Source organism: Pseudomonas sp. SWRI50 (assembly GCF_014269095.1).
GTDB lineage: Bacteria > Pseudomonadota > Gammaproteobacteria > Pseudomonadales > Pseudomonadaceae > Aquipseudomonas > Aquipseudomonas kermanshahensis.
The window spans coordinates 340974-396786 of sequence record NZ_JABWRW010000001.1 but is presented as its reverse complement, the minus strand read 5'-3'; the positions used below and the strand labels follow the sequence as shown (position 1 = coordinate 396786).

Genomic DNA, 55813 nt, shown 5'->3' with positions numbered 1-55813 from the left:
ACCTGACGTCGCTGAGCCCCTCGTCGAACTGCAACCCACCTCCGGCGGCCTCTTGCTGCGGCTGATGGCGCCGCTCCAGAGCCACGCGCCGCAGGATCGCCTCGATGCGTACCTGCAACTCGGCCATGCTGAAGGGCTTGGGCAGGTAGTCGTCGGCGCCGCGCTGAAAACCACTGATACGGTCGGCTTCTGCGCCCAGCGCCGACATCAGGATCACCGGCGTGGTGCTGCGCGTGCGCAATTGGGCCAGTGCATCCAGGCCGTTGAGCCCTGGCAGCAGGATGTCCAACAACACCACGTCGAATGCCTGCCGGCCTGCGGTTTCAAGGCCTTCGAGCCCATTACGGCACCAGGTCACCTGGAAGCCGCCACGCTGCAGCTCCTCGTGCAGGTAGGCACCCAGCACCGGGTCGTCCTCGATGGCGAGGATAGTGGAGGTATGAATAGCTACGGGATTCATTGGCAACTGCCATGCATTCTCAATTGCGCGATTATTGAGCATCCGCTCTGCTCCAGGCAACCGCCCTGCGACCAATGCCTCGACATGGCCACGAAAAGACAGACAAATGGGTGCATTAGCCGAGCAGGCGGAGTAACTTCCCGGCTTGGTCCGTCACGCAGTTGACGGCGTCCAGGCACATGACAGGAGGCAAGTGTGCTCGATCGTTTGGGAATCAGAAGCCGGGTCCTGCTGTTGGCCCTGCTGCCTGCCGGCTTGATGGCGCTGGTATTGGGCAGTTATTTCACCTGGCTGCAGCAAAGCGATTTGCGCACCCAGCTGCTGCAACGCGGCAAGATGATCGCCGAGCAACTGGCGCCGCTGGCTGCACCTGCCATGGCCAAGCGGGCCCCCGGGCAGCTGGAACGGATTGCCGCGCAGACCCTGGAGCAAACCGACGTGCGCGCGGTCGCCTTTCTTGCCCCAGACCGCACGCGCCTGGCGCATGCAGGCCCGAGCATGCTCAACCAGCCGCCCACGGGCGGTACCGGCACGCAACTGTTGCAACGCACCGGCAATGACGCCACCCGCTACCTGATGCCTGTCTTCGGCCACCACCGCGACCTGGCCACCGATGCCGTGCCGGCCGAAGCCGAGCGCCTGCTGGGTTGGGTCGAAATCGAACTGTCGCACGACGGCACCTTGCTGCGTGGCTACCGCAACCTGTTCACCAGCCTGTTGCTGATCCTCGCCTGCCTGGCCCTCAGTGGCCTGCTGGCACTGCGCATGAGCCGCACCATCAACGACCCGATAAAACGCATCAAGCATGCGGTCAATCAGCTCAAGGACGGCCACCTGGACGAGCGCCTGCCGGCCATGGGCAGCCACGAGTTGGACGAGCTGGGCCGCGGCATCAACCGCATGGCCGAAACCCTGCACAGCGCTCACGAAGAGCTGCAGCACAGCATCGACCAGGCCACCGAAGACGTGCGCCAGAACCTGGAGACCATCGAGATCCAGAACATCGAGCTGGACATGGCCCGCAAGGAAGCCCTGGAGGCCAGCCGCATCAAGTCGGAGTTCCTGGCCAACATGAGCCACGAGATCCGCACCCCGCTCAACGGCATCCTCGGCTTCACCCATTTGCTGCAGAAAAGTGAGCTGACGCCGCGCCAGCTGGATTACCTGAGCACCATCGAGAAGTCCGCCGACAACCTGCTGGGGATCATCAACGAGATCCTCGACTTCTCCAAGATCGAGGCCGGCAAGCTGGTGCTCGACAGCATTCCGTTCAACCTGCGCGACCTGGTCCAGGACACCCTGACCATCCTCGCCCCGGCCGCGCATGCCAAGCAGCTCGAGCTGCTCAGCCTGATCTACCGCGATACCCCATCATCGCTGATCGGCGACCCGTTGCGGCTCAAGCAGATCCTCACCAACCTGGTGAGCAACGCGATCAAGTTCACCCGCGAAGGCACCATCGTCGTGCGCGCCATGCTTGAAGACGAACACGAAGACAGCGCGCAGCTTCGCATCAGCGTGCAAGACACCGGCATCGGCCTGTCGCCGCAGGATGTGCGCACGCTGTTCCAGGCCTTCAGCCAGGCCGATAACTCACTGGCGCGCCAGCCTGGGGGTACCGGCCTGGGCCTGGTGATTTCCAAGCGCCTGATCGAGCAGATGGGCGGCGAGATCGGCGTCGACAGCACGCCGGGCGAAGGCTCGCAGTTCTGGATCAGCCTCAACCTGCCCAAGGCTCACGACGATGCCGAAGAGCTGCCGCTGCAGCCCCTGCTGGGCCGCCGCGCCGCCATCGTCGACAGCCATGAGCTGGCGCGCCAGGCGCTGGAGCACCAGCTCGAAGACTGCGGCCTGAGCGTCAGCCTGTTTGCCTCGTACGACCAGCTTCTGCATGCGGTACAGGCCGCAAGCCAGGCGGGCCACCCGTTCGACTTCGCAGTGCTCGGCGCCAACCTGGGCAACCTGACGCCCGAGCAGCTCGGTGAGTACCACCTGCAACTGGACCGCTACCAGTGCCAGTGCGTGGTGCTGTGCCCGACCACCGAACAGGCGCTGTACCACCCCTACCTGCCCAATGGCCATGGCCAACTCCTGTCCAAGCCGACGTGCACGCGCAAGTTGCGTCGGCTGCTGCTGGAGCTGATCCAACCGCGTCGCCCGCTGGGCGAGCCGAACATCCTCAGCGGCCAGCGCCAGCCGAAGATTTTGTGCGTCGACGACAACCCGGCCAACCTGCTGCTGGTACAGACCCTGCTCGAAGACCTGGGTGCCCAGGTGCTGGCCGTCGACAACGGCTATGCGGCGGTGCAAGCGGTGCAGGATGAACCCTTCGACCTGGTGCTGATGGACGTGCAAATGCCCGGCATGGATGGCCGCGCCTGCACCGAGCAAATCCGCCTGTGGGAAAACGCCCAAAGCGGCAGCCCGCTGCCGATTGTCGCCCTCACCGCGCATGCCATGGCCAACGAGAAACGCGCGCTGCTGCATGCCGGCATGGACGACTACCTGACCAAACCGATCAGTGAGCGGCAGTTGGCCCAGGTGGTGATGAAGTGGACCGGCCTGAGCCTGGGCGTGCCGCAGCAAGAGCGCTTGGCCGAACAGCGGCTCAACAGCGACGAACTGAAGGTGCTCGACCCCGACGAAGGTTTGCGCCTGGCCGCCGGCAAATCCGACTTGGCGGCCGACATGCTGGCCATGCTGCTGGCGTCACTGGAGTCCGACCGCCAGGCGATACGCGCCGCCCGCGAAGCGCAGGATCACACCACCTTGATCGAGCAGGTGCACCGCCTCAACGGAGCCTCGCGTTATTGCGGTGTGCCGCAGCTGCGGGCGGCATGCCAGCGCAGCGAGACCTTGCTCAAACAAGAGCACCCCCACGCGCAGCAGGCACTGGATGAACTGGACAGCGCGATCAGCCGGCTGGCGGCACAGGCACACATCAATGCCTGACAGCGCTGCCTTGCCCCTACTGTTGGATTGGCCTTGTGCCGCTGTAGGAGCAGCCTTGTGCTGCGAAGAGGCCCGTGACAGCAGCGAAGATTTACTGTGCTGTCACCGGCCTCTTCGCAGCACAAGGCTGCTCCTACAACGGCCACACAGGACGGCCAGCTACAATCCCCAGACATTCGCAAAGGAAGCCCGACCATGCGCGCCCTGTTGTTCAGCAGCCAGCACTACGACCAGGAAAGCTTCACCCAGGCCGCTGCCGGCACTGCCCTGGAGTTGCACTTCCAGCCCGCCCGCCTGACCCTGGACACCGCGCCCCTCGCCAGCGGTTACGAGGTTGTCTGCGCCTTCATCAACGATGAGCTCGACGCCCAGGTAATGGCGCGCCTGGCCGCAGGCGGCACGCGCCTGATCGCCCTGCGTTCGGCGGGCTATAACCATGTCGACCTGGCGGCCGCCCAGCGCCTGGGCCTGGCCGTGGTGCGGGTGCCAGCCTACTCGCCACACGCGGTGGCCGAGCACGCCGTGGCGCTGATCCTCGCCCTCAACCGGCGCCTGCACCGGGCTTACAACCGCACCCGCGAAGGTGATTTCACCCTGCATGGCCTGACCGGCTTCGACCTGCACGGCAAAACCGTCGGGGTGGTCGGCACCGGCCAGATCGGCGCTGCGTTCGCCCGCATCATGGCCGGCTTCGGCTGCCAGTTGCTGGCCTACGACCCCTACCCCAACCCAGACCTGCTGGCCCTTGGCGCCCGCTACCTGCCCCTGCCCGAGTTGCTGCGCGAGGCGCGCATCATCAGCCTGCATTGCCCGCTGACCGAGCACACCCGGCACCTGATCAATGCGCAAAGCCTGGCTCAACTGCAACCTGGCGCCATGCTGATCAACACCGGCCGCGGCGCCCTGGTCGACACCCCGGCATTGATCGACGCACTCAAGTGCGGCCAGCTGGGCTACCTGGGCCTGGACGTCTACGAAGAAGAGGCCCAACTGTTTTTCGAGGACCGCTCCGACCAGCCTTTGCAAGACGATGTGCTGGCCCGGCTGCTGACCTTCCCTAACGTGATCATCACCGCCCACCAGGCCTTCCTCACCCGCGAGGCGCTGGACGCCATCGCCGCCACCACGCTGGACAACATCAACCGCTGGATGGCAGGCAAACCCCAGAATCTGGTATCGGGTTAATGCTAGGATACGCGGCATTTCTGGAGGACCCATGGTCGAGCACGATTTCCGCTACACCCTTTTCAACCCGCAACACACCCTGATCGAGTGCCGCGCCCTGGTACCCGGCCGCTATCAGGTGACCGGCAACGGCGGTTCGATGCACAAGGGCGACACGCTGTTGGTGACCCTCAAGGGCAGCAAGGACTTGTCCATGCGACTGACCGTGGAAAGCGTGCGTCACCTGATCAACCCGCGCGGCCAGTGGGTTGCCGTGGCCAGCGGCCCGGTGTTCAGCGAACTGGAAATCCTCACCTGGCAGGTCGAGTGCGACCAGTGCGACGCCGTGCTGGACTTCGAGTTCGCAGTCGATGCCAAGCTGGGCAAAAAAGCCCGCCAGCCGGCGGCCAGCGCCCGTATCGCGGAGCTGGGCTGGGCCAGCCGTGGCGAGAAGCACCTGTGCCCGCGTTGCCAGGAGAGCGCTGAGTGAAAAAGCTGCTGACCGGCGTGCTGATTGCCACCGGCCTGCTCGGCTGCGCCGCGCAACCGTCAAAGCTGCAGCAGGAGCGCAGCTATGTACTGGAGTGGATTGGCGAACGCCCGCTGATCGATTACAGCCACCTTACCCTGACCCTGGCCAGCGATGGCCGCGCTTATGGCAATGGCGGCTGCAACCATTGGTTTGCCCCGTATACGCTGGAAGGCAAGCACCTGAGCTTCGGCAAGGTCGGCAAGACCCGCAAGCTGTGCGCGCCGGCATTGATGGAACAGGAAAAACGCTTCCTGCAGGCGCTGGAGACGGTACAACGCTGGGATGTCTCGCCCGTGGAGCAGATACGCTTCTGGCCGGCCGAGGGCAAGCCGCTGCGGTTCTGGCCTGAAGAAGGTTGAGGACTGCCGGGGCCGCTCTGCGGCCCTTCGCGGCACAAGGCCGCTCCTACAGGTAACCGCGTACGCTGGGATGACGCGGTCACCTGTAGGAGCGGCCTTGTGCCGCGAAGGGCTGCAAAGCAGCCCCAACTGGCATCATGCGCCCTTCAGGGCCTTGATCTTGGCCTGCAGCCCTTCCAGGGTCTGCTCACCCATCAGTTGCTCACGCACCTTGCCCTTGTCATCGATGATGTAGGTCACCGGCAGCGCCTCGCTGCGGGGCAGCTCGTAACGCTCGGCCGGGTCCTGCGCCAGCACGGTAAAGCCGATGCCCAGGGTGTCCGCCGCCTGCTTAAGGTCCTGGCCCTGCAAGCCATCGAAGTTCACCCCGACCACCTTGATCCCCTCGGCCGCCCATTGCTTGGCCGCCGCATTCAACTCAGGGATTTCGGTACGGCACGGTCCGCACCATTCGGCCCAATAGTTGAGCACTACCCAGTGCCCCTCGATCTGCTCGGCCTTTACCGTATTGCCGTGTTGGTCCACGCCGTAGTCGGCACCGCAACCACCGAGCAACAGGCCCGCGGTGATGGCCAGTACTGCTGCCAAACGCCTTGCCATGGGTCAATCCTTCTCGAAGTTTCAAGCAAATGGTTCAGTCGCTGCGGTTAGAATAGCCGCCACACCCAGCTGGATGCGACCCGACATGACTGACCTGACGCTCTATCATAACCCGCGCTGCTCGAAATCCCGCGGCGCGCTGGAACTGCTCGAAGCACGCGGCCTGGCGCCGACCATCGTGCGCTACCTCGAAACCCCGCCAGACACCGCCACCCTGACGGCCCTGCTCGGCAAGCTGGGCATCGCCCCGCGCCAGCTGCTGCGCACCGGCGAAGACGAATACAAAGACCTGAACCTGGCCAACCCGGCCCTGACCGACGCGCAATTGATCGACGCCATGGCCCAACACCCCAAGCTGATCGAGCGGCCGATTCTGGTGGCCGGCGATAAAGCCGTGATTGGCCGCCCTCCCGAGAAGGTGCTGGAGATCCTGCCGTGAGCCAGCCCTTCATCCTGGTTTTGTATTACAGCCGCCATGGCGCCACCAGCGAAATGGCCCGGCACATTGCCCGCGGTGTCGAGATGGCCGGTATGGAGGCGCGCCTGCGCACCGTGCCGGCGATTTCCACTGAGTGCGAAGCTGTGGCCCCGGACATCCCGGCCAGTGGCGCGCTGTACGCCACCCTCGACGAGCTGCGCCATTGCGCCGGCCTGGTGCTGGGCAGCCCGACCCGCTTCGGCAACATGGCCGCGCCCCTCAAGTACTTCCTCGACGGCACCAGCAGCCTGTGGCTGGGTGGCGAACTGGTGGGCAAGCCCGCCGGAGTGTTCACCTCCACCGCCAGCCTGCATGGTGGCCAGGAAACCACCCTGCTGTCGATGATGCTGCCGCTGATGCACCACGGCATGCTGGTGATGGGCCTGCCCTACAGCGAATCGGCCTTGCTCGAAACCCGCGGCGGCGGCACACCGTATGGCGCCAGCCACCACGCCGGCGCCGATGGCAAGCGCGAGCTCGACCCCCACGAAATCACCCTGTGCCGTGCCCTCGGCCAACGCCTGGCGAGCACCGCCAAGGCCCTGGAGGCCGCGCGTGGCTAAAAAGCCCAAGGTGTTGCCGCCGCTGCAATGGCTGGCACCGCGCCTGCGCCTGACGCGGGCACTGAGCCTGGCGTTTTTCTTTGGCCTGATCGCGTTGCTGGTGGTGAACAACCTGTGGTTCGCCAACCTGCACGGGGCGCGCGTCGAAGTGATTCTGGCGATCGAACTGGTGCCGCTGCTGTTGCTGCTGCCGGGCATGCTGAAGGGCAGCGCCCGGGCGCATGCCTGGGCCTGCTTTGTGGTGAATATCTATTTCATCAAGGGCGTGCTGGCGGCGTTCGACCCGGCACGGGCGCTGTTTGGCTGGGTCGAGGTGGTGGTAAGCCTGGGGTTGTTCATCAGCGCGCTGCTGTTTGTGCGCTGGAAGTTCCAGCATGAGCGGCGCATGGCGGGCGAAGGGAGTTGATTCAGGGGGCTGCTTTGCAGCCCCTTCGCGGGACAAGCCCGCTCCCACAGAGACCGCGTCGCCCCGACAATCTCAGTGGTTGACGGTATGCGCCAGCATCACCGAAAGCTGGCACAGGGGTCGCCCACTCTCGGCATGCCACTGGTTGAACGCCTGCTGCACCAACGCCAGGTCACGCTGGCTGGTCGGCTGTTTGTCGATCACTTTTTGCGCAATCAACGCTGCCGCCATATCCTCGGTCGGGATAAACGTGTCCTTGCCGACCATGCGCAAGAACCGCGGCGCCGATAGGCCACCCAGCTGGTTGCCATGCTTGGCCAGGTACTTCCACAGGCCGACGATATCGGTCACCGGCCAATCGGCGATGAACGCACCGAAACTGCCCTTTTCCTTCGCCACATCCAGCACCATCTGCGCATTGCGCGGCACGCTCTTGAGCTTGCCCAAGTGGCGGATGATGCGCTCGTCCTGCATCAACCGCTCCAAGTGCTCGGCGCTCATCAGCACCACTTTCTCCGGGTCGAAACCGAAGAACACCTGCTCGAACGCCGGCCACTTGGCATCTACCAGGCTGTGCTTGAGCCCGGCGCGGAACACACGCAGGGCCAGGGTCGACAGGTAGCGGTCGTCGCTGATGTCGCGCAGTTGCGCAGGCGTGCGTGGCTGCGGCAGAAAGGCCTCGAGGGCCTGGGCCGAGCCGAAGCGGTTCAGGCAGTACTCATGCAGCCACTGATAATCGCGCATGGGGTCAGATGTTCAGCACATCGAGGAAACGCGGCGTGGCGTTTTCGTCGATCTTCAGGCTGGTGAAGTCGAACAGGTTGCGGTCTGCCAACTGCGACGGCGCGACGTTCTGCAGCGCGCGGAAGATGCTCTCGGTACGGCCCGGGTGTTTGCGCTCCCACTCCACCAGCATGTCCTTGACCACCTGGCGCTGCAGGTTCTCTTGCGAGCCGCACAGGTTGCACGGGATGATCGGGAATTCACGCATGTCCGAGTAGGCCTGGATGTCCTTCTCGCTGCAGTAGGCCAACGGGCGAATCACCACGTTACGGCCATCGTCGGCACGCAGCTTGGGCGGCATGCCCTTGAGCGAGCCGTTGAAGAACATGTTGAGGAAGAACGTCTCGACGATGTCGTCGCGGTGGTGCCCCAGGGCCATCTTGGTCGCGCCGATTTCGTCGGCGAAGGTGTACAGGGTGCCACGGCGCAGGCGCGAGCACAGCGAGCAGGTGGTCTTGCCCTCGGGCACCAGTTCCTTGACCACCGAGTAGGTGTCTTTCTCGACGATGTGGTACTCGACGCCCAACTCCTTGAGGTAGGCCGGCAGCACGTGCTCGGGGAAGCCCGGCTGCTTCTGGTCCATGTTCACCGCCACGATCTCGAACTTGATCGGTGCCACCTTCTGCAGGTGCAACAGAACGTCGAGCATGGTGTAGCTGTCCTTGCCGCCGGACAGGCAGACCATGACCTTGTCGCCATCCTCGATCATGTTGAAGTCGGTGATGGCTTCGCCGGCGAGACGACGCAGGCGTTTTTGCAGTTTGTTCTGGTTGACCGAGAGGGTGCCCATAGCGCTTGGATCCGCGAGGTGTGACAAAAGCCGGCTATTTTACGCACAAACTACGCGGCGCTGTAGGCATTCCGATAAAGACTTCGTTGTAATCAACAGCACGCCTGACAGCGCAATTTGCTCTAAAAAGCACGGTTTGTGCCGGTAACCGCTTCCTATACTGCGACATAAGGCCATATTACCGCTTGCATCGGTGTTCGGGCCTCGGGCCGCTTGCGCTCCATCTGGGGGGCGTTTGGCAACATTGAGAGGAGTGATCGGCATGATTCATCACGTTGTGGGGCTGTTTACCCATCCCGATCAGGAGTGGCGGGAGATTCGTGGCGAAGAAGAAACCATCAGCCACATGTACCTGACGCACACCTTGATCCTGGCGGCGATCCCTGCCGTTTCCGCATTCATCGGTACTACCCAGGTGGGCTGGGTGATTGGCGACCGGCCGGCAGTGATGCTGACCATGGAAAGCGCAATCTGGATGAGCATCATGTCCTACCTGGCGATGCTCGCCGGGGTGGCGGTGATGGGCGCGTTCATCCACTGGATGGCCCGCACCTACGATGCCAACCCCTCCATGGCGCAGTGCATTGCCTTTGCCACCTACACCGCCACCCCGTTGTTCCTTGGCGGCTTGGCAGCCCTTTACCCGCACCTGTGGCTGGGCATGCTGATCGGCACTGCAGCCATTTGTTATACCGTGTACCTGCTGTATGTCGGCTTGCCGACGTTCATGAACATTCCGTCCGATGAAGGCTTCCTGTTTTCCAGCTCGGTGCTGGCGGTGGGCCTTGTGGTGCTGGTAGCGATCATGGCCGCTACCGTGATCATCTGGGGACTGGGCGTGGGGCCCGTCTATACCAACTAGCGCGATAACTACACAGAACCAACACTGGGGCATCAAGTCAGAGGCCGCCGCAAGGCGGCTTCTGGCTGTGTGCTGACCGGTGGCTCGGCAAGCCGCCAGGGCTTGCGGCATAATGCCTGGTCAGGAGAATTACCCCGCCATGCCCGAGCTGCTCAAACAACGCGTCGAAACCTGTTACCAGCAAGCCGAAACCTTCTTCAAACGCCCCTTCCCGCGCCCGGAAATCAGCTTCAAGCTGCGCGGCCAGAAGGCCGGCGTCGCTCACCTGCACGAGAACCTGCTGCGCTTCAACCTGCAGTTGTACCGCGAAAACCAAGAGGACTTCCTGCGCCAGACCGTGGCCCACGAGGTGGCGCACCTGGTGGCTCACCAACTGTTTGGCGAGCGCATCCAGGCCCATGGCGAGGAATGGCAATTGATCATGCGCGGGGTGTATGAATTGCCGCCCAACCGCTGCCATAACTACGCAGTGCAACGGCGGGTGGTCACGCGCTACATCTACCGCTGCCCCTGCCCGCAGAGCGACTTTCCGTTTACTGCGCAGCGGCACAAGCTGGTGCGCCAGGGGCGGCGCTACCTGTGCAGGCGGTGTCGGGCGATATTGGAATACAGCGGCGAGACGCGTGTCGAATAGGCCAGACAGGCCAAGGGGGCCGCTGCGCGGCCCATCGCAGGCAAGCCAGCTCCTACAGGTATGTGCGATCCTGTAGGAGCTGGCTTGCCTGCGATGGGCTGCGCAGCAGCCCCAATTCCAGCTGATGAACCTTAATGGCGGGTTACTTCTCGACGAAGGCGCGCTCGATCAGGTAGTCACCCGGCTCGCGCATGCGGGCAGAGACTTTCAGGCCGAAGCTGTCGAGCACTTCGCTGGTTTCGTCCAGCATGCTTGGGCTACCGCAGATCATCGCACGGTCATCCTGCGGGTTGATCGGCGGCAGGCCGATGTCGCTGAACAGCTTGCCGCTGCGCATCAGGTCGGTCAGGCGGCCCTGGTTCTCGAACGGCTCGCGGGTCACGGTCGGGTAGTAGATCAGCTTGTCACGCACCGACTCACCGAAGAACTCGTTCTGCGGCAGGTGCTCGGTGATGAACTCGCGATAGGCCACTTCGTTCACGTAACGCACGCCGTGAACGAGGATCACTTTTTCGAAGCGCTCGTAGGTTTCCGGGTCCTGGATGACGCTCATGAACGGCGCCAGGCCAGTGCCGGTGCTCAGCAGGTACAGGTGCTTGCCCGGGTTCAGGTCGTCGAGGACCAGGGTGCCGGTAGGCTTCTTGCTGATGATGATCTCGTCGCCTTCCTTCAGGTGCTGCAACTGGGAAGTCAGCGGGCCGTCCGGCACCTTGATGCTGAAGAATTCCAGGTGTTCTTCCCAGTTCGGCGAGGCGATGGAATAGGCGCGCATGAGCGGGCGGCCGCTTTCCTGCTGCAGGCCGATCATCACGAACTGACCGTTCTCGAAGCGCAGGCCCGGATCACGGGTGCACTTGAAGCTGAACAGGGTGTCGTTCCAGTGGTGCACACTGAGGACACGTTCGTGGTTCATGTTGCTCATCGATGGGGCTCCTGAAGAAAGACGCAGCGCGCGCAAGACGCGCAGTTGCGCGATAGTTTAGGGGCAGCGACAATATCTGTTAACTGAATTATCAAGATATGTGTTATCGGTTATATAGATATGCGATTCACTCTCCGTCAGCTTCAGGTGTTCGTCGCCGTAGCCCAGCATCAAAGCGTCTCTCGGGCCGCTGGCCTGCTTGCGCTCTCGCAGTCGGCCGCCAGCACGTCCATCACCGAACTCGAGCGCCAATCCAGCTGCCAGCTGTTCGATCGCGCCGGTAAACGCCTGAGCCTGAACGCCCTGGGCCATCAGCTGCTGCCACAGGCTGTCGCCCTGCTCGACCAGGCCAAGGAAATCGAAGACCTGCTCAACGGCAAGTCCGCCTTCGGCTCGCTGGCGGTGGGCGCCACGCTGACCATCGGCAACTACCTGGCGACCCTGCTGATCGGCAGCTTCATGCAGGTGCACCCGGAAAGCCAGGTCAAGCTGCATGTGCAGAACACTGCGCATATTGTGCAACAGGTCGCCCATTACGAAATTGATCTGGGTCTGATCGAAGGTGATTGCAACCACCCGGACCTGGAGGTTCAGCCTTGGGTCGAAGACGAGCTGGTCGTGTTCTGCGCGCCCCAGCACCCACTGGCAACGCTGGGCAGCGCGAACATTCAGACGTTGTCGCAGGAGGCCTGGATCCTTCGCGAGCAAGGCTCCGGCACGCGCCTGACCTTTGACCAAGCCATGCGCCACCACCGCGCCAACCTCAACATTCGCCTGGAGCTCGAACACACCGAGGCCATCAAGCGTGCAGTGGAATCTGGCCTGGGCATCGGCTGCATTTCGCGCCTGGCCCTGCGCGATGCCTTCCGCCGCGGCAGCCTGGTACCGGTCGAAACCCCGGAGCTGGACCTGATGCGTCAGTTCTATTTCATTTGGCACAAGCAGAAGTACCAGACCTCGGCCATGCGCGAGTTTCTGGAGCTATGCCGCAACTTCACCGCGGGCTTCACCCGCAGTGATGAGATTGTGCTACCGCCTATTGCCTAGAGCAGAATCACGCCCCAGACCAGCGCAACCATGGTGAGCGCCACCAACTGCGCGGCGCTGCCCATGTCCTTGGCGTTTTTCGACAAGGGGTGACGCTCAAGCGAAATACGGTCGATGGCAGCCTCTACCGCCGAGTTGAAAAGCTCGACGATCAAGCCCAGCAGGCACACCGCGATCATGATCGCCCGCTCCGCGCGGCTGACCGGCAGCCAGAAGGCGGTCGGGATCAGCAGCACATTGAGCAGTACCAGCTGACGGAACGCGGCCTCGCCCTTGAAGGCGACGCGCAAGCCGTCCAGCGAATAGCCGGCGGCGTTGAAGATACGTTTGAGGCCGGTCTGGCCTTTGAATGGCGACATGTGCGTCACTTCACCGATGAAAGGCCGGCAGACTAGTCCAGCTGGGGTCAAAAAAGCGTGAAGAAGCAGCCAGTTAGTGGCTTGCAACCGATTCAAGTTGTTGCAGAAGCAAGGCCGCCTGGGTGCGGGTGCGCACGCCCAGCTTGCGGAAAATCGCCGTCACGTGGGCCTTGATGGTGGCCTCCGAGACACTCAGCTCATAGGCGATCTGCTTGTTCAGCAAACCTTCGCAGACCATGGTCAGCACGCGGAACTGCTGCGGCGTGAGGCTGGCCAGCCCTTCGCTGGCCGCTTTGGCTTCAGCCGAAACGTCGACTTTCTCGAAGGCTTGCGGCGGCCACCAGACCTCACCGTCCAACACCTTGCGCACGGCGTCCTGAATCACTTCCAGCGGGCTGGATTTGGGAATGAAACCACTGGCACCAAACTCGCGGGACTTCACCACGACGGCGGCCTCTTCCTGCGCCGACACCATGACCACGGGGATCTGCGGGTATTGCCCACGCAGCAGGACCAGCCCGGAGAACCCGTAGGCGCCCGGCATGTTCAGGTCCAGCAGGACCAGATCCCAGTCGGCTTTTTCGCTCAGTCGGGTTTCCAGTTCGGCAATGCTCGCCACTTCAACCAAGCGTACATCGGCGCCAAGGCCGAGGGTAACAGCCTGGCGCAGGGCGCCACGAAACAGTGGGTGGTCATCGGCAATCAGGATTTCGTAAGTGGCCATCGATCTAAGGATCCTGTTCTGTGCCAGGCGCTGCGGGGTAGTAAGGGCGCTTGGCGGAAAGGCACGGCGAAGTCCGGGGTAACGGCACCTTCGGCGTGCCCGAATCGGCGCCAAGGATGCCGAGCACGGTCGGGGTGGTCAAGCCAATTGCCCTGCCGCACTCGCCCACCCTGGCTGCCAGCCCCGACATTATGAACCAAACCGGCCCGACTGCCCCTTGGACTATAGGAAGGTATGCAAACGCTGATGCGCGTCGTCCTGTTCATCCAGCGGCAAATGCCGCTTAGCGCTCAGGTAGTGCAGGCTGAACACGTCCAGGTAAGCGTCCAGGGCCTGGGAGGCGCGCTGGTCGCCGGCCAGCTCCAGGCACATGGCCGCCACTTCCGCCGTGCAGAAGTGATCGTCACGTTTGGAACGGCGCAGGCGGTAGCGCGACATCTGCTCGGCCTCCAGGCTCAACACCGGGAAGCGGTCCAGGTAGGGGCTCTTGCGGAACATCTTGCGCGCCTCGGTCCAGGTGGCGTCGAGCAGGATGAACAACGGCCGCTTGCCGGGTTCGCGCACCACCTCGTTGACCACCCGCTCCTGGGCAACGAACTCGCCAGGGAAGACGATATAGGGCTGCCAGTGGGGCTGTTCGAGCAGCGCCAGCAGGTTGTCGTCCACCGCAGTACGCTGCCAGCCGAAGGCCGAGGTGTCCTCGACCAGGTCGGCGATCAGCCAACCGGTGTTGGTCGGCTTCAGTGGCTCGGTGTCGTGCATCAGCAGGCACACGCCCGACTCCGCCGGCACCCGGGGCTTCCAGGCGCACAGGCAATGGCTGGCAATGACCCGGCAATGCGGGCAACGGACGGCCCGTGAACCACGGGCAATGAACGGCTTGTTGCTGCGGGCCAGGCGTTCGGCGCGCAAGCGCGCTACCGCGTGGCTCATGCTGGCAGGCCTTTGAACAGGTTGAAAATGCACACTGCGACGGCTCGGATACACAAAACGCAAGTCTACCAGAGCAGGCGTCATTTGCCGTGCAGCGGGACGGGCTGGCCCCTTATAATCGACACTTTGGCGAGCCTGACGCGCGCAAAAGCGCGCATCAGGGAACGCCACCTGCCGGCGCATGTCAAACCGCCAGTCATTGAACCAGGAGAGATACATGCTGCGTCTTATCGTCCCGACCCTGAGCCTTTTGCTCACCCTGCCCCTGGCGGCCCAGGCGGCGTCCAAACAGGACTACGACCTGAACAAGATGCTGCAGAAGGTCGCTACGGAAAGCAGCGTCGGCACGCCGCGCGCCATCAACGAAGACATCCTCGACCAGGGTTATACCGTCGAAGGCAAGGCGCTGGTCAACCACCTGAGCGTGCGCCAGAGCCACGCCGAGCGCATGCAGGCAAACCCCGAGCAAGTACGCAGCCAGTTGGGCGACAGCGTCTGCCGTAACAGCGGCTTCCGCAACTTGATGTCCAAGGGCGCCGTCATGGTCTATCGCTTCACGGTCTACAAGACCAACCAGCCAGTCATGGACCAGGCATTTGACGCCGCCAGCTGCGTCGCTGGCAGCAAGAAGAAGTAAACCTAGACCACGGGGTGGTCATCAGGGGCGCGCCACTGCTCCTCCTCGGCATCGGCGCGCAACTCTGCCAGAAGCGCTTGCAGGTAGCGTGACTGGCACTCCAGCCCCGAAAGCCTTCGACGGCACTCTGCCTCAAGGCTCAGGTGATGCACCTGAGCTGCATGTTCCAGCTGCTGATACAACTGCCGGTCCACTTCGATGGTCAAGCGATGCATACCGCCACCTCCTGCATCGATACGATTCGCTTTCCCAGTTAATCAAACCCTCACCCCCATAGGCTGCGCGCCGACGAGCGGCGTTCGCCATCACTTCGGCACGATCAGGCGCAACGGTCTAGATTGATAGCGAGAGCGCCAAAAACGCCCAGATGGATTTTTGCCACTGCACCATGGCCTTGAAGGCCTACTGCAACGCTCGGGATACACACTCGAGCCTGAGCAGCCAGCGACGCACGCAGTGTCGCGGCCGGGACACACCATCGACCCGGTCAGAGGTTTTGCTGCAGAAGGAGACGTTGAATGCCTTACCAACCCAACGAGCTGTTGTTCAATCACTTCAGGGACAACAACATCGACCTGAGCAAGATTGACGAACAGCTGCAACTGGTTGCACCAAACAGCCCCAACTTGCCGCTGTACCGGGACATGATGCTGACCATCCTGCGCATGGCCCACGACGACACGGATCGCTGGAGCGCCAAGATCACCCTGCAGGCGCTGCGCGAGCTTGATCATTCATTCCGCGCCCTGGAGCGCTACAAGGGCCGTCGCAAGGTCACGGTGTTCGGCTCGGCCCGAACCCCGCTGGAACACCCGATGTACGCCTTGGCCCGTGAACTGGGCGCCACCCTGGCACGCTCCGACCTGATGGTCATCACCGGCGCTGGCGGCGGCATCATGGCGGCGGCGCATGAAGGGGCCGGCAGCGATCACAGCCTGGGCTTCAACATCACCCTGCCCTTTGAACAGCATGCCAACCCCACGGTGGACGGCACCGACAAACTGCTGCCGTTCCACTTCTTCTTCATTCGCAAGTTGTTCTTCGTCAAGGAGGCTGATGGGCTGGTGCTCTGCCCTGGCGGCTTCGGCACGCTGGATGAAGCACTCGAAGTGCTCACGCTGATACAGACCGGCAAGAGCCCGCTGGTGCCGGTGGTGTTGCTTGACTCACCCGGGGGCACCTTCTGGCGCGACTGCCTCGATTTCATCAGCCGTCAGCTCGAAGAAAACCGCTACATCCTGCCCAGCGACCTCAAGCTGGTGCGCCTGGTGCACAGCGCCGATGAGGCGGTGGAGGAAATCAACCAGTTCTACAGCAACTACCACTCCAGCCGCTGGCTGAAAAACCAATTCGTGATCCGCATGCATCACCCGCTCAGCGAGGCGGCGCTGTACGACATCCAGGAGGGCTTCGCCGATTTGCGCCTGAGCGGCAAATACCACCAGCACGCCGACAGCGGCGCGGAACACGAGGTGGGTAATTTCAGCCATCTGACTCGGTTGTCGTTCGCCTTCAACGGCCGCGACCAGGGCCGCCTGCGCGAACTGGTGGACTTTATCAACCTGCCAGAGAACTGGGCCAAGCCTCAGCCTATGCACACGACTCAGCGGGCCAGGGAGGCGTTGAAGGTTAGTTGAGGCTTACAGCTACCTTGTGGGAGCGGGCTTGTCCCGCGAATGGGGCTACGCGGTGCATGGCACCGGCTTCGCCGGTGTTCGCGGGGCAAGCCCGCTCCCACGTGCGTCAATTTTTAGAAATTGCGCAAGACAGTTGCTCCCACCCGAACTGTGTAACCTCCAAGTCTAGCGGCGCACCTGTGGGGACTGGCGTGCCCTCGTTCACCGGCGAAGCCGGCTCTCACACCGTTTTAGTAGTCGTCGAGATCCCGACCACTGAGCAGGCGGCCGATCATTTCCAGGGAGAACCCACGGTAGGCAAGGAATCGGGTTTGCTGGGCACGGCTGCGGGGGTCATGCGGGCGTTGCCCGGCAAACTTGCGTTGCCAGACATCCATCAAACGCTGTGCCCAATCCACACCGCTTTCCCGTAACGCCTGATCGATATCGCCACGGTCCAGGCCACGCTGGCCCAGTTCTTCGCGTATACGCGCAGGACCATAGCCGGAATTGGAGCGGTACCTGATGAAGCTTTCAAGGTAGCGGGCTTCGCTGAGCAGCCCTTCTTCGGCGAGCCGATCGAGCTCAGGCTCGATCATCTCATCCAGAGCGCCTCGCTGACGCAGTTTGCGCGTCAGCTCGACGCGACCATGCTCGCGTCGCGCGAGCAGGTCCATGGCTGTCCGCCGAATGGCGACGGGGGTGTCGAGTACGGCGGACATAGTCGCTATCTACAACAGTGATCAATAACCGGCGTCGGCATCAGCCACGTCGTCGGCACTGGCTTCGGCAGCGGCAGCCTTGCCCGCTTCGGCGGCAGCACCGGCTTTGAGCAGCTTCTCGCGGATCTGCTTCTCGATCTCGGCACCAATGGCCGGGTTCTCAGCCAGGTACTTGGCGGCGTTGGCTTTGCCTTGGCCAATCTTGTTGCCCTGGTAGGCGTACCAGGCACCGGATTTCTCCACCAGCCCCTGAGAAACACCCAGGTCGATGATTTCGCCGTTGCGGTAGATACCCTTGCCGTAGAGGATCTGGAACTCGGCCTGACGGAACGGCGGCGAGACCTTGTTCTTGACGATCTTGACGCGGGTTTCGCTGCCGACCACTTCGTCGCCTTCCTTGACCGCGCCGGTACGGCGGATGTCCAGGCGCACAGAGGCGTAGAACTTCAGGGCGTTACCGCCGGTGGTGGTTTCCGGGCTGCCGAACATCACGCCGATCTTCATACGGATCTGGTTGATGAAGATGACCAGGCAGTTGGCGTTCTTGATGTTACCGGTGATCTTGCGCAGCGCTTGGGACATCAGACGAGCCTGCAGGCCCACGTGCATGTCACCCATCTCGCCTTCGATCTCGGCCTTGGGCACCAGGGCTGCCACGGAGTCGACGATGATCACGTCGACCGCGTTGGAGCGCACCAGCATGTCGGTGATTTCCAGCGCCTGCTCACCGGTGTCTGGCTGCGACACCAGCAGGTCGTCGACATTGACGCCCAGCTTGCCGGCGTATTCCGGGTCAAGGGCATGCTCGGCGTCGACGAAGGCGCAGGTGGCGCCATTCTTCTGGGCTTCGGCGATGACCGACAGGGTCAGCGTGGTTTTACCCGAGGACTCCGGGCCGTAGATTTCGACGATACGGCCTTTTGGCAGGCCGCCAATGCCGAGGGCGATGTCCAGGCCCAGGGAACCGGTGGAGATAGCCGGGATGCCGGTGCGCTCGTGGTCGCCCATGCGCATGACTGCGCCTTTGCCGAATTGGCGTTCGATCTGACCCAGGGCCGCAGCCAAGGCGCGTTTCTTGTTGTCGTCCATTGAAACCCTCACGTGTTCGACTTGGCCCTGATGGCCGGAATACCTGTATAAGTAGCCAGTATTATTCCACAGCGAAGCGCGCGCGCAAACCCCTGTCGTCGATTTACTCGGCACCAAGCTGTAACAAGCCGTCTAACGCGGCGATCACCGTTTGTCGGCGCACCGCATCACGGTCGCCGTCGAACTGGCGGCGCTCGCTGAAGACACGGCTGCCATCGGCCCAGGCCAGCCACACGGTACCCACCGGTTTTGCCGGCGAGCCACCGTCCGGCCCGGCCACACCGCTCACCGCCACCGCAAAGCGCGCGCCGCTGGCCGCCTGCGCCCCGCGGGCCATGGCTTCGACCACCTCCTGGCTGACCGCCCCCACCTGGCCGAACAGTGCCGCGGGCACCCCCAGCTGGCGGGTCTTCTGGGCATTGGAGTAGGTCACGTATCCGGCCTCGAACCAGGCCGAACTGCCGGGGATGCGGGTAATGGCCTCGGCGATGCCACCGCCCGTGCAGGATTCGGCGGTGGTCACCTGGGCATTGAAGCGGCGCAGGTGCTCGCCCAGGCGGGCGGAAAGTGCGGTGATCGGGTCCATGTCAGGCTCCTTGAAGACTGCGCACTACCCTACCACCCCATGCGCGGCGCGGCTTCAGGAAACCTTCAGGCTATCGCGGGCAATGGCGCTGAACGCACGCTCGTCGCGCCGCCCAAGACGCGGTAGGCCGGCTGGCCAGCCCTGGGTCCAGTCCAGGCCACGCAAATGGCGCATGTCCTCAATCGCCGAACGCCACCAGACCACCTTGCAGGCGCGCTGGTAATCGTCGCGGCCGATGACACTGCCATATAAGAGCTTGCGGCCGACACCCCGGAGCTCTGGGGGCACGCGCGTAAGGCTCCACTTGACCGAAAGGCGGTTGAGCCAGGATGGCACCGGGCGATGCGCAGGCACCTTCAAGGCCAGGCCAGGCATCTTCGGCGTAAAGCGCTCGCCGTGGCGGGCGAAGAAAATCTCCAGAATGGCGTGGATGTACTGCTTCATCGCAAAGTAGTGGCTGATCACGCCACGCGCCTGGTTGATCTGCACGCCCTGCAACTCGAACGAAAAGGCGATCTGCTCGATGGTGTGCAACTCACGGGCGTAAGGCGTCCATGCATCGATGCGCTGGATGGCCCGTTCGGCAATGCCGGCATTCTCACGGGTGAAGCCCAGGACACCGCTGTTGCACAGCCGCAGGTCGTCGCTCGGCACTGCGCCCGCACGCGCAAGCCCTGCGCTGAAGCCGAGGTAGTCCTCACGGTGCGACGCCTCGGCCCAGCGCATCTCGACCTCGTCCACCAGGTACTGCCCGGCATCCACCTGGCCAAACAGCTTCAGCGGTGACTGCAGGAACACCGTGTCGGTGTCGATGAACACTGTCTTGTCCGCCCACTGCCCAGCTTGCGCAATGGCGCAGGCCTTGCGCCGATGGGTGTAGCCGCCCTCCCCGGTCCAGGCCTGCAGGGTCGCGTCATCCAGCGCGATCACCTCTACCGGCCAACCGGCGAATGCCTGCGGCTGGTCGGTCAACACACGAATCACCGGCAGCTCCGCCGGCTTGCAGCGCGCCAGGGCGGTGAGGATGCTGAGCTTGGCTTCCAGCTGGTAAATCCGCCGATCACCGTATAGGAGGTAGATCAGTTGCTGCTTTACATAAGGGATACGGCTGGACAGGTTCATCACTACGTCACGGCTAGGGGCATTCAAAAAGGCCGCGCATTCTAGTGCAGTCAAGGACGAAGCTCCATGATGGCCCGCCGAACTGCGCGCACATGCCCCACTGCGGCCGCCTGCATCTGGATGAAAAAGCCTGTACCATTGCCGGTTTTACCATCGCCAACCAGATCACCCGCTGTAAGGCCCTGAATGTCAGATCTCTCCGCACACACCCCGATGATGCAGCAGTACTGGAAGCTGAAAAACCAGCACCCGGACCAGCTGATGTTCTACCGCATGGGCGATTTCTACGAGATCTTCTACGAAGATGCGAAGAAAGCCGCAAAACTGCTGGATATCACCCTGACCGCGCGCGGCCAGTCGGCCGGCCAGTCCATCCCCATGTGCGGCATTCCGTTCCATTCGCTGGAAGGCTACCTGGCCAAACTGGTCAAGCTCGGCGAATCGGTGGTGATCTGCGAACAGATTGGCGACCCGGCAACCAGCAAGGGCCCGGTAGAGCGCCAGGTGGTGCGCATCATCACCCCCGGCACGGTCAGCGACGAAGCACTGCTCGACGAGCGCCGCGACAACCTGATTGCCGCGCTGCTGGGCGATGAACGCCTGTTTGGCCTGGCGGTGCTGGACATCACCAGTGGCAACTTCGGCGTGCAAGAGATCAAAGGCTGGGAAAACCTGCTGGCCGAGCTCGACCGCCTCAACCCGGTCGAACTGCTGATCCCCGACGACTGGCCACGCGACCTGCCGGCCGAAAAACGCCCTGGTGCGCGCCGCCGCGCCCCGTGGGACTTCGACCGCGATTCGGCGCGCAAGGCCCTGTGCCAGCAATTCGCGACCAAGGACCTCAAAGGCTTTGGCTGCGACAAGCTGACCCTGGCCATCGGCGCCGCCGGCTGCCTGCTGACCTACGCCAAGGAAACCCAGCGCACTGCTCTGCCGCACCTGCGCAGCCTGCGCCACGAGCGCCTGGACGACACGGTCATCCTGGATGGCGCCAGCCGCCGCAACCTGGAGCTGGACGTTAACCTGGCGGGCGGGCGCGACAATACCCTGCAGTCGGTGATCGACCGCTGCCAGACCGCCATGGCCAGCCGCTTGCTGACCCGCTGGCTGAACCGCCCACTGCGTGACCTCAAGGTCCTGCAGGCGCGCCAGGATTCGATCCGTTGCCTGCTCGACGGCTACCGTTTCGAAAAACTGCAGCCGCAGCTCAAGGAAATTGGCGATATCGAGCGGATCCTCGCCCGTATCGGCCTGCGCAATGCCCGCCCACGCGACCTCGCACGCCTGCGTGATGCCCTCGGCGCCCTGCCCGAGCTGCAAAACGCCATGGCCGAGCTGGAAGCCCCGCACCTGGCGCGCCTGGCCGCCATTACCGGCACCTACCCAGAGCTGGCCAGCCTGCTGGAGCGGGCGATCATCGACAACCCGCCCGCGGTAATCCGTGACGGCGGCGTGCTCAAGGCCGGCTACGACAATGAGCTGGACGAGTTGCTGGCGATCAGCGAGAACGCTGGCCAGTTCCTGATCGACCTGGAAGCCCGTGAAAAAGCCCGTACCGGCCTGGCCAATCTCAAGGTCGGCTACAACCGCGTGCATGGCTACTTCATCGAGCTGCCGACCAAGCAGGCCGAACAAGCCCCGGGCGACTACATTCGCCGCCAGACCCTCAAGGGTGCGGAGCGCTTCATCACCCCAGAGCTCAAGGCGTTCGAGGACAAGGCACTGTCGGCCAAGAGCCGCGCCCTGGCCCGCGAGAAGATGCTTTACGATGCCCTGCTCGAAACCCTGATCAGCCACCTGGCACCGCTGCAAGACAGCGCTGCCGCCCTGGCCGAACTGGACGTGCTGAGCAACCTCGCCGAGCGAGCCCTGAACCTCGACCTGAACTGCCCTCGCTTCGTCGACGAGCCGTGCTTGCGCATCGACCAGGGCCGTCACCCGGTGGTCGAGCAGGTGCTGACCACGCCGTTCGTGGCCAACGACCTGAACCTGGACAACAGCACCCGCATGCTGATCATTACCGGCCCGAACATGGGCGGTAAATCTACCTACATGCGCCAGACCGCCTTGATCGTGCTGATGGCGCACATCGGCAGTTTCGTGCCGGCAGCCCAGTGCGAGCTGTCGCTGGTCGACCGCATCTTCACCCGCATCGGCTCCAGTGACGACCTGGCCGGCGGGCGCTCGACCTTCATGGTCGAGATGAGTGAAACCGCCAACATTCTGCACAACGCCACCGACCGCAGCCTGGTGCTGATGGACGAAGTCGGCCGCGGCACCAGCACCTTCGACGGCCTGTCGCTGGCCTGGGCCGCCGCCGAGCGCCTGGCCCAGTTGCGTGCTTACACGCTGTTCGCCACGCACTACTTCGAGCTCACTGTACTGCCGGAAAACGAGCCGTTAGTGGCCAACGTGCACCTGAACGCCACCGAGCACAACGAGCGCATCGTCTTCCTGCACCATGTGCTGCCAGGCCCTGCCAGCCAAAGCTACGGCCTGGCCGTGGCACAACTGGCCGGCGTGCCCACCCCGGTCATTCAGCGCGCCCGCGAGCACCTGGGCCGCCTGGAAACCGCGAGCCTGCCGCACGAGCAGCCGCTGGGCAAGCAGGCCAAGGATGAGCCACACGTCCCGCACCAGAGCGATCTGTTCGCCAGCCTGCCGCACCCGGCCATCGAGAAGCTGGGTAAGCTGAACCTGGACGACATGACCCCGCGCCAAGCTATCGAAATGCTATATCAACTAAAGAACCTGTTATAACGGCGCCCACTACAAGCTGGTAGAATCCGCCGCGGTTTGCTGGTGCTGCAGGTTATTAGCCTGGCCTGCAGCCACATACCCGTAAACCGCGCGGCCCCGAGAGGAAGGGCCGCCGCCGTCGCCTGAGGAGAGAACTAGAAATGACCTTCGTCGTCACCGACAACTGCATCAAATGCAAATACACCGACTGCGTGGAAGTCTGTCCGGTGGACTGCTTCTACGAAGGCCCGAACTTCCTGGTCATCCACCCGGACGAGTGCATCGACTGCGCACTGTGCGAGCCGGAATGCCCAGCGCAAGCCATCTTCTCGGAAGACGAAGTGCCATCGGGCATGGAAAACTTCATCGAGCTGAACGCCGAACTGGCGGAAATCTGGCCAAACATCACCGAGCGTAAGGACGCCCTGCCGGACGCTGAAGCGTGGGATGGCAAGACTGGCAAGATTGCAGATCTGGAGCGCTGATAGCGCGCGGATACGAAAAAGGCCCATTCGGGCCTTTTTTCATTTTCAGCAGGCAAAAAAAAGGGGCGGTATGACCCGCCCACATTTTTTTCCGTAGTCCCTGATTGTCCCAAACATCATCCTGATGAAATCGCTTCTTGCGATGTCCTTGGCCTTCTCCCTGAAAGCCTGTGCATGTCCGTGTGCACAGTTCGAATACTAGCGACTTCAGCGGGCGAGACAACCGAGGCACCTCTCAAGATATTACCGCGGACACTTTTCCTCACATCCAAATAATCCATGATTTTCAGTAAGTTAGGATTACGGCAGAGCTGAAAACGACAATGATTTACTGTTGGTTGCATAGATAGCTTACAAAACAAGTAAGCGATCTCTTACACCCGATGTTACTGGGGTGGCGCGGTACACAAATGCTGGATGGCAAATCTGGCTTCTGACCTGCGCATCCCCCTGTAGGAGCAGCCTTGTGCTGCGAAGAGGCCGGTGACCCCACCGCGAATTTGCACTGTTGCCACCGGCCTCTTCGCAGCACAAGGCTGCTCCTACAGGGAGGCGCGTTATTCTGCGCTGCACCGCGCACACAAAAACGCCCCGAGGCTATCGGGGCGTCTTATGCTGGCGAACAGCTTGTTACTGGAACAACGACTCGCTAGACAGGCCATTCTTCTCGAGGATCTCGCGCAAGCGCTTGAGCCCCTCTACCTGGATCTGCCGCACACGCTCACGCGTCAGGCCGATCTCCAGGCCAACATCTTCCAGGGTGCTGCTCTCATGCCCACGCAGGCCAAAGCGGCGCACCACCACCTCACGCTGCTTGTCGGTCAGCTCACCCAGCCACTGATCGATGCTCTGCGACAGGTCGTCGTCCTGCAGCAGCTCACACGGGTCGGTCGGGCGGTCATCGGTAAGGGTATCGAGCAGGGTCTTGTCCGAGTCCGGCCCGAGCGAAACATCCACCGAAGACACCCGCTCGTTCAGCCCCAGCATCCGCTTGACCTCAGCGACAGGCTTCTCCAGCAGGGTGGCGATTTCTTCTGGCGAGGGCTCGTGATCAAGCTTCTGGGTCAGCTCCCGCGCAGCGCGCAGGTAGACGTTGAGCTCCTTGACCACGTGGATCGGCAGGCGAATGGTACGGGTCTGGTTCATGATCGCCCGTTCGATGGTCTGGCGAATCCACCAGGTCGCATAGGTCGAGAACCGGAAACCACGTTCCGGGTCGAATTTCTCGACCGCACGGATCAACCCCAGGTTGCCCTCCTCGATCAGGTCGAGCAACGACAGGCCACGATTCACGTAACGACGGGCAATTTTCACAACCAGGCGCAGGTTGCTTTCGATCATGCGCTTGCGGCCGGCGGGGTCGCCTTTTTGCGACAGGCGCGCAAAATGCACTTCCTCTTCTGGCGACAGCAGAGGCGAGAATCCAATCTCATTGAGGTACAACTGAGTAGCATCAAGTGCCCGAGTGTAATCGATGTACTTGTGCTGCTTGAGCGAAGAGCCGGTCTTGGCCCTTGTCCGAACCGAAGATACAGCAGGTTCGTCTGACACCACATCCGTTTCCAAAACGATGCCCGTCTCCATCAGGAGGACGTCATCGTCGATGTCAAACTCCGGCGCTTCTTTATTGAGAGCCATTGTTATAGTCCTTTGCTGAGTTCGAACTCAGACTCGAGCGGCACCTGTATCCCTGGCAGCGCTGGAGCCTGTCCCCTCTACATCAGAGGAACAGGCCAGGTACAACAATCAACGACGTGGCAGGAACTGGAGCGGATCGACGGGTTTGCCCTGGCGGCGAATCTCGAAATGCAGCTTCACCCGATCAGTGCCCGTGGACCCCATTTCAGCAATCGACTGCCCAGCCTTGACCTGCTGCCCCTCCCGAACCAACAGCCTGCGGTTGTGACCGTAGGCACTGACGTAGGTATCGCTGTGCTTGATGATGATCAGCTCGCCGTAGCCCCGCAAGCCACTCCCGGCGTAGACCACTGCACCATCAGACGCAGCAAAAACAGGCTGTCCCAAATCACCGGCGATATCAATGCCTTTATTCAAACTACCGTTTGAAGCAAATTTTCCAATTAGCACGCCGTTGGCCGGCCAGGTCCAACCGCCTACCGCGCGCTCTGCGGCCGGCACGGTGGCGACCACTGGTGCACTGGTTGTCGGGGCCGTCGTAGCCGGCTTGGTGCTACCGCTCGGGGCGGTGCTGGTGCTACCAACGGGGCGACGAATGACCGTGGTTTTGCTCGAGGACGAAGGGTTGGATACCACCGTGGTGCTACCCGTGGCGCCGCTGCTGAAGCGAATCGGCTGGCCAGGGCGAATGGTGTAAGGCGCTGGAATGCCGTTGCGGGCGGCCAGCTCCTTGTAGTCCCAGCCGTAACGGAAGGCGATGGAGAACAACGTATCGCCCGGCTTTACGATGTACTGACCGGAAGTCACCGTCGGCCGCTTGGGCGCTGCATTGTTACGGTCGACCACCCGCGCGCTTGTCGAGCTGGTGCTGGAACAACCCGCCAGCAAGGTGCCCATGGCCAGTGCAATCACCAGAAGCTTGAAACCCGCCCATTCCTTGCGCTGCCGAATGACTGTGTGACCCACCCGCGCTCCCCTCATGGTGCCGAATACCGAAATAACGATAAGAAATGCAATATTGTTGCAATTATAACCGAGCCCACCTGTATTGGGTGGACGGCTGCAAAGGCCACTCGTGCTATAGCAGATCACCCCGCCAGATAGACAGGGCAATGGCGCAAGAATTCGTCGCTGGCGTAAATATTCCGTGGTTCAGGCCAGCGGGCCATTGAGCAATGGCACGAAGCGCACGGCGCCTAGCACACGCCGGGAGAACCCATGCTCCTCACGCACGATCAGCATCAACTGCTGTGTTTCGCCTGCCGGGCCCACCGGAATCACCATGCGCCCCCCCGGCGCCAGTTGATCGAGCAGTGCCTGTGGCACCTCGGGCGCCACGGCGGTGACGATGATGCCGTTGTAGGGTGCCAGCGCCTGCCAGCCCTCGCAACCATCGCCCCAGCGGAACACCACGTTACGCAGGTTCAGCTCTACCAGGCGCTCCTTGGCGCGATCCTGCAGCACCTTGATGCGCTCCACCGAGAACACCCGCTCCACGAGCTGGGCAAGTATCGCCGTCTGGTAGCCGGAGCCCGTGCCGATCTCCAGCACCTTGTCGAGCGGCCCGGCCTCAAGCAGCAGCTCGCTCATGTGCGCAACCATGAACGGCTGCGAGATGGTCTGGTTGTGGCCGATCGGCAGCGCCGTGTCTTCATAGGCGCGATGCGCCAGGGCCTCGTCGACGAACAGGTGGCGCGGGGTGCGGCGGATCGCGTCGAGCACCTTGGGGTTCGCCACGCCTTCTTCGCACAGGCGCTGGATCAGCCGCTCCCGGGTCCGTTGGGAGGTCATGCCGATACCCCGGCGCAACATATCGTCCTCACGCATCAGAGCAGGCCCTCCAGCCAACCGTCGAGCTGTTCGAAAGCATCGTTGAAGGTGCGGTCAAGCTGCAGCGGTGTGATCGATACATAACCTTGCATCACCGCGTGGAAGTCCGTGCCCGGGCCACCGTCTTCGGCATCGCCGGCCACGGCAATCCAGTACCCCTCCTTGCCGCGCGGGTTGACCACCTTGGTCGGCGCCGCCGCCCGCGCCCGGTGACCGAGGCGGGTCAGCTGGATGCCGCGGATGTGCTCCAGCGGCAGGTTGGGGATATTGACGTTGAGCACGGTGCGCGGCGGCAATGTGAGACGCGACTGCGCCTCCACCAGCCGGCGGGCGATGTACGCCGCCGTGGGCAGGTTGTCCGGCTGACGCGAGAGCAACGAAAACGCCAGCGACGTGTTGCCCAGGAAGCGGCCTTCCAACGCAGCGGCGACGGTGCCCGAATACAGCACGTCGTCGCCCAGGTTCGCGCCCAGGTTGATCCCCGACACCACCATGTCCGGGGTCTGCGGCAACAGGCCATTGAGCCCCAGGTGCACGCAATCGGTCGGCGTGCCATTGAGGCTGATGAAACCGTTGGCCAGGGTCTGCGGATGCAGCGGCCGGTCCAGCGTCAGCGAACTGCTGGCGCCGCTCTTGTCTTGCTCCGGGGCGATTACCACACACTCGGCATAATCCACCAGCGCAGCGTGCAGCGCGGCGAGGCCAGGTGCGGTAACACCGTCGTCGTTCGAAATCAGAATACGCATGGGCTGTCCGTCTGCCCTACCGGCACCAGATCCACGACTTCGCGCACCACCACGGTGGCGAAGCATCCGGCCGGAAGGACGAATTCCAGTTGCAGGATATCAGGCTCGGGATAATGCCACGTCAGGCCGCCAATAGGGAGCCGCAGAATGCGCCGTTCGTGATCCATGCCCGCCTGGGCCAGCCAATGGCACAGTGCCGGCTGCCGCGCGGCAACTGCGCTTTCCAACGCGGCAGTGGCGCCTGTGGCGGGCGTTTCGCCCTCGCCCCACAGCGCACCGGTGGGATGCAGGTCGAGAATGGCCAAGCGCGGATCGGAACATTCCTGCTCGGTCGCGGGAAAGAAACTACGGCTATCGGTGAAGGCCAACAGGTCCCCGACTTGCGCACGGGCCCAGCTGCCGTCGGCAACACGGGCGGCGAGAATCTGGTTGAACAGGTAGCTGCGCCCTGCCGAAAGCAAACGCGAACGCACATTGCGTTGCTCTGGCAGCGCCTTGCGGGCCGCCCAGTCGAGCGCGTCATGGACGTTGCCGCCGCCATGGCCAAACCGCTGGCTGCCGAAGTAGTTCGGCACGCCGTGCTGCTTGAGCGCCTCCAGGCGCGCGTCCAGCGCAGCGTGATCAGCTGCCAGTGCCGTCAGGCGCAGGGTGAAGCCATTGGCCGAATGCGCCCCACGCTGCAGCTTGCGCTGGTGACGCACCTGCTTGAGCACGCGCAGGCTGGCATCCTCGGCACGCGACAGGTCCGGGTCGGCCTTGCCAGGCAGGTGCAGGCTGAACCACTGACGGGTCAGGGCCTGGCGGTCCTTGAGGCCGGCATAGCTGATCGAACGGGCCGGGACGCCTGCGGCGCGGGCCAGTCGGCGGGCCGCTTCTTCGGTGTTGAGGTCGCGCTTTTCGACCCACAGCCATAGGTGCTCACCCTGGCCCGACAGCGGGATATCCAGCACCTCGTCGACCTGGAAGTCTTCAGCCACGGCCTTGAGCACCGCAGTGCCCAGCGCTTCACCCGATGCACGCGGGCCCAGCAGTTCCAGTTCGGTCATGCTGGCAGCAACAGGGCGACCGCATGCACGGCAATCCCCTCCTCACGGCCGGTGAAGCCCAGCTTTTCAGTGGTGGTCGCTTTGACGTTGACCTGGTCGAGCTCGGCTTGCAGGTCTTCGGCGATCAGTTGGCGCATGGTCTCGATGTGCGGCGCCATTTTCGGCGCCTGGGCAACGATGGTGGCGTCGACATTGCCCACCTTCCAGCCCTTGGCCTGGACGATAGCGACCACATGACGCAGCAAGGCACGGCTGTCGGCACCCTTGAACTGCGGGTCGGTGTCGGGGAAGTGTTTGCCGATATCACCCAGCGCCGCAGCGCCCAGCAAGGCATCGCTCAGGGCGTGCAGCAGCACGTCACCGTCGGAGTGGGCCAGGAGGCCGTGTTTGTGGGGGATACGGACCCCGCCCAGGGTAATGAAATCACCGTCGCAGAAACGGTGCACATCGTAGCCGTGGCCAATACGCATAGAAAAACGCCCTGATTGAGTCAGGGCGTGATTCTACCTGCTTTGTGCGGTATTGGGGCTGCGCCTTACACCCGGCCCAACGCCACCGCGTGATGGCGCAGGTGGTCTTCGATGAAGCTGGCGATAAAGTAGTAGCTATGGTCATAACCAGGCTGCAGGCGCAGGGTCAGTGCATGCCCCCCTTTGCGCGCGGCCTGCTCCAGCGCCTCAGGCTTGAGCTGCTTCTCGAGGAAGTCATCACGGTCGCCCTGGTCCACCAGCAACGGCGGGCAACTGCCCGCGGGTGTCTCGGCCAGCAGGACGCTGGCATCCCACTCGCGCCAACGCGCACGGTCCTCGCCCAGGTAGCGGCTGAAGGCCTTTTCACCCCACGGGCAGTCCATCGGGTTGCTGATCGGCGAGAACGCCGAGATCGAACGGTAGCGCCCCGGGTTACGCAAGGCGCACACCAATGCGCCATGCCCGCCCATCGAGTGGCCACTGATGCTGCGTTGGTCCGAGGCCGGGAAGTGCGCCTCGATCAGCGCGGGCAACTCCTCTACCACGTAGTCATGCATGCGGTAGTGCTGCGCCCACGGTTGCTGGGTGGCATTGAGGTAGAAGCCGGCCCCCAGGCCAAAGTCCCAGGCGCCATCCGGGTCGCCCGGCACCTGCTCGCCACGCGGGCTGGTGTCGGGCGCAACGATGATCAACCCAAGCTCGGCGGCCAGGCGCTGGGCGCCGGCCTTCTGCATGAAGTTCTCGTCGGTGCAGGTCAGGCCGCTCAGCCAGTACAGCACCGGCAGCTTGGCCCCCTGTTCGGCCTGAGGAGGCAGATACACCGCGAACACCATGTCGCAGCCGAGCACCTTGGACGGGTGCCGGTACCGCTTGTGCCAGCCGCCGAAGCTTTTCTGGCAAGAGATGTTGTCCAGGCTCATGGCAGACCTCAGAAGTGGATCACGCTGCGGATGCTCTTGCCTTCATGCATCAGGTCGAAGGCCTTGTTGATGTCTTCCAGGCCCATGGTGTGGGTGATGAAGGTGTCCAGCGGGATCTCGCCCTTCTCGGCCATTTCGACATAGCTTGGCAGCTCGCTGCGGCCGCGTACGCCACCAAACGCCGAGCCGCGCCAGACGCGACCGGTGACCAGCTGGAACGGACGGGTGGCGATTTCCTGGCCGGCACCGGCAACGCCGATGATGACCGACTCGCCCCACCCCTTGTGGCAGCATTCCAGGGCCGCACGCATCAGCTGGACGTTGCCGATGCACTCGAAGGAGAAGTCCACGCCGCCGTCGGTGAGGTCGACAATCACTTCCTGGATCGGGCGGTCGTAGTCTTTCGGGTTGATGCAATCGGTGGCACCCAGCTGACGAGCGATCTCGAACTTGGCCGGGTTGATGTCGATGGCGATGATGCGCGAGGCCTTGGCCTTGACGGCGCCAATGATCGCCGACAGGCCGATGCCGCCGAGGCCGAAGATGGCCACGGTGTCACCCGGCTGGACCTTGGCGGTGTTGATGACCGCGCCAATACCGGTGGTGACGCCACAGCCGAGCAGGCAGACCTTCTCCAGCGGGGCTTCCTTCTGGATCTTGGCCACGGAGATTTCTGGCAACACGGTGTACTCGGAGAAGGTCGAGGTGCCCATGTAGTGGAACAGCTGCTGGCCTTTGTACGAGAAGCGCGTGGTGCCGTCTGGCATCAGGCCCTTGCCCTGGGTGGCACGGATGGCCTGGCACAGGTTGGTCTTGCCCGAACGGCAGAATTTGCACTGGCCGCACTCAGGGGTGTACAGCGGGATCACATGGTCACCCACGGCCACCGAGGTCACGCCCTCGCCCACTGCCTCGACGATCGCGCCGCCTTCGTGGCCAAGGATCGACGGGAAGATACCCTCCGGGTCAGCGCCGGACAGGGTGTAGGCGTCGGTATGGCAAACACCGCTGGCAACCACGCGCAGCAGCACTTCGCCAGCCTTGGGCATGGCCACGTCCACTTCGACGATTTCCAGGGGTTTCTTGGCTTCGAAGGCTACGGCAGCACGGGACTTGATCATCAACGGTCTCCAAACAAGGGGTCAATTCAGTCTTGCAGTGTAATTCAGGGGGTTTTGATGAATAATCCAGACCAAGACAAAACATTATTGCCGCACAGGGACAATCAATGAGTAGCCGCTGGGAAGGCATCGACGAATTCGTGGCGGTAGCCGAGTCTGGCCAGTTCACCGCGGCGGCGGAGCGCCTGGGCGTATCGTCTTCGCACATCAGCCGGCAGATCGCCCGCCTGGAAGAACGCCTGCAGACGCGCCTGCTGTACCGCAGCACCCGGCGTGTCACCCTGAGTGAGGCCGGGCAGACCTTCCTGCAGCATTGCCAGCGCCTGCAAGATGGCCGTGAAGAAGCCCTGCGGGCGATGGGCGACCTGGCCAGCGAGCCCAAGGGGCTGCTGCGCATGACCTGTGCGGTGGCCTATGGCGAGCGCTTCATCGTGCCGTTGGTGACGCGCTTCATGGCGCTGTACCCGCAGTTGAGGGTGGAAGTGGAACTGAGCAACCGCACGCTGGACCTGCTGCATGAAGGCATGGACCTGGCCATTCGCCTCGGCCGGCTTGCCGACTCCAGGCTGGTTGCCGCCCGCCTGGCGCCGCGGCGCATGTACCTGTGCGCCTCACCGGCGTATCTGGAGCGTTACGGCCGGCCGCACAGCCTGTCGGAACTGGCGCGGCACAACTGCCTGATTGGCAGTTCAGACTTGTGGGCGCTGCAGCAGGATGGCCGCGAGATCAGCCAGCGGGTGCAGGGAAACTGGCGCTGCAACAGCGGGCAGGCCGTGCTCGACGCCGCGTTGCAGGGGATGGGCTTGTGCCAGTTGCCGGACTATTACGTGCTGGAGCACCTGAACACGGGGGCACTGGTGTCGCTGCTGGAGGGGCATCAGCCGCCGAATACGGCGGTGTGGGCGCTGTACCCGCAGCAGCGGCATCTGTCGCCGAAGGTAAGGCGGCTGGTGGATTATCTGAAGGAAGGGTTGGCGGGGTTACCGGAGTATCGTGTGGCTTGATAGTGCACTGGGGCCGCTTTGCGGCCCTTTCGCGGCACAAGGCCGCTCCTACAAGAGATCGCAATTCCCTGTAGGAGGGGCTTGCCCGCGAAGAGGCCAACACAGGATTACAGTGTCAGCGGCGCCCGGCCCAGCGCTGGCGCAACCACTCAAGGTCTTCCGGCCGGGTCACCTTGATGTTATCGCTGCGCCCTTCGATCAGCCGCGGCGCCTGGCCGGACCACTCGATGGCCGAAGCCTCGTCGGTGACCACCACATCCGACACCAGGCACTCGGCCAACGCGCGGTGCAAGGCCCCCAGGCGGAACATCTGCGGCGTATAGGCCTGCCAGATGGTGCTGCGGTCTACGGTAGCGCTCACCCGGCCATTACTGTCGGCACGCTTCAACGTATCGCGCGCCGGCACCGCCAACAGGCCACCCACCGGGTCATCTGCCAGCTCCAACAACAGCTTGTCCAAGTCACTGCGCGCCAGGTTCGGCCGCGCGGCATCGTGCACCAGCACCCAGTCGCTGTCCGAAGCCCCTTGGGCATGCAGCAACAGCAACGCGTTGAGTACCGAGTCGGCACGCTCGCGACCGCCCGCCGCGCGCTGGAGGCGCGGGTCGCTGGCACAGCGCAGGCTGGGCCAGTAAGGGTCGTCTGCGGCAATGCTGACCACCACGCCCTTGAGCGTTGGATGGCCAAGAAAACAGTCGAGGCTATGCTCGAGAAGGGTCTGCCCACCCAGTTGCAAGTACTGCTTGGGGCGGTCGGCAGCCATGCGGGCACCCACGCCCGCAGCAGGAATCACGGCCCAGAAGGCCGGTAATGTGTCAGTCATTTTTGCGGCAACTGGAAGAGGGTTTCACCCTCTTTGACCATCCCCAATTCATGACGAGCCCGTTCTTCCACGGTCTCCATACCTTTCTTCAACTCCAGGACTTCTGCGTCAAGCACGCGGTTACGCTCAAGCAGGCGCTCGTTTTCGGCGTGCTGCTCGGCGATCTGCTGCTTGAGATCGGTCACTTGCGCCAGGCTGCCATTGCCCACCCACAGGCGGTACTGCAGGCCACCCAACAGCAGAAGCAGAACGAGGAACAACCAATAGGGACTGCGCATCAAGGTATCCAGGTTAAAAAGACCGCCGCTTACTGTTCACTTCGGGGCCTCGAATAGCACGAAGCCTGGCCGAGGCCAGGCTTCGTCGACAGAAACCCTTTGCAAGTGTAGGAAAATTCAGTACGAAAGCTCCTACAGCTACGGCTGCTGTCTTTTTACCATCTCTTGCTTAACCGCGAAACTCGGCACGACCACGGTAAACCGCCTTGGCACCCAGTTGCTCTTCGATGCGCAGCAGTTGGTTGTACTTGGAGACGCGGTCGGAACGGCACAGCGAGCCAGTCTTGATCTGGCCAGCAGCGGTACCTACAGCCAGGTCGGCAATGGTCGAGTCTTCGGTTTCACCGGAACGGTGCGAAATCACCGCGGTGTAGCCTGCAGCCTTGGCCATCTGGATGGCTTCCAGGGTCTCGGTCAGCGAGCCGATCTGGTTGAACTTGATCAGGATCGAGTTACCGATGCCCTTCTCGATGCCTTCCTTGAGGATCTTGGTGTTGGTCACGAACAGGTCGTCACCGACCAGTTGCACCTTCTCGCCGATCTTGTCGGTGAGGATCTTCCAACCAGCCCAGTCGGACTCGTCCAGGCCGTCTTCGATCGAGATGATCGGGAAGCGCTCGGTCAGGCCTTTCAGGTACTCGGCAAAGCCTTCGGCGTCGAACGACTTGCCTTCGCCAGACAGGTTGTACTTGCCGTCTTCATAGAACTCGGACGCTGCGCAGTCCAGGGCCAGGGTCACATCGGTGCCCAGCTTGTAGCCGGCCTTTTCAACGGCTTCGGCGATGGCGGCCAGCGCGTCCTCGTTGGACGCCAGGTTCGGCGCAAAGCCACCTTCGTCACCGACGGCAGTGTTCAGGCCGCGAGCCTTCAGTACAGCCTTCAGGTGATGGAAGATTTCGGTGCCCATACGCAGGCCATCGGAGAAGGTCTTGGCGCCAACCGGCTGCACCATGAACTCCTGGATGTCGACGTTATTGTCGGCGTGCTCGCCACCGTTGATGATGTTCATCATCGGAACCGGCATCGAGTACTGGCCCGGGGTGCCGTTCAGGTTGGCGATGTGCGCGTACAGCGGCAGGTCCTGGTCCTGGGCAGCGGCCTTGGCGGCAGCCAGGGAAACAGCCAGGATGGCGTTGGCGCCCAGCTTGGCTTTGTTCTCGGTACCGTCCAGGTCGATCATGGCACGGTCCAGAGCCTTCTGGTCGGAAGGGTCCTTGCCCAGCAGCAGGTCGCGAATCGGGCCGTTGATGTTGGCGACGGCTTTCAGCACGCCCTTGCCCAGGTAACGGCTCTTGTCGCCATCACGCAGCTCCAGCGCTTCGCGCGAGCCGGTGGAAGCACCGGACGGCGCGCAAGCACTGCCGATGATGCCGTTGTCGAGCAGTACATCGGCTTCCACGGTGGGGTTGCCACGCGAATCGAGAACTTCACGACCTTTGATGTCGACGATTTTTGCCATTGTTGTAAGCACTCCAGAATTGACGAAAACAACGCAGCTTAGGAAATCCTTGCACTTCATCAGGCGGGGTATGCAGCAGGCAGGCCTGATGAAAGCGCTCCCTGACCGTTTGGTCAGGGAGAGAACGGGCGGTACTTTACCCGAGAAATGAGCTTTACGCGGTTTCTACCGTCGGAAAACTTTTCACCAGCTCGTCCAGTTGCTTGAGCTGGGTGAGGAACGGCTCCAGCTTGTCCAGGCGCAAGGCGCAAGGGCCATCGCACTTGGCATTGTCCGGATCAGGGTGAGCCTCGAGGAACAAGCCGGCCAGGCCTTGGCTCATGCCAGCCTTGGCCAGGTCGGTGACCTGGGCACGACGGCCACCGGCAGAGTCCGAGCGACCGCCCGGCATCTGCAGGGCATGGGTCACGTCGAAGAAGACCGGGTACTCGAACTGCTTCATGATGCCGAAGCCGAGCATGTCCACCACCAGGTTGTTGTAGCCGAAGCTCGAACCACGCTCGCAGAGGATCAACTGGTCGTTACCCGCCTCTTCGCACTTGGCCAGGATGTGTTGCATCTCCTGGGGTGCAAGGAACTGGGCCTTCTTGATGTTGATCACCACGCCGGTCTTGGCCATGGCCACCACCAGGTCGGTCTGACGCGACAGGAAGGCCGGCAACTGGATGATGTCGCAGACCTTCGCCACCGGCTCGGCCTGGTAAGGCTCGTGCACGTCGGTGATTACCGGCACGTTGAAGGTGCGCTTGATCTCCTCGAAGATCTTCAGCCCCTCTTCCATGCCCGGGCCACGGTAGGACGTCACCGACGAACGGTTAGCCTTGTCGAAGCTGGCCTTGAACACATACGGGATACCGAGCTTCTCGGTGACCCGCACGTACTCTTCGCAGACCTTCATTGCCAGGTCACGGGATTCCAGGACGTTCATGCCGCCGAACAGGACGAACGGCTTGTCGTTGGCGATCTCGATGTTACCGACGCGAATGATCTTCTGGGTCATTGATCAGGCCTTGTTCTTCTGAGCCAGGGCTGCCTTGACGAAACCACTGAACAGCGGGTGGCCGTCACGCGGGGTCGAGGTGAACTCTGGGTGGAACTGGCAAGCGACGAACCATGGGTGGTCCTTGGACTCGACCACTTCAACCAGCGCGCCGTCTTCGGAACGACCGGAAACCACCAGGCCAGCGTCGACCAGTTGTGGCAGCAGGTTGTTGTTCACTTCGTAGCGGTGGCGGTGACGCTCGGTGATCACGTCCTTGCCGTAGCAATCGTGAACCTTGGAGCCCGAGACGATCTGGCAGTCCTGCGCGCCCAGGCGCATGGTGCCGCCCAGGTCGGAGGCTTCGGTACGGGTCTCGACGGCGCCGGTGGCATCAGCCCACTCGGTGATCAGGCCGACAACCGGGTGGCCGCTGTTGCGGTCGAACTCGGTGGAGTTGGCGTCTTTCCAGCCCATCACGTTACGGGCGAACTCGATCACCGCAACTTGCATGCCCAGGCAGATACCCAGGTAAGGCACTTTGTTCTCACGGGCGTATTGCACCGCAGTGATCTTGCCTTCGACACCGCGCAGGCCGAAACCGCCCGGTACCAGAATGGCGTCGGCGCCTTCGAGCAGGCTGGTGCCTTGGTTCTCGATGTCTTCAGAGTCGATGTAGCGCAGGTTGACCTTGGTACGGTTGGTGATGCCGGCGTGGCTCATCGCTTCGATCAGCGACTTGTACGCATCCAGCAGCTCCATGTACTTGCCGACCATGGCGATGGTCACTTCGTGCTCTGGGTTGAGCTTGGCATCGACGACCTTGTCCCACTCGGACAGGTCGGCGCTGTCGCACTGCAGGCCGAAGCGCTCGGTGACGAAGTCATCCAGGCCCTGGGCATGCAACACGCCCGGGATCTTGTAGATGGTGTCGACGTCTTCGAGCGAAATGACCGCACGCTCTTCGACGTTGGTGAACAGGGCGATCTTGCGGCGCGACGAGGCATCGACTGGGTGGTCGGAGCGGCAGATCAGCACGTCAGGCTGCAGGCCGATGGAGCGCAGCTCCTTGACCGAGTGCTGGGTCGGCTTGGTCTTGGTTTCGCCTGCGGTAGCGATGTACGGGACCAGGGTCAGGTGCATCAGCATGGCGCGCTTGGAGCCCACTTCGACGCGCAGCTGGCGGATGGCCTCGAGGAACGGCTGCGACTCGATGTCGCCGACGGTACCGCCGATTTCAACCAGGGCCACGTCGGCATCGCCGGCGCCCTTGATGATGCGACGCTTGATTTCGTCGGTGATGTGCGGGATGACCTGGATGGTCGCGCCCAGGTAGTCACCACGGCGCTCCTTGCGCAGCACGTGCTCGTAGATACGGCCGGTGGTGAAGTTGTTGTTCTGGGTCATGGTCGTGCGGATGAACCGCTCGTAGTGGCCCAGGTCAAGGTCAGTCTCGGCGCCGTCCTGGGTGACGAAGACTTCACCGTGCTGGAACGGACTCATGGTGCCAGGATCGACGTTGATGTACGGATCCAGCTTGAGCATGGTGACCTTGAGTCCCCGCGCTTCCAGGATGGCCGCCAGGGAAGCCGAGGCAATGCCTTTCCCCAATGAAGAAACAACACCGCCCGTGACGAATATGTAGCGCGTCATGAAAAACCCTAGAAGTCTGCGTTAAGGCGGCCAGCGCCGCCGGAGAAAGCGAAGGAAGGCCGAAGCCCCCGATCACCTGCGTCAATCACAGTGCATCTCGAAAAACTGCCGCGTCTGTACAAACCAGGGTATCCCCGGCATGGAGCTCGCTCGTCATTTCCAGAATCAGCCCAGCAAAAAACTGCGTGGTAATCGGCAACTGCTGTGTTTTCGTGGAACCCACAGAAGTTGTATCAAGAAGGGAGGGTAGTCTACCGGAATGTACCCTTCAGCTCAAACCTTGCGCGTTCGTCGGTAACTGCCAGTGCAGTTGGCAATCTGCCTGCCCCAGTGCCGGCAGGTTGGCCACGGCCAGCAAGCGCTCGCCCTGATACAGCAATGGCAGGCGCGAACGCACGAAAGGCGGCACCTGCAGCTCGTTGAGCAGGCGTTTGAGGTCGCGTCGACCGCGCCCCGCAAGCTCAAGCACTTCACCGCCCTGGCGATAGCGGACAGTCAGGCCCGCCAGGGGCTTGGACGCAGTCAACCGAACGCTGCCGTTGCCCGGCAAGGCCAGCTCGCAAGCCGAGTCTGCCCAGGCGAATTCGCCTTGCGGCGCCTGCAACCAGTCACCGCTCAGCCACCAGATACGGCCGTTGCTGCGCAGCAACCGGCCGTCGGCCAAGCGCCAGGTCGGCTGGGCGTCGGCCGCGGCATCGCGCAGGTCGGCCCAGCCAGCCCAGTGGCGCGCATCCGGCAGCCGGGTGCGATGGCTGAGCCAGTATTGCAGGGCATTGCGCTGACGAGCGGGTGACAACGCCGCGAGCACCGCAAGCGCCAGGGAATCCAGCCCCACCCATGCAGCGGCAGCCCCCTCCTCGGCCTTGGCCAGATCGGCCTGAGCCACCTCGTCCAGCAAACCCTGCGCTTCACCCAGGTGCGCTGCGCAACGGGCAAGGTTCTGGCTGGCTTGCGGCCAACGCTGCTGCAGCACCGGGAACACTTCGCCGCGCAAATAGTTGCGCGCAAAGGCGGTGTCGCTGTTTGTGGGGTCTTCGATCCAGGTCAGGCCTTGGGCCTGGGCATACGCGTGCAGCTGCTGGCGGGCAATCGCCAGCAACGGCCTGGCCAGGCTGCCCTGCCCCAGCGGACGCTGCGCCGGCATTGCGGTCAGACCACGTAGCCCGGCACCGCGCAGCAAACGAAACAGCAGGGTTTCGGCTTGATCATCGCGGTGCTGGCCGGTGAACAGCACCTCACCGGGGCCGACCACGTTCGTGAATGCCGCATAACGGGCATCGCGGGCCGCCTGTTCGAGACTGGCGCCGGGGGCGACCTGGACGTGGATCACACGAAGTTCGACGCCGAGGTTGGCGCAGACGAGCTCGCAGTGGGCGGGCCACGCGTCAGCGGCGGGCTGCAGGCCGTGATGGATATGGATGGCGCGCAACGGGGGCGCGGGGTGGGTGCGGGCGTAATCGGCCAGCAGGTGCAGCAGGACGGTGGAGTCCAGGCCGCCAGAGAAGGCGATGTGCCAGGCGGGGGCTTGGAGCCAGGGAGTGAGGTTGATCAAGGGCGCCTCACATGATTCGCAATCGCCGGGGCACTGTGGGAGCGGGCTTGCCCCGCGAACAAGGGCGAAGCCCTTGCCATACGACTCCGTTGCCAGAGCCGGCCTCTTCGCGGGGCGAGCCCGCTCCCACAGGGCCGCAAAGCGGCCCCGGGGTGTATCAGAGGCCGTAGCTCATCAGGCGCTCGTAACGACGTGCCAGCAGCGCGTCATTGTCGAGCTTGCCCAGCATGTCCAGCTGCTGCACCAGGTCGGCACGGATGCTTTCAGACATGGCGGCCGGGTCACGGTGGGCGCCGCCCAGCGGCTCCGAGATGACCTTGTCGACGATGTTCAGGCTCTTCAGGCGTTCGGCCGTGATACCCATGGCCTCGGCGGCATCGGCAGCCTTGTCGGCGGTTTTCCACAGGATCGAGGCGCAGCCTTCCGGCGAAATCACCGAGTAGGTGGAGTACTGCAGCATGTTCAGCTGGTCGCACACACCAATGGCCAGTGCACCGCCAGAACCACCCTCACCGATCACGGTGGCGATGATTGGCGTCTTCAGGCGCGCCATGACACGCAGGTTCCAGGCAATCGCCTCGCTCTGGTTACGCTCTTCGGCGTCGATACCTGGGTAGGCACCTGGGGTGTCGATGAACGTCAGGATCGGCATCTTGAAGCGCTCGGCCAGTTCCATCAGGCGGCACGCCTTACGGTAGCCCTCAGGGCGCGGCATGCCGAAGTTGCGGCGCACCTTCTCACGTACTTCGCGGCCCTTCTGGTGGCCGATGACCATCACTGCCTTGCCATCCAGGCGGGCGGTACCGCCCACGATCGCGGCATCATCGGAGAAATGGCGGTCACCGTGCAGCTCTTCGAATTCAGTGAAGATGTGCTGCAGGTAGTCCAAGGTGTAAGGACGACGCGGGTGACGCGCCAGGCGGGCGATCTGCCAGCTGGTCAGGTTGCCGAAGATGCTTTCGGTCAGGGTATTGCTCTTGTCTTGCAGACGGGCAATTTCATCGCTGATGTTCAGCGAGTTGTCGTTACCCACCAGGCGCAGGCCTTCGATCTTGGCTTGCAGGTCGGCAATCGGCTGTTCGAAATCGAGGAAATTCGGGTTCATAGGCATCCGTCTTGGGTCTACGGCCAGGCGGCCGGCCGGTTGATCCGTTTGGCGCCCTACCTTAAGGGATCGGGCGCATTCAGGTCGAGATTAAAATTCGTCGATTCAACGATATTGCAGGAAGACGTTCTCACGTCCGAACTGGTCACGCAGTGCCTGAATCAGGCCGTCAGCCGGGTCGATTGACCACTCATCGGCAAACTGCAGCATGGCCTTGGCGTCACTGCCGGTGTATTCCAGGGTAATCGGGCAGCCGCCGCGGTGACGGGTGATCAACTCACCCAGCCAGTTCAGGCGGTCGCCCTTGAGCGCGTCATGGCCGACTTTCAGGCGCAGGCTTTCGGCCAGGCGCGTGCGCGCGTCTTCCATGGTCATTACCTGCTTCACCCGCAGGCGCAGGCCGCCCGAGAAGTCATCGTTACTGACCTCCCCTTCGACCACGACCATGGCGTCGTTCTGCAGCAATGACTGGGCCGCCATGAAGGAGTCGGCAAACAGCGACGCCTCGATGCGCCCCGAGCGGTCATCGAGGGTGACGAAGCCCATCTTGTCACCCTTCTTGTTCTTCATGACCCGCAACGCAATGATCATGCCGGCGATCGTCTGAGACTCACGGGACGGCTTCAGGTCGATGATGCGCTGCCGGGCAAAACGGCGAATCTCGCTTTCGTACTCGTCGATCGGGTGACCGGTCAGGTACAGGCCCAGCGTGTCCTTCTCGCCTTTGAGGCGCTCTTTGAGGGTCAGCTCGCGGACCTTGCGGTGGTTGGCATAGACGTCCGAGTCTGCCTCGACAAACAAGCCGCCAAACAGGTCGACGTGGCCACTGTCGGCAGTACGTGCGGTCTGCTCGGCCGACTTGATCGCCTCTTCCAGCGCCGCCAGCAAGGTTGCACGGTTACGGTCGATGTTGGCCTGGTAGGCCTTGATCTCGTCATGGAAGTACGGGCCCAGACGGTCCAGTGCACCACTGCGGATCAACGCATCGAGGGTGCGCTTGTTGACGCGCTTGAGGTCGACGCGCTCGCAGAAATCGAACAGGTCCTTGAACGGGCCGCCCTGCGCACGCACTTCGACGATGGCTTCCACCGGCCCCTCGCCCACACCCTTGATCGCACCCAGGCCATAGACGATACGGCCATCGTCATTGACGGTGAACTTGAAATCGGAAGTGTTCACATCGGGCGCATCAAGGCGCAGCTTCATGCTGCGCACTTCCTCGATCAGCACCACCACCTTGTCGGTGTTGTGCATGTCCGCCGACAGTACCGCGGCCATGAACGGCGCCGGGTAGTGGGTTTTCAGCCAGGCGGTCTGGTAGGACACCAGGCCATAGGCGGCAGAGTGAGATTTGTTGAAGCCGTAACCGGCGAATTTCTCTACCAGGTCAAAGATGTTACCTGCCAGATCGCCATCGATGCCGTTGTTCGCGCAACCTTCAATAAAGCCGCCGCGCTGCTTGGCCATCTCTTCGGGCTTTTTCTTACCCATGGCCCGCCGCAGCATGTCGGCACCGCCCAGGGTATAGCCGGCCATGACCTGGGCAATCTGCATCACCTGCTCTTGGTACAGGATGATGCCGTAGGTCGGCGCCAGTACCGGCTGCAAGCCGTCATACTGGTAGTCCGGGTGCGGGTAGGCCAGCTCGGCGCGGCCGTGCTTGCGGTTGATGAAGTCGTCCACCATGCCCGACTGCAGCGGGCCTGGGCGGAACAGCGCCACCAGTGCGATGAGGTCTTCCAGGCAGTCTGGTTTGAGCTTCTTGATCAGCTCCTTCATGCCGCGCGATTCGAGCTGGAACACCGCCGTGGTCTCGGCTTTTTGCAGCAACTCGTAGGTCTTGCGGTCATCCAGCGGAATGAAGTCGATGTTCAGGTCCGGCAGGTTCTGCTTGGCCTGCTCGCGGTTGATCGTCTCCATCGCCCACTTGATGATGGTGAGCGTACGCAGGCCGAGGAAGTCGAACTTGACCAGCCCGGCGGCCTCGACATCGTCCTTGTCGAACTGGGTTACCAGGCCGCCGCCCTCTTCGTCACAGGCGATCGGCGAAAAATCGGTGAGCTTGGTCGGGGCGATGACCACACCACCGGCGTGCTTGCCGGTACCCCGCGTGACACCCTCGAGCTTGAGGGCCATCTCCCAGATCTCGCGGGCATCTTCGTCGCCCTTGAGGAAGTCGCGCAGGATCTCTTCCTGCTCGTAGGCTTTTTCCAGGGTCATGCCGACTTCGAAGGGGATCATCTTCGACAGGCGATCAGCCAGGCCGTAGGACTTGCCCTGCACCCGCGCCACGTCGCGCACCACCGCCTTGGCGGCCATGGTACCGAAGGTGATGATCTGGCTGACCGCGTTGCGCCCGTAGGCATCGGCCACGTATTCGATGACCCGGTCACGGCCATCCATGCAGAAGTCGACGTCGAAGTCGGGCATGGATACCCGTTCAGGGTTGAGGAAGCGCTCGAACAGCAGGTCATAGGCCAGCGGGTCGAGGTCGGTGATCTTCAACACGTAGGCGACCAGCGAACCGGCACCCGAGCCTCGGCCTGGGCCGACCGGCACGCCGTTGTTCTTGGCCCACTTGATGAAGTCCATAACGATCAGGAAGTAGCCGGGGAAGCCCATCTGGATGATGATATCCAGCTCGAACTTCAGGCGGTCCAGGTAGACCTGGCGCTTTTCCTCGTAGTTTGGCGTGGTCTCTTTGGGCCAGAGCACCGCCAGGCGCTCCTCCAGGCCTTCATGGGAGACATGGCGCAGGTAATCGTCGATGCCCATGCCATTGGGCGTCGGGAAATCGGGCAGGAAGTGCTTGCCCAATTGAACCTGGATGTTGCAGCGCTTGGCGATCTCGACAGTGTTGGCGATGGCGTCGGGCAAGTCGCTGAACAGCTCGGCCATTTCGTCCGCGCTCTTGAGATACTGCTGATCGCTGTAGTTGCGCGGGCGACGCGGGTCGTCCAGGGTCCAGCCCTCGCCGATGCAGACACGGGTTTCGTGGGCATCGAAGTCGGCCTGCTTGATGAAGCGCACATCGTTGGTCGCCACCAGCGGCGCGCCGACCTTGTCGGCCAGGGCCACAGCAGCGTGCACGTATTCTTCGTCGCGGGCGCGGTTGGTGCGTTGCACTTCAACGTAGAAGCGCTCGGGGAACATGCTCAGCCAGTCGCGCAACAGCGCTTCGGCCTCTTCAACCCGACCAGAGAGCAGCGCGGCGCCGATGTCGCCTTCCTTGCCAGCAGACAAGGCGATCAGGCCTTCGCTGGCGGGGGCGATCCACTCGCGCTGCAAAATCACCAGGCCATTGCGCTGGCCTTCGACCCAACCGCGCGAAATCAGCTCGGTGAGGTTGCGATAGCCCTGGGGGTTCATCGCCAGGAAGCAGATGCGCGACAACGGGGCTTCCGGGTCGGGCCCGGCCAGCCACAGGTCGGCACCACAGATCGGCTTGATCCCGGCGCCCATGGCGGTCTTGTAGAACTTCACCAGCGAGCACATGTTGCTCTGGTCGGTGATCGCCACCGCCGGCATGTTCATCCCCGCCAATGCCTTGGCCAGCGGTTTGATCCGCACCAGGCCGTCGACCAGCGAGAATTCGGAGTGCACGCGAAGGTGAACGAAGGGAACCGACATGGGTGATCCTGTAGCAGAACGACAAGGGCGGGATTGTAGCGTAAATGAGGGCAGGATTTGGGGCTGCTTCGCAGCCCATCGCGACACAAGGCCGCTCCTACAAGGAAACGCGTAACCTCTGTAGGAGCGGCCTTGCGTCGCGAAAGGGCCGCAAAGCGGCCCCATGCACTAGATCAAAGAATCAGTAATGCCCTCACGGGCCTCCCAGGCCGCCCGTACCGGCGCAAAGGAGCGTCGGTGAATGGGCGTAGGCCCAAGCCGGGCCAGGGCTTCAAGGTGCACCGGCGTCGGATAACCCTTGTGCCCACCGATGCCGTAACCGGGGTAGATCAGCTCGAACGCACTCATCTCCCGATCACGCGTCACCTTGGCCAGGATCGACGCAGCCGCAATGGCCGGCACCTGGCTGTCGCCTTTGACGACCGGCGCAGCGGGTACCGCCAGCTTGGGGCAACGGTTGCCGTCGATCAGTGCCAGCTTGGGCGTGACATGCAGCCCCTCGACCGCACGCTGCATGGCCAGCATGGTGGCCTGAAGAATGTTCAGGCGGTCGATTTCTTCGACCTCGGCGCGGGCAATGCAAAAGCTCAGCGCCTTCTCGCAGATTTCGTCGAACAACGCCTCGCGCTTGGCTTCGGTGAGTTTCTTCGAATCGTTGAGGCCGAGGATCGGCCGTGCCGGGTCGAGGATCACTGCAGCCGTCACCACCGCGCCACACAAGGGGCCACGGCCGACTTCATCGACCCCGGCGACCAGGTCTTCGACCAGGTTGAAATCCAGTCCTATTTGCATCTCAGCGGTCCTTGAGCAAGGCCAGTACCGCCTCGGCGGCCTGGTTGGAAGCATCCCGGCGCAGGGTGCGGTGAATCTCGTCGAAACGTTCGGTCTGCTGGCTGCCATCGGCCACCAAGGGGGCCAAGGTTTGCGCCAGGGCTTCGCTGGTGGCGTCATCCTGCAGCAGTTCAGGCACCAGCTCGCGCTGGGCCAGCAGGTTGGGCAACGACACGTAAGGGCTTTTGACCAGGCGCTTGAGAATCCAGTAGGTCAACGGCGCCAGGCGATAAGCCACCACCATGGGGCGCTTGTACAACAGCGCCTCCAGGGTGGCGGTACCCGACGCGATAAGCACCGCATCGCAGGCCGCCAAGGCCTGGTGCGACTGGCCGTCGAGCAGGGTCAGCGGTAGCGCGCGCCCTTCGAGCATCTGCTCAACCTGGGCACGCCGTGCGGCGTTGGCGCAGGGCAGCACGAAGCGCACACCCGGTACTCGTTCGCGCAAGCGCTCGGCGGCATCGAGGAACAGCGCCCCCAGGCGCCCGACCTCGCCGCCGCGGCTGCCAGGCATCAACGCCACCACCGGGCCTGGGCCCAGCCCAAGCTCAGCGCGCGCCGCCTGTCGGTCGGCCTCGAGCGGAATGGTATCGGCCAGTGGGTGGCCGACGAAACGCACCGGCACCCCCTGCTCCTCGTAGAACCGGGCTTCGAACGGCAACAGCGTCAGCATCAGGTCGCAGCCGTCGCGGATCTTCAGCACGCGCTTCTGCCGCCACGCCCATACGGATGGGCTGACGTAGTGCACGGTCTTGATACCGGCCTGACGCAGTTTCAATTCGATGTTGAGGGTGAAATCCGGGGCGTCGATGCCGATGAACACATCGGGCTTTTCGGCGATGAGGGTCTGGATCAACAACTTGCGGCGCTTGAGCAGCTCACGCAGCCGTCCCAGCACCTCGACCAGGCCCATGACCGCCAGACGTTCCATGGGGAAGTAGGATTGCAGGCCTTCGGCTTCCATCAAGGGGCCGCCAACACCGATAAAGCGTACGTCGGGATGGCGCGCCTTGAGGGCGCGCATCAAGCCAGACCCGAGAATATCGCCGCTGGCCTCACCCGCGACCAGGGCTACGCAAAGCTGGGCCATGTCAGCGGGTGATGCCGCGGGCAGAATTCAGGATCGACTGACGGAACAGATCGACCTCAGGGTGCTGGGCTGCCAATTCGTCCAGCGCCTTGATCGCGTCTTCGACGGTCAGGCCCTGACGGTAGACGATCTTGTAGCAACGACGCAGGATATGAATGACCTCGTCGCTGAACCCCCGACGACGCATGCCTTCGAAGTTCATGCTGCGCGCTTCGGCCGGGCTGCCGAACACCGTGACGAAGGCCGGTACGTCTTTGCCGATCGCCGTACCCATGCCGGAAAAGGCATGTGCACCGATATGGCAGTACTGGTGCACCAGGGTGTACCCGGACAGAATCGCCCAGTCCCCCACATGAACATGCCCCGCCAACGCGGTGTTGTTCACCAGAATGCAATGATTGCCGATGACACTGTCGTGACCGATGTGGGCGTAGGCCATGATCAGGTTGTGATCGCCGACGGTGGTTTCTGCACGGTCCTGAACGGTACCGCGGTGAATGGTCACACCTTCGCGGATCACATTGTGATCACCGATCACCAAGCGCGTCGGCTCACCCTTGTACTTGAGGTCAGGGGTGTCTTCGCCGATCGAGGAAAACTGGTAGATGCGGTTGTGCTTGCCGATACGGGTCGGCCCTTTGAGCACCACATGCGGGCCAATGACGGTGCCCTCCCCGATTTCGACATCAGGGCCAACGATCGACCAGGGGCCCACCTCGACACCGTCGGCCAGTTTGGCCGACGGGTCGATGATGGCCCGAGGATCAATCAAATTCATAGGGAGCGTTCCGCGCAGGTGATTTCTGCCGAGCAGACAGGCTTGCCGTCGACCAGGGCGCGGCACTCGAATTTCCAGATCATGCTCTTGCGGCTGAGGAACTTGGCTTCCAGCACAAGCTGGTCACCCGGCAATACCGGCTGACGGAAACGCAGTTTGTCGGACCCGACAAAGTAGTACAGGGTGCCATCTGCCGGCTTGGCATCGAGCATCTTGAAACCGAGGATGCCGGCCGCCTGGGCCATGGCCTCGATGATCAGAACGCCCGGCATGATCGGGTGGGCCGGGAAGTGGCCATTGAAGAACGGCTCGTTGATGCTGACATTCTTGTAGGCACGAATGCTCTGGGCCTCGAAGTCCAGATCCGTCACGCGATCCACCAGCAGGAACGGGTAACGGTGAGGCAGGTATTCGCGAATCTCGTTGATGTCCATCATTTCGGGGGGAAGCCTGTAATAAGAATAGGGAGCGCAGGTGCTGACCACGCGCTCCTTTTGCAGTCCAAAGAGGAGCCAGCTAGCGTCTGTTCACTCTTGCTCAGGGAATGGTATCAGCCTTCTGATGCCGGCTGGCCACCTGAGGTCACGGTATCGATGCGCTTTTCCACCTGCTGGAGACGCTTGGCCATGTCGTCCAGGTGGCGGATACGCGCGGCGCTCTTGCGCCAGTCAGCCAATGGCTGCATGGCTGTGCCGGAAGAATAGGCACCCGGTTCGGTGATCGATCGGGTCACCATGGTCATCCCGGACACGAAAACGTTATCACAGACATCAATATGACCCACCATGCCGACACCGCCAGCAATGGTGCAGTGCTTGCCAATGCGCGTGCTGCCGGAAATCCCGACACAGGCGGCCATGGCCGTGTGCTCACCAATCTGAACGTTATGGGCGATCTGGATCTGGTTGTCGAGCTTGACCCCGTCGGCAATGCGCGTGTCCGACAGCGCACCACGGTCGATTGCCGTGTTGACGCCGATTTCTACATCATCGCCGATGGTCACGCCGCCGATCTGGGCAATCTTGCGCCATACGCCCTTCTCGTTGGCGAAGCCGAAGCCCTCACCACCGATCACTGCGCCAGACTGGATCACCACACGCTTGCCGATGGTCACGTCATGGTACAGGGTGACCCGTGGCGCCAGCCAGCCGCCCTCACCGATGACGCAACGGGCACCGACCACGCAGTGGGCACCGATGCTGACATTGGCAGCAACCTGCGCACCACTTTCGATGACGACGAACGGGCCGATGCTCGCACTGGCATCCACCTGGGCATCTTCAGCCACTACGGCGCTGGGATGAATTCCCGCAACAGCCTTGGGCTTGGGATCGAACAGGTGGGAAATGCGCGCATAGGCCAAGTACGGATCAGCGACGATCAGTGCATTGCCAGCAAAGCCTTCAGCATCCGCAGCCTTGAGCAGCACCGCTGCCGCCTGGCTGTTATCCAGGAATTTGCGGTACTGCGGGTTGGCGAGGAAGCTCAATTGACCAGGGCCGGCCTCCTGCAAGGTGGCCAGCCCGGTAATCTGCAGCGCCTCGGGCCCCTTGAGGGTGGCGCCGAGGGCTTCGGCCAACTGGCCAAGCGTCATGTTCAAGGTCATATCAACGGGCTTGGTTCATGCGCTCGATGACTTGGCGGGTGATGTCGTACTGAGGTTTGACATCGATGACCGCGCCACGCTCGAGAACCAGGTCGAAACCGCCCTTCTTGATCACTTCCTCGACAGCGCCGTCCAGCTTCGGCTTGAGTTGCTTGAGCATGTCACGGTCCGCAACGGCCTTGGCTTCGTTCAGTTCCTTGGACTGGAACTGGAAGTCGCGGGCCTTTTGCTTGAACTCGAGCTCCAGGCGCTCACGCTCCTGCTGCTGCATCTTGTCGCCACCTTTGATCAGGCGGTCCTGGATGCCCTTGGCGCTGCTTTCCAGGCTTTTCAGCTTGGTCAGTTGCGGGCCGAATTTTTTCTCTGCATCAACCGCATACTTTTTGGCGGCATCCGATTCCAGCAGGGCCATCTGATAGTTCAGGACGGCAACCTTCATTTCGGCGAAAGCCGGGGTGGCGACCAGCGCCGCGGCCAAAATGGCCAGTTGAGTCAACTTACGCACGATGCACTCCTGGATAAACCGTTGTCGTTATGCAAGGGCCGACCTTAGAAGGTCTGGCCCAGAGAGAATTGGAACACCTGGGTATCGGCATCGTCCGGCTTCTTGACCGGCATCGCCAGGCTGAAGCTCAACGGCCCCAGTGCAGTGATCCAGGTCACACCCAGACCCACCGAACTGGCCATACCCGAGAAACCGACCTTCTCGCAATCTGGCTTGCTGCCGCAGTTGGTATCGAACACGTTACCCACGTCCCAGAATACCGACGTGCGCAGCGAACGCTGGTCCTTGACGAACGGCAGTGGGAACAGCAGTTCGACACCACCCTGGACCAACACGTTGCCACCGAACGGCAGCGGATCCTGATCCGGGTCGGCGATGGTACCCGGCTTGCCACCCGGGTTGCCTTCACCACGGCTAGGCGTACTGCGTGGGCCCAGGCTGCTGTCCTTGAAGCCACGGACAGAGTTGAAGCCGCCCGCGTAGTAGTTCTCGTAGAACGGCAGGCCCGAGGTGCTGCCGTAGCCATCACCATAGCCCAGTTCAGTGTGCAGGCGCAGGGTGTAGTCGTTGTTGATTGGCTTGAACAGTTGGCCGCGGTAGTCGAGCTTGTAGAACGACAGGTCGCTGCCCGGAATGGTCGATTCCAGGGTCAAGCTTTGCGAGTGACCACGAGTCGCCAGCACGCCTTTGTTCAGGGTCGACTCGGACCAGCCGATCGACGCCTTGAAGTTCAGGAAGTTGTCACCCTCTTGATCGAGGAAGTCGAAGATCTCGTCGACGGTGTATTTACCGGTCTTGATCTTGTCCTGCTGAACGCTCAGGCCATAGGTCAGGCGCGAGGTTTCGCTGATTGGGTAACCCAGGCTGACACCGGCGCCCAGGCTGTCGACCGCATAGCTGGCAACGTCGACATCGAGGTCGTCGTAGTCGGTGCTGCGGTAGAAGGCGTTGTAACCCAGGCTGACACCGTCAGCCGTGAAGTAGGGGTCCACGAAGCCGAAGTTGTAGCGGGTCTGGTATTCGGAACGGGTCAGGCCGATGGAGACCTTGTTACCGGTACCCAGGAAGTTGCTCTGGCTGATCGAACCACCCAAGATCAGACCGGCGCTCTGGGCGAAACCGACCGACGCCGTAATGGAGCCGGACGCTTGTTCCTCGACGCTGTAGTTGACGTCGACCTGGTCATCGGTGCCAGGCACCGGCGGGGTCTCGACGTTGACTTCCTTGAAGAAGCCCAAGCGCTCCAGACGGGTCTTGGACTGGTCGATCAGGTAGGTCGACGCCCAGCCGCCTTCCATCTGGCGCATTTCGCGACGCAGCACTTCGTCTTCGGTCTTGGTGTTGCCGCGGTAGTTGATGCGGTTGACGTAGGCACGCTTGCCCGGGTCGACCACGAACATGATATCGACGGTGTGGTCCTGGTCGTTCGGCTGTGGTACGCCGTTGACGTTGGCGAAGGTGTAGCCTTCGTTACCCAGACGACGGGTGATCAGCTCGGACGTGGTGGTCATCACCTTGCGCGAGAATACCTGGCCCGGCTGCACCAGCAGCAGCGACTTGACCTGGTCTTCCGGCACCTTGAGGTCACCGGAGAGCTTCACGTCACGGACGGTGTACTTCTCGCCTTCGTTGATGTTGACGGTGATGTAGACGTGTTTCTTGTCTGGCGTGATGGATACCTGGGTAGAGGCGATATCCATGTTGATGTAGCCACGGTCCAGGTAGTAGGAACGCAGACGCTCCAGGTCACCGGAGAGTTTTTCACGGGCGTACTTGTCGTCGTTCTTGAAGAACGACAGCCAGTTGGTGGTTTTCAGCTCGAACAGCTGCGACAGCTCTTCGTCGTCGAAGACGTTGTTGCCCACCACGTTGATGTGCTGAATGGCCGCGACGGTGCCTTCGTTGATCTTGATTTTCAGCGCGACGCGGTTGCGCGGCTGCGGCACGACTTCGGCGTCGACCTCGGCCGAGTAGCGGCCCTGGGCCACGTACTGGCGCTGCAGCTCGTTACGCACACCTTCAAGGGTAGCGCGCTGGAAGATCTCACCTTCGGCCAGGCCAGACTGCTTCAGACCCTTCATCAGGTCTTCGGTGCTGATCGCCTTGTTGCCTTCGATCTCGATGCTGGAAACCGACGGGCGCTCGACCACGTTGATGATCAGGACATTGCCATCGCGGCTCAGCTGGATGTCTTGGAAGAAGCCAGTCTTGAACAGGGAACGGGTCGAATCCACCAGGCGCCGATCATCGGCCTGATCGCCGACGTTGAGCGGCAAGGCACCGAAGACGCTGCCGGCGGAAACCCGCTGCAGGCCGTTGACACGAATATCGGAGATGGTGAAGGACTCGGCGTGAACTTCAGCGATCATCAGTGCGGAGAGGACCGCAGTTAGCAGCAGACGTTTCATGAAGTCCTTTTATTCCAACTGGCAATAAACAACCCGCCGCGAAGTGGCGGCAGGTTCGCAATGCGAAGCTTTATAGTCGACCCAGATCGTTGATCAGGGCGAGCAACATCACCCCTACGACCAAACTGATACCGATCTGGACCCCCCAACCTTGCACCCGATCTGACAGCGGACGACCGCGCGCCCACTCGACCAGGTAAAACAGCAAATGCCCCCCATCCAGTACTGGAATGGGCAGCAGGTTAAGAACCCCCAGGCTTATGCTCAGGTAGGCCAGGAAATTCAGGAAATCCCCCACGCCGGACTGGGCTGAAGCGCCCGCCACTTTAGCAATGGTTATCGGTCCGCTCAAGTTTTTTACCGAGAGCTCTCCGAACAGCATTTTCTTCAGCGACTCGAGCGTCAGGACGCTCATGTTCCAGGTGCGCGACAAGCCCTCGCCTACCGCGTCCAACGGGCCATAGCTGACTTCGCGGAGCATGTTGGCAGGCCATTCGCCACCTTTTACCCCCGCGCCCAAGTAACCGCCCGCGGCCTTGCCCTCACCCTTGCGGGCCAAGGTTACTGGCACATCCAGCGCAGCACCATCGCGCTCGACACGCACCACGACCTTGGCTTGCGGGTGGGCGCGCACGGTGTCGACCACCTGCTGCCAGTCGCTCACTGCCACGCCATCGAGGGCCAGCAGCTTGTCACCTGTCTTCAAGCCGGCGGCAGCGGCCGGCCCTTTCGAATCAATCTCGGCCAGCACCGGCACGATCACCGGGCGCCATGGGCGCAAGCCCAGGGACTGGATAGGGTCTGGCTCGTCGGCGCCCTTCAGCCAGTGGTCCAGCTTGATCTGCAAGTGCTGCTCGGCACTGGCGCCTTCGTCGCGCACGCCTACCTGCAGGGTGCCGCTCTCGCCCAGACGGCGAACCAGTTGCAGGTTGACCGCAGACCAACCGCTGGTCGCCTTGCCATCGATGGATACAATTTCCTGACCTGCGGTCAGGCCTGCCGACGCTGCCAGGCTGCCCGCTTCGACCGCACCGATGACCGGGCGAATCTGCTGGGTGCCGAGCATGGCCAACAGCCAGAAGAACACGATGGCCAGCAAGAAGTTGGCAATCGGGCCAGCGGCAACGATGGCGATACGCTGACGCACGCTTTTACGGTTGAACGACTGGTCGGCCAACGCAGGCGGCACATCGCCTTCGCGCTCATCGAGCATCTTGACGTAGCCGCCCAGCGGAATCGCCGCCACCACGAATTCGGTGCCCTGGCGGTCATGCCAGCGCAACAACGGCGTACCGAAGCCCACCGAAAAACGCAGCACCTTGACGCCGCAGCGTCGGGCCACCCAGAAGTGGCCAAATTCGTGGAACGTGACCAGAACACCCAAGGCCACCAGGGTGCCGACAATCATGTAGAGCGCAGTCATATCTTTCTCCAGATGACGTTCAGCAGAACGACTTTTCGCACAAGCCCTGGCAGGCCTGCATCATCGACCGTGACGCCGCAACCACTCACGGGACAGCTCCCGGGCACGCTGGTCGGCGGCAAATACCGCGTCCAACGAGGCCAGTGGCACTACAGGCTCCTGATCGAGCACTTGTTCGATCATACCCGCGATCTCCGGGAAGCGGATACGCCGCTGGAGAAATGCCTCGACAGCCACTTCGTTGGCCGCATTGAGCACGGCAGGTGCACTGTTGCCGGCCTCGGCAGCCTGCCGCGCCAGGCGCAGGCACGGGAAGCGCTGTTCGTCGGGCGCCTGGAAATCCAGGCGTGCGATAGCAAACAGGTCCAGCGGTGCGACGCCAGAATCAATGCGCTCTGGCCAGGCCAGCGCATTGGCGATCGGCGTGCGCATGTCCGGGTTGCCCAACTGGGCGAGCACCGAACCGTCCACGTAATCCACCAGCGAGTGGATCACGCTCTGCGGGTGCACCACCACCTCGACCTTGGCGGGCGAGGCATCGAACAGCCAGCAGGCCTCGATCAACTCGAGCCCTTTGTTCATCATGCTGGCCGAATCCACGGAAATCTTGCGCCCCATGGACCAGTTAGGGTGCGCGCACGCCTGCTCCGGGGTGACATCGGCCAATGCGGCGGACGGTGTTTCGCGGAACGGGCCACCCGATGCCGTCAGCAGGATGCGGCGCACCCCCACCTGGCTCAGGCCGCGGGCATAGTCGTTGGGCAGGCACTGGAAGATTGCATTGTGCTCGCTGTCGATCGGCAGCAGCACGGCACCACTGCGCCGCACCGCCTCCATGAACAGCGCGCCAGACATCACCAGCGCCTCTTTATTGGCCAGCAACACTTTCTTGCCCGCCTCGACGGCAGCCAAGGTCGGTCGCAGCCCTGCTGCACCCACGATGGCGGCCATCACCGCATCCACCTCGGGCGCTGCGGCAACCTGGCAAAGCCCCGCCTCGCCTTCCAGCACCTGGGTAGCGCACCCGACGGCAGCCAGGCCGTCGCGCAAGCGCGCAGCGCCTTCGGCATTCGGTACTACCGCGTACTCCGGGCGATGCCGGACGCACAGCGCCAGCAGCTCGTCGATGCGCGAGTAACCGCTCAGGGCGAATACCGAATAACGCTCAGGGTGACGTGCAATCACATCCAGCGTGCTCAAGCCAATGGAGCCGGTGGCGCCCAGCACGGTAATGCGCTGCAACGTACTCACATCACACCCCATTCGGCAGCCCACAGCAGCACGGCAAAGAGCGGGATGGCCGCCGTCAGGCTGTCGATGCGGTCGAGCACGCCACCATGGCCGGGCAGCAGGTTGCTGCTGTCCTTGATGCCCGAGCGGCGCTTGAACATGCTTTCGGTCAGGTCACCGATCACCGAGGCCATGACCACCAGTGCCGCGCCCAACAGACCCAGCAGGATCTGGCCAACACCCCAGTCGCGGCTGATACCGACCACCAGCGTAATCACCAGGCTGACAGCCAGGCCACCATAGACGCCTTCCCAGCTTTTGCCCGGGCTGACCTGCGGCGCCAGCTTACGCTTGCCGAAGGCTCGACCAGAGAAGTAAGCACCGATGTCGGCGGCCCACACCAGCACCATGACCGACAGAATCAGCCAGTTGCCGAGCGGCCAGTGCTTGAGCAGCACCAAGCCTTGCCACGCCGGCAGTAACACCAGCAGGCCGATCAGCAAGCGGCAGGCCGCACTGGCCCATAGCTCGCTGCTGCGCGGATAGGTCAGCACCAGCCAGGTGGCCAGCCCCCACCAGATCACCGACGCACCCAGCACCCACGGTGCCAGGTCGGGCATCAGGTGCAGCAGCATCAGCGCTCCGGCGACGACCGCGGCGTAGGCAATGCGCAGTGGCTGGGTCATCAACCCCGCCAGGCGCGCCCACTCCCAGGCGCCGAGGGTGACCACGAAGCCGATGAACAGGGCGAAATCCCCACCATTGAGCAGGAAGAAGCCACCCAGCGCGACCGGCAGCAGGATCAGCGCGGTAATGATGCGTTGTTTAAGCATTAAGCACGAGCTCCAGCCTCGACCTGCTCGCTGGTCTTACCGAAGCGGCGCTGGCGCGAAGCGAAATCGGCCAGGGCATTGCGCATGGCCTCGTGTTTGAAGTCCGGCCAGTACAGGTCGGAGAAATACAGCTCGGCATAGGCCAGCTGCCACAGCAGGAAATTGCTGATGCGGCGTTCGCCCCCGGTGCGGATGCACAGGTCCGGCAACGGCAACTCACCGGTGGACAGGCACGTCTGCAGCAAACCCGGCGTGATATCGTCCGGACGCAGATGGCCCGCCTGTACTTCCCGCGCCAGGCGCTGGGCAGCCTGGGCGATGTCCCACTGGCCACCGTAGTTGGCCGCGATCTGCAGGATGAAGCGGTTGTTGCCGGCGGTCAGTGCCTCAGCCTCACGCATGGCCGCCTGCAGCTCAGGATGAAAGCGCGAGCGATCACCAATGATGCGCAAGCTGATGTTGTTCTCGTTGAGGCGACGCGCCTCACGGCGCAGGGCCGAGAAGAACAACTCCATCAGCGCACCGACCTCTTCGGCGGGGCGCTGCCAGTTTTCGCTGGAGAAGGCGAACAGGGTCAGTACCTCGACCCCCGATTCGGCGCAGACTTCGATGACCGCACGCACGGCATCTACGCCAGCCTTGTGCCCGGCAACGCCGGGCAGCAAGCGCTTCTTCGCCCAGCGGTTGTTGCCATCCATGATGATCGCGACGTGTCGCGGCACCGAGGACGGCGCCGCTGGCTTGGTCTTTTCCATTAAAAAACCTCGGCCTTAGACGGCCAACAGGTCCTTTTCCTTGGCCTTGAACGCAGCGTCGATTTCGGCGACAAACTTGTCGGTCAGCTTCTGGATCTCATCAGCGGCGCGACGTTCTTCGTCTTCGCTGATTTCCTTGTCCTTGGTCAGCTTCTTCAGGTCGGCGAGTGCGTCACGGCGCACGTTACGCACGGCCACCTTGGCATCTTCGGCAACGCCGCTGGCCTGCTTGGTGTAACCCTTGCGGGTTTCCTCGGTCAGGGCCGGCATCGGGACGCGGATGGTGGTACCGGCGCTGGACGGGTTCAAGCCCAGGTCGGAGGTCAGGATGGCTTTTTCGATGGCAGCGCTGAGGTTCTTGTCGTGCGCAACGATCTTCAGGGTGCGCGCGTCCTCGACGGTAATCGCGGCCACCTGGTTCAGCGGCATTTCGCTACCCCAGGCAGTGACCCTGACGCTGTCCAGGATGCTTGGGTGGGCACGGCCGGTGCGGATGGCAGCCAGGTGGCGACCCAGCGCCTCGATGGACTTGCCCA

At 62.7% G+C, this 55813-nt stretch carries 56 protein-coding genes (2 of these 56 only partly in view); 15 read left to right on the top strand and 41 right to left on the bottom strand.

Features of this window, described 5'->3' with window-relative positions; genetic code table 11:
* Positions 1–460, bottom strand: partial view of a response regulator transcription factor gene (locus HU750_RS01875; protein ID WP_186676093.1) — the 5' portion only. The gene continues 257 nt to the left of window position 1, outside the view; 460 of the gene's 717 nt are visible here — the first part of the coding sequence; the start codon lies at positions 458–460; its stop codon lies beyond the left edge, outside the window.
* Positions 461–655: 195 nt separating this feature from the next.
* Here HU750_RS01875 and HU750_RS01870 point away from each other — a divergent pair, with 195 nt between their 5' ends.
* The 4 genes from HU750_RS01870 to HU750_RS01855 all read left to right on the top strand — a co-directional run bounded on the left by HU750_RS01870 (position 656) and on the right by HU750_RS01855 (position 5467).
* A complete protein-coding gene (locus HU750_RS01870) occupies positions 656–3412 on the top strand; it encodes a response regulator (protein WP_186676092.1) in 2757 nt (918 codons plus the stop codon).
* Between the two features lie 195 nt (positions 3413–3607).
* Positions 3608–4597, top strand: coding sequence for a 2-hydroxyacid dehydrogenase (locus tag HU750_RS01865; protein ID WP_186676091.1), 990 nt, complete (start codon positions 3608–3610; stop codon positions 4595–4597).
* Positions 4598–4628: 31 nt separating this feature from the next.
* A complete protein-coding gene (locus tag HU750_RS01860) occupies positions 4629–5066 on the top strand; it encodes a hypothetical protein (protein WP_027595843.1) in 438 nt (145 codons plus the stop codon).
* Positions 5063–5467: an META domain-containing protein gene (locus HU750_RS01855; RefSeq protein WP_186676090.1), complete on the top strand. Its 405-nt coding sequence runs from the start codon at positions 5063–5065 to the stop codon at positions 5465–5467. The genes HU750_RS01860 and HU750_RS01855 overlap by 4 nt, the downstream gene beginning before the upstream one ends.
* Positions 5468–5602: 135 nt before the next feature.
* Here HU750_RS01855 and HU750_RS01850 read toward each other — a convergent pair whose 3' ends face one another.
* Positions 5603–6067 carry a TlpA disulfide reductase family protein gene (locus tag HU750_RS01850; RefSeq protein ID WP_027595841.1) on the bottom strand — a complete coding sequence of 155 codons (465 nt, stop codon included), beginning with the start codon at positions 6065–6067 and terminating at the stop codon, positions 5603–5605.
* 85 nt (positions 6068–6152) lie between these two features.
* Here HU750_RS01850 and arsC point away from each other — a divergent pair, with 85 nt between their 5' ends.
* Genes arsC through HU750_RS01835 form a run of 3 tightly spaced genes read left to right on the top strand, consistent with a single transcriptional unit; the run spans position 6153 to position 7514 of the window.
* A complete protein-coding gene (gene arsC / locus HU750_RS01845) occupies positions 6153–6506 on the top strand; it encodes an arsenate reductase (glutaredoxin) (RefSeq protein ID WP_027595840.1) in 354 nt (117 codons plus the stop codon).
* Positions 6503–7108, top strand: a complete 606-nt coding sequence (gene wrbA / locus HU750_RS01840; RefSeq protein ID WP_186676085.1) for an NAD(P)H:quinone oxidoreductase — start codon at positions 6503–6505, stop codon at positions 7106–7108. Before arsC ends, wrbA begins: the two co-directional genes overlap by 4 nt.
* Positions 7101–7514 (top strand): DUF2069 domain-containing protein, encoded by a 414-nt coding sequence (locus HU750_RS01835; RefSeq protein ID WP_186676081.1) that lies wholly within the window; start codon positions 7101–7103, stop codon positions 7512–7514. The genes wrbA and HU750_RS01835 overlap by 8 nt, the downstream gene beginning before the upstream one ends.
* A gap of 72 nt (positions 7515–7586) precedes the next feature.
* Here the strand turns inward: HU750_RS01835 and HU750_RS01830 are convergent, their stop codons facing one another.
* Complete coding sequence (locus HU750_RS01830; protein WP_099428499.1) at positions 7587–8258, bottom strand: DNA-3-methyladenine glycosylase I; 672 nt, start codon at positions 8256–8258, stop codon at positions 7587–7589.
* A gap of 4 nt (positions 8259–8262) precedes the next feature.
* Complete coding sequence (ttcA, locus tag HU750_RS01825) at positions 8263–9087, bottom strand: tRNA 2-thiocytidine(32) synthetase TtcA (protein WP_027595836.1); 825 nt, start codon at positions 9085–9087, stop codon at positions 8263–8265.
* Between the two features lie 262 nt (positions 9088–9349).
* Between ttcA and HU750_RS01820 the strand changes: the two genes are divergently transcribed.
* Together HU750_RS01820 and HU750_RS01815 are read left to right on the top strand one after the other, a co-directional pair.
* Positions 9350–9949, top strand: a complete 600-nt coding sequence (locus tag HU750_RS01820; protein WP_027595835.1) for a Yip1 family protein — start codon at positions 9350–9352, stop codon at positions 9947–9949.
* 139 nt (positions 9950–10088) lie between these two features.
* The gene (locus HU750_RS01815; protein ID WP_027595834.1) at positions 10089–10583 is read left to right on the top strand and encodes a SprT family zinc-dependent metalloprotease; all 495 of its coding nucleotides are present in this window, start codon (positions 10089–10091) and stop codon (positions 10581–10583) included.
* Between the two features lie 142 nt (positions 10584–10725).
* Here the strand turns inward: HU750_RS01815 and fpr are convergent, their stop codons facing one another.
* A complete protein-coding gene (fpr, locus tag HU750_RS01810) occupies positions 10726–11505 on the bottom strand; it encodes a ferredoxin-NADP reductase (protein WP_016501130.1) in 780 nt (259 codons plus the stop codon).
* Positions 11506–11625: 120 nt separating this feature from the next.
* Between fpr and finR the strand changes: the two genes are divergently transcribed.
* Positions 11626–12552, top strand: coding sequence for a LysR family transcriptional regulator FinR (gene finR / locus HU750_RS01805; protein WP_027595833.1), 927 nt, complete (start codon positions 11626–11628; stop codon positions 12550–12552).
* Here finR and HU750_RS01800 read toward each other — a convergent pair.
* The 3 genes from HU750_RS01800 to HU750_RS01790 all read right to left on the bottom strand — a co-directional run bounded on the left by HU750_RS01800 (position 12549) and on the right by HU750_RS01790 (position 14568).
* A complete protein-coding gene (locus tag HU750_RS01800) occupies positions 12549–12911 on the bottom strand; it encodes a diacylglycerol kinase (protein ID WP_186676078.1) in 363 nt (120 codons plus the stop codon). The two genes, finR and HU750_RS01800, sit on opposite strands and share 4 nt — an antisense overlap.
* 73 nt (positions 12912–12984) lie before the next feature.
* Positions 12985–13635, bottom strand: a complete 651-nt coding sequence (erdR, locus tag HU750_RS01795) for a response regulator transcription factor ErdR (protein WP_027595831.1) — start codon at positions 13633–13635, stop codon at positions 12985–12987.
* Positions 13636–13857: 222 nt separating this feature from the next.
* Complete coding sequence (locus HU750_RS01790; protein WP_186676075.1) at positions 13858–14568, bottom strand: tRNA-uridine aminocarboxypropyltransferase; 711 nt, start codon at positions 14566–14568, stop codon at positions 13858–13860.
* A gap of 217 nt (positions 14569–14785) precedes the next feature.
* On the opposite strand from HU750_RS01790, the gene HU750_RS01785 reads away from it, so the two are divergent.
* Positions 14786–15205: a quorum-sensing-regulated virulence factor family protein gene (locus HU750_RS01785; RefSeq protein ID WP_027595829.1), complete on the top strand. Its 420-nt coding sequence runs from the start codon at positions 14786–14788 to the stop codon at positions 15203–15205.
* A 2-nt stretch (positions 15206–15207) separates the two neighbouring features.
* Here the strand turns inward: HU750_RS01785 and HU750_RS01780 are convergent, their stop codons facing one another.
* On the bottom strand, positions 15208–15420 hold the full coding sequence (locus tag HU750_RS01780) for a hypothetical protein (protein ID WP_085272754.1): 213 nt from the start codon (positions 15418–15420) through the stop codon (positions 15208–15210).
* 303 nt (positions 15421–15723) lie between these two features.
* On the opposite strand from HU750_RS01780, the gene HU750_RS01775 reads away from it, so the two are divergent.
* Positions 15724–16842 (top strand): LOG family protein, encoded by a 1119-nt coding sequence (locus tag HU750_RS01775; protein WP_085272753.1) that lies wholly within the window; start codon positions 15724–15726, stop codon positions 16840–16842.
* A 230-nt stretch (positions 16843–17072) separates the two neighbouring features.
* Here the strand turns inward: HU750_RS01775 and recX are convergent, their stop codons facing one another.
* The 4 genes from recX to HU750_RS01755 form a co-directional block, all read right to left on the bottom strand.
* Positions 17073–17543 carry a recombination regulator RecX gene (recX, locus tag HU750_RS01770; protein ID WP_027595826.1) on the bottom strand — a complete coding sequence of 157 codons (471 nt, stop codon included), beginning with the start codon at positions 17541–17543 and terminating at the stop codon, positions 17073–17075.
* Between the two features lie 21 nt (positions 17544–17564).
* Entirely contained in the window at positions 17565–18632 is a 1068-nt protein-coding gene (gene recA / locus HU750_RS01765; protein WP_027595825.1) for a recombinase RecA, read from the bottom strand.
* A gap of 103 nt (positions 18633–18735) precedes the next feature.
* Positions 18736–19218, bottom strand: a complete 483-nt coding sequence (locus HU750_RS01760; RefSeq protein WP_085272752.1) for a CinA family protein — start codon at positions 19216–19218, stop codon at positions 18736–18738.
* Between the two features lie 54 nt (positions 19219–19272).
* Complete coding sequence (locus HU750_RS01755) at positions 19273–20394, bottom strand: hypothetical protein (RefSeq protein ID WP_225935611.1); 1122 nt, start codon at positions 20392–20394, stop codon at positions 19273–19275.
* A gap of 132 nt (positions 20395–20526) precedes the next feature.
* Between HU750_RS01755 and mutS the strand changes: the two genes are divergently transcribed.
* Positions 20527–23100 (top strand): DNA mismatch repair protein MutS, encoded by a 2574-nt coding sequence (gene mutS, locus HU750_RS01750; protein WP_186676070.1) that lies wholly within the window; start codon positions 20527–20529, stop codon positions 23098–23100.
* A gap of 140 nt (positions 23101–23240) precedes the next feature.
* Positions 23241–23564 (top strand): ferredoxin FdxA, encoded by a 324-nt coding sequence (fdxA, locus tag HU750_RS01745; protein WP_186676057.1) that lies wholly within the window; start codon positions 23241–23243, stop codon positions 23562–23564.
* Between the two features lie 630 nt (positions 23565–24194).
* Here fdxA and rpoS read toward each other — a convergent pair.
* The 8 genes from rpoS to HU750_RS01705 all read right to left on the bottom strand — a co-directional run bounded on the left by rpoS (position 24195) and on the right by HU750_RS01705 (position 31335).
* Positions 24195–25202: an RNA polymerase sigma factor RpoS gene (gene rpoS, locus HU750_RS01740; RefSeq protein WP_027595820.1), complete on the bottom strand. Its 1008-nt coding sequence runs from the start codon at positions 25200–25202 to the stop codon at positions 24195–24197.
* A gap of 108 nt (positions 25203–25310) precedes the next feature.
* Positions 25311–26168 (bottom strand): peptidoglycan DD-metalloendopeptidase family protein, encoded by an 858-nt coding sequence (locus tag HU750_RS01735; RefSeq protein WP_186676047.1) that lies wholly within the window; start codon positions 26166–26168, stop codon positions 25311–25313.
* Between the two features lie 186 nt (positions 26169–26354).
* The gene (locus tag HU750_RS01730; RefSeq protein WP_172960402.1) at positions 26355–26993 is read right to left on the bottom strand and encodes a protein-L-isoaspartate(D-aspartate) O-methyltransferase; all 639 of its coding nucleotides are present in this window, start codon (positions 26991–26993) and stop codon (positions 26355–26357) included.
* A gap of 35 nt (positions 26994–27028) precedes the next feature.
* Positions 27029–27778: a 5'/3'-nucleotidase SurE gene (surE, locus tag HU750_RS01725; RefSeq protein ID WP_027595817.1), complete on the bottom strand. Its 750-nt coding sequence runs from the start codon at positions 27776–27778 to the stop codon at positions 27029–27031.
* Positions 27766–28824 (bottom strand): tRNA pseudouridine(13) synthase TruD, encoded by a 1059-nt coding sequence (truD, locus tag HU750_RS01720; RefSeq protein WP_186676044.1) that lies wholly within the window; start codon positions 28822–28824, stop codon positions 27766–27768. The genes surE and truD overlap by 13 nt, the downstream gene beginning before the upstream one ends.
* Complete coding sequence (ispF, locus tag HU750_RS01715; protein WP_027595815.1) at positions 28821–29294, bottom strand: 2-C-methyl-D-erythritol 2,4-cyclodiphosphate synthase; 474 nt, start codon at positions 29292–29294, stop codon at positions 28821–28823. The genes truD and ispF overlap by 4 nt, the downstream gene beginning before the upstream one ends.
* 65 nt (positions 29295–29359) lie before the next feature.
* Positions 29360–30214 (bottom strand): S-formylglutathione hydrolase, encoded by an 855-nt coding sequence (gene fghA / locus HU750_RS01710; RefSeq protein WP_099453146.1) that lies wholly within the window; start codon positions 30212–30214, stop codon positions 29360–29362.
* A gap of 8 nt (positions 30215–30222) precedes the next feature.
* Positions 30223–31335, bottom strand: a complete 1113-nt coding sequence (locus HU750_RS01705) for an S-(hydroxymethyl)glutathione dehydrogenase/class III alcohol dehydrogenase (protein ID WP_186676041.1) — start codon at positions 31333–31335, stop codon at positions 30223–30225.
* A 107-nt stretch (positions 31336–31442) separates the two neighbouring features.
* Here HU750_RS01705 and HU750_RS01700 point away from each other — a divergent pair, with 107 nt between their 5' ends.
* A complete protein-coding gene (locus HU750_RS01700) occupies positions 31443–32339 on the top strand; it encodes a LysR substrate-binding domain-containing protein (protein WP_099428493.1) in 897 nt (298 codons plus the stop codon).
* A gap of 115 nt (positions 32340–32454) precedes the next feature.
* Here the strand turns inward: HU750_RS01700 and ispD are convergent, their stop codons facing one another.
* From ispD to frr, 20 genes are all read right to left on the bottom strand, one after another.
* On the bottom strand, positions 32455–33162 hold the full coding sequence (gene ispD, locus HU750_RS01695) for a 2-C-methyl-D-erythritol 4-phosphate cytidylyltransferase (protein WP_186676039.1): 708 nt from the start codon (positions 33160–33162) through the stop codon (positions 32455–32457).
* Positions 33159–33440, bottom strand: coding sequence for a cell division protein FtsB (ftsB, locus tag HU750_RS01690; protein WP_186676037.1), 282 nt, complete (start codon positions 33438–33440; stop codon positions 33159–33161). Before ftsB ends, ispD begins: the two co-directional genes overlap by 4 nt.
* 169 nt (positions 33441–33609) lie before the next feature.
* Positions 33610–34899, bottom strand: a complete 1290-nt coding sequence (gene eno, locus HU750_RS01685; protein WP_027595810.1) for a phosphopyruvate hydratase — start codon at positions 34897–34899, stop codon at positions 33610–33612.
* A gap of 154 nt (positions 34900–35053) precedes the next feature.
* A complete protein-coding gene (gene kdsA / locus HU750_RS01680; RefSeq protein WP_027595809.1) occupies positions 35054–35899 on the bottom strand; it encodes a 3-deoxy-8-phosphooctulonate synthase in 846 nt (281 codons plus the stop codon).
* Between the two features lie 3 nt (positions 35900–35902).
* A complete protein-coding gene (pyrG, locus tag HU750_RS01675; protein ID WP_099453143.1) occupies positions 35903–37531 on the bottom strand; it encodes a CTP synthase in 1629 nt (542 codons plus the stop codon).
* A gap of 268 nt (positions 37532–37799) precedes the next feature.
* Positions 37800–39083 carry a tRNA lysidine(34) synthetase TilS gene (gene tilS / locus HU750_RS01670; RefSeq protein WP_186676022.1) on the bottom strand — a complete coding sequence of 428 codons (1284 nt, stop codon included), beginning with the start codon at positions 39081–39083 and terminating at the stop codon, positions 37800–37802.
* A 157-nt stretch (positions 39084–39240) separates the two neighbouring features.
* Positions 39241–40188 carry an acetyl-CoA carboxylase carboxyltransferase subunit alpha gene (locus HU750_RS01665; RefSeq protein WP_186676003.1) on the bottom strand — a complete coding sequence of 316 codons (948 nt, stop codon included), beginning with the start codon at positions 40186–40188 and terminating at the stop codon, positions 39241–39243.
* Between the two features lie 105 nt (positions 40189–40293).
* Entirely contained in the window at positions 40294–43818 is a 3525-nt protein-coding gene (gene dnaE / locus HU750_RS01660; RefSeq protein ID WP_186675993.1) for a DNA polymerase III subunit alpha, read from the bottom strand.
* A 168-nt stretch (positions 43819–43986) separates the two neighbouring features.
* Positions 43987–44610 (bottom strand): ribonuclease HII, encoded by a 624-nt coding sequence (gene rnhB, locus HU750_RS01655; protein WP_027595804.1) that lies wholly within the window; start codon positions 44608–44610, stop codon positions 43987–43989.
* Position 44611: 1 nt separating this feature from the next.
* Positions 44612–45739 carry a lipid-A-disaccharide synthase gene (gene lpxB, locus HU750_RS01650; protein WP_186675983.1) on the bottom strand — a complete coding sequence of 376 codons (1128 nt, stop codon included), beginning with the start codon at positions 45737–45739 and terminating at the stop codon, positions 44612–44614.
* Position 45740: 1 nt separating this feature from the next.
* Complete coding sequence (lpxA, locus tag HU750_RS01645) at positions 45741–46517, bottom strand: acyl-ACP--UDP-N-acetylglucosamine O-acyltransferase (protein WP_186675982.1); 777 nt, start codon at positions 46515–46517, stop codon at positions 45741–45743.
* Positions 46514–46954 carry a 3-hydroxyacyl-ACP dehydratase FabZ gene (fabZ, locus tag HU750_RS01640; protein ID WP_003252314.1) on the bottom strand — a complete coding sequence of 147 codons (441 nt, stop codon included), beginning with the start codon at positions 46952–46954 and terminating at the stop codon, positions 46514–46516. The genes lpxA and fabZ overlap by 4 nt, the downstream gene beginning before the upstream one ends.
* Before the next feature lie 113 nt (positions 46955–47067).
* Positions 47068–48123 (bottom strand): UDP-3-O-(3-hydroxymyristoyl)glucosamine N-acyltransferase, encoded by a 1056-nt coding sequence (gene lpxD, locus HU750_RS01635; protein WP_027595801.1) that lies wholly within the window; start codon positions 48121–48123, stop codon positions 47068–47070.
* A gap of 1 nt (position 48124) precedes the next feature.
* On the bottom strand, positions 48125–48628 hold the full coding sequence (locus tag HU750_RS01630) for an OmpH/Skp family outer membrane protein (RefSeq protein ID WP_027595800.1): 504 nt from the start codon (positions 48626–48628) through the stop codon (positions 48125–48127).
* A 44-nt stretch (positions 48629–48672) separates the two neighbouring features.
* Entirely contained in the window at positions 48673–51036 is a 2364-nt protein-coding gene (gene bamA, locus HU750_RS01625) for an outer membrane protein assembly factor BamA (RefSeq protein ID WP_027595799.1), read from the bottom strand.
* Between the two features lie 70 nt (positions 51037–51106).
* Positions 51107–52459 carry an RIP metalloprotease RseP gene (rseP, locus tag HU750_RS01620; protein ID WP_099428487.1) on the bottom strand — a complete coding sequence of 451 codons (1353 nt, stop codon included), beginning with the start codon at positions 52457–52459 and terminating at the stop codon, positions 51107–51109.
* 60 nt (positions 52460–52519) lie between these two features.
* A complete protein-coding gene (gene ispC / locus HU750_RS01615) occupies positions 52520–53710 on the bottom strand; it encodes a 1-deoxy-D-xylulose-5-phosphate reductoisomerase (protein WP_186675979.1) in 1191 nt (396 codons plus the stop codon).
* The gene (locus tag HU750_RS01610) at positions 53707–54522 is read right to left on the bottom strand and encodes a phosphatidate cytidylyltransferase (protein WP_099453135.1); all 816 of its coding nucleotides are present in this window, start codon (positions 54520–54522) and stop codon (positions 53707–53709) included. The genes ispC and HU750_RS01610 overlap by 4 nt, the downstream gene beginning before the upstream one ends.
* Positions 54522–55277, bottom strand: coding sequence for a polyprenyl diphosphate synthase (gene uppS / locus HU750_RS01605; RefSeq protein ID WP_027595795.1), 756 nt, complete (start codon positions 55275–55277; stop codon positions 54522–54524). The genes HU750_RS01610 and uppS overlap by 1 nt, the downstream gene beginning before the upstream one ends.
* Positions 55278–55292: 15 nt before the next feature.
* Positions 55293–55813, bottom strand: the 3' portion of a protein-coding gene (gene frr / locus HU750_RS01600) for a ribosome recycling factor (RefSeq protein ID WP_027595794.1). The gene runs 37 nt beyond the window's last position; only the last 521 of its 558 coding nucleotides appear in the window; its start codon lies off the right edge, out of view; the stop codon is at positions 55293–55295.

What these genes read in the sequence shown, in the direction of transcription:
- HU750_RS01865 (WP_186676091.1), top strand. Translation starts at nt 3,608, where the DNA reads ATGCGCGCCCTGTTGTTCAGCAGCCAGCACTACGACCAGGAAAGCTTC.
- HU750_RS01860 (WP_027595843.1), top strand. Translation starts at nt 4,629, where the DNA reads ATGGTCGAGCACGATTTCCGCTACACCCTTTTCAACCCGCAACACACC.
- HU750_RS01850 (WP_027595841.1), bottom strand. Translation starts at nt 6,067, where the DNA reads ATGGCAAGGCGTTTGGCAGCAGTACTGGCCATCACCGCGGGCCTGTTG.
- arsC (WP_027595840.1), top strand. Translation starts at nt 6,153, where the DNA reads ATGACTGACCTGACGCTCTATCATAACCCGCGCTGCTCGAAATCCCGC.
- HU750_RS01830 (WP_099428499.1), bottom strand. Translation starts at nt 8,258, where the DNA reads ATGCGCGATTATCAGTGGCTGCATGAGTACTGCCTGAACCGCTTCGGC.
- ttcA (WP_027595836.1), bottom strand. Translation starts at nt 9,087, where the DNA reads ATGGGCACCCTCTCGGTCAACCAGAACAAACTGCAAAAACGCCTGCGT.
- HU750_RS01820 (WP_027595835.1), top strand. Translation starts at nt 9,350, where the DNA reads ATGATTCATCACGTTGTGGGGCTGTTTACCCATCCCGATCAGGAGTGG.
- HU750_RS01815 (WP_027595834.1), top strand. Translation starts at nt 10,089, where the DNA reads ATGCCCGAGCTGCTCAAACAACGCGTCGAAACCTGTTACCAGCAAGCC.
- fpr (WP_016501130.1), bottom strand. Translation starts at nt 11,505, where the DNA reads ATGAGCAACATGAACCACGAACGTGTCCTCAGTGTGCACCACTGGAAC.
- finR (WP_027595833.1), top strand. Translation starts at nt 11,626, where the DNA reads ATGCGATTCACTCTCCGTCAGCTTCAGGTGTTCGTCGCCGTAGCCCAG.
- HU750_RS01800 (WP_186676078.1), bottom strand. Translation starts at nt 12,911, where the DNA reads ATGTCGCCATTCAAAGGCCAGACCGGCCTCAAACGTATCTTCAACGCC.
- erdR (WP_027595831.1), bottom strand. Translation starts at nt 13,635, where the DNA reads ATGGCCACTTACGAAATCCTGATTGCCGATGACCACCCACTGTTTCGT.
- HU750_RS01790 (WP_186676075.1), bottom strand. Translation starts at nt 14,568, where the DNA reads ATGAGCCACGCGGTAGCGCGCTTGCGCGCCGAACGCCTGGCCCGCAGC.
- HU750_RS01785 (WP_027595829.1), top strand. Translation starts at nt 14,786, where the DNA reads ATGCTGCGTCTTATCGTCCCGACCCTGAGCCTTTTGCTCACCCTGCCC.
- HU750_RS01780 (WP_085272754.1), bottom strand. Translation starts at nt 15,420, where the DNA reads ATGCATCGCTTGACCATCGAAGTGGACCGGCAGTTGTATCAGCAGCTG.
- HU750_RS01775 (WP_085272753.1), top strand. Translation starts at nt 15,724, where the DNA reads ATGCCTTACCAACCCAACGAGCTGTTGTTCAATCACTTCAGGGACAAC.
- recX (WP_027595826.1), bottom strand. Translation starts at nt 17,543, where the DNA reads ATGTCCGCCGTACTCGACACCCCCGTCGCCATTCGGCGGACAGCCATG.
- recA (WP_027595825.1), bottom strand. Translation starts at nt 18,632, where the DNA reads ATGGACGACAACAAGAAACGCGCCTTGGCTGCGGCCCTGGGTCAGATC.
- HU750_RS01760 (WP_085272752.1), bottom strand. Translation starts at nt 19,218, where the DNA reads ATGGACCCGATCACCGCACTTTCCGCCCGCCTGGGCGAGCACCTGCGC.
- mutS (WP_186676070.1), top strand. Translation starts at nt 20,527, where the DNA reads ATGTCAGATCTCTCCGCACACACCCCGATGATGCAGCAGTACTGGAAG.
- fdxA (WP_186676057.1), top strand. Translation starts at nt 23,241, where the DNA reads ATGACCTTCGTCGTCACCGACAACTGCATCAAATGCAAATACACCGAC.
- rpoS (WP_027595820.1), bottom strand. Translation starts at nt 25,202, where the DNA reads ATGGCTCTCAATAAAGAAGCGCCGGAGTTTGACATCGACGATGACGTC.
- HU750_RS01730 (WP_172960402.1), bottom strand. Translation starts at nt 26,993, where the DNA reads ATGACCTCCCAACGGACCCGGGAGCGGCTGATCCAGCGCCTGTGCGAA.
- surE (WP_027595817.1), bottom strand. Translation starts at nt 27,778, where the DNA reads ATGCGTATTCTGATTTCGAACGACGACGGTGTTACCGCACCTGGCCTC.
- truD (WP_186676044.1), bottom strand. Translation starts at nt 28,824, where the DNA reads ATGACCGAACTGGAACTGCTGGGCCCGCGTGCATCGGGTGAAGCGCTG.
- ispF (WP_027595815.1), bottom strand. Translation starts at nt 29,294, where the DNA reads ATGCGTATTGGCCACGGCTACGATGTGCACCGTTTCTGCGACGGTGAT.
- fghA (WP_099453146.1), bottom strand. Translation starts at nt 30,214, where the DNA reads ATGAGCCTGGACAACATCTCTTGCCAGAAAAGCTTCGGCGGCTGGCAC.
- HU750_RS01705 (WP_186676041.1), bottom strand. Translation starts at nt 31,335, where the DNA reads ATGATCAAGTCCCGTGCTGCCGTAGCCTTCGAAGCCAAGAAACCCCTG.
- HU750_RS01700 (WP_099428493.1), top strand. Translation starts at nt 31,443, where the DNA reads ATGAGTAGCCGCTGGGAAGGCATCGACGAATTCGTGGCGGTAGCCGAG.
- ispD (WP_186676039.1), bottom strand. Translation starts at nt 33,162, where the DNA reads ATGACTGACACATTACCGGCCTTCTGGGCCGTGATTCCTGCTGCGGGC.
- ftsB (WP_186676037.1), bottom strand. Translation starts at nt 33,440, where the DNA reads ATGCGCAGTCCCTATTGGTTGTTCCTCGTTCTGCTTCTGCTGTTGGGT.
- eno (WP_027595810.1), bottom strand. Translation starts at nt 34,899, where the DNA reads ATGGCAAAAATCGTCGACATCAAAGGTCGTGAAGTTCTCGATTCGCGT.
- kdsA (WP_027595809.1), bottom strand. Translation starts at nt 35,899, where the DNA reads ATGACCCAGAAGATCATTCGCGTCGGTAACATCGAGATCGCCAACGAC.
- pyrG (WP_099453143.1), bottom strand. Translation starts at nt 37,531, where the DNA reads ATGACGCGCTACATATTCGTCACGGGCGGTGTTGTTTCTTCATTGGGG.
- HU750_RS01665 (WP_186676003.1), bottom strand. Translation starts at nt 40,188, where the DNA reads ATGAACCCGAATTTCCTCGATTTCGAACAGCCGATTGCCGACCTGCAA.
- dnaE (WP_186675993.1), bottom strand. Translation starts at nt 43,818, where the DNA reads ATGTCGGTTCCCTTCGTTCACCTTCGCGTGCACTCCGAATTCTCGCTG.
- rnhB (WP_027595804.1), bottom strand. Translation starts at nt 44,610, where the DNA reads ATGCAAATAGGACTGGATTTCAACCTGGTCGAAGACCTGGTCGCCGGG.
- lpxB (WP_186675983.1), bottom strand. Translation starts at nt 45,739, where the DNA reads ATGGCCCAGCTTTGCGTAGCCCTGGTCGCGGGTGAGGCCAGCGGCGAT.
- lpxA (WP_186675982.1), bottom strand. Translation starts at nt 46,517, where the DNA reads ATGAATTTGATTGATCCTCGGGCCATCATCGACCCGTCGGCCAAACTG.
- fabZ (WP_003252314.1), bottom strand. Translation starts at nt 46,954, where the DNA reads ATGATGGACATCAACGAGATTCGCGAATACCTGCCTCACCGTTACCCG.
- lpxD (WP_027595801.1), bottom strand. Translation starts at nt 48,123, where the DNA reads ATGACCTTGAACATGACGCTTGGCCAGTTGGCCGAAGCCCTCGGCGCC.
- bamA (WP_027595799.1), bottom strand. Translation starts at nt 51,036, where the DNA reads ATGAAACGTCTGCTGCTAACTGCGGTCCTCTCCGCACTGATGATCGCT.
- rseP (WP_099428487.1), bottom strand. Translation starts at nt 52,459, where the DNA reads ATGACTGCGCTCTACATGATTGTCGGCACCCTGGTGGCCTTGGGTGTT.
- HU750_RS01610 (WP_099453135.1), bottom strand. Translation starts at nt 54,522, where the DNA reads ATGCTTAAACAACGCATCATTACCGCGCTGATCCTGCTGCCGGTCGCG.
- uppS (WP_027595795.1), bottom strand. Translation starts at nt 55,277, where the DNA reads ATGGAAAAGACCAAGCCAGCGGCGCCGTCCTCGGTGCCGCGACACGTC.